We start from the raw sequence: 57,671 nt of genomic DNA on the forward strand, positions 1-57,671 counted from the left end.
TGAGTAGCTTAATTAACACTACCGGGTCAATACTAGGTCTTCCTGTATTTTCGCTATATAGGTCTTTTACTTCATCATAAATGAAATTAAAGTCGATGCTTTCTTCTACTGCCCTAAGGAGATGGTCTTGAGGTACTAAGCTATCGATGCTTACTAATTCTACCTGCTCTATTATTTCTCGATTTTTCTTCGTTAACATTTCATCGCCCCACAATATTTTTGTATCTTCTTTAATTTTACTAAAAAGCTGATGATTTTTGTACTAGCTTTTGCAAAAAAAGACTGTCGACAGTTACTTTGTCGACAGTCTGAAAGGAGCCTTCCGGCTCCTTCCCGTTTATTTTTTCGCAAGCTCTTCCTCCACTTTTTGATATAACCTGTCGGCCAGTTCGGTCCCTTGCTTTAAAATGGCCCGGGCTTTCTGCTCCACATCCTCAACAAACTTCGCGTCTTTTAGCGAATTCAAATTTATCTTTACGTTCAGCCATCCGCCATAGAGGGCCGCTTTGAGACATAGCACCCCCACGCCTATATCGCTCAATGCGGACGTGGTCGTATTCCCCAGAGCTTTTTCATGCAGCCTAACGGCTTTGAGGCATTCTTCCATAATTGCCAGCGGAATGACGGTGGCCTCCTTCAGCGCCTCCTCCATCGCTTCGTTCCTCGCCTTTTTCTGCTCTTCGGTTTCCCGGGGCATTTTGAAAACTTCCGCCACCTTGTTAAAGGCTTCGGTGTCCCTGTCCATCAGCGATACCAGCGACTCCTTTATTTTTCCTGCCTCCAGCAATATTTCCTGCAGCAGCGGTTCCCGGTCCTTAAATTTTTCCTTTCCGGAAGTGAGGTTTGCCACCATGGAGGCCAGCGCTATACCCATAGCCCCGGCGAGGGCTGAAGCGGACCCGCCGCCGGGAGCCGGACTTTTAGATGCCAATTCATCCACAAATTCTTTAATGCGGTACTCCGAAAGCAGCATTTTGATCCTCCTGCCTTTCCTGTTTTTGAACTACTACCCGGCCTTTTTTTATTACCGTCCTGACCAGGTTAACCCCGTAATGGTAGAATATAAAATCCAGGTCGGGCGCATCCCAAATAACTATGTCCGCCAGCTTTCCAACCTCGATGGTGCCGGTGATCGACGCCCTGTTTATGGCTGCTGCGGCATTCAATGTAACCGCTGTCAGAACTTCCTCCGGCGTCATCCTGTACTTGAGACAGGCAATGTTCATCACCAACTGCAACGACTCGGTCGGTGAAGAACCTGGGTTGAAATCGGTAGCCAGTGCTACGGGTACGCCGGCCTCTATCATAGTTCTAGCGCGGGCGAAGGATTCTCCGAGGTAAAAGGACGTCCCGGGAAGCAGTACGGCAATAGTCCCCGCTTCTGCCATCGCTCTGATGCCGTCATCGGTAGCGTAGATAAGGTGCTCCGCCGACAGGGCCCCCACCTCTGCAGCCAGCCTAGCGCCGCCCATCGGCGTGATTTCATCGGCGTGAAGCTTCGGTACGAGCCCGTGCGCTCTGCCGCATTCCAATATGTACCTGGACTCTTCGATATCGAATACACCTTCTTCGCAGAACACATCGCAAAACTCCGCCAGCTTATCCCGGGCTACCCTGGGTATCATTTCCTCCACAACCAGTCTGAGGTATTCTTTTTTGTTTTCCCTGTACTCCTCGGGAACCGCGTGGGCTCCCATAAAAGTGGGCACCACATCCACAGGGTGATACCTGTCCATTTCCTTTATGGCCATCAGGGACTTGAGCTCATCTTCCAGGTTAAGACCGTAACCGCTCTTGGCTTCGCAGGTGGTCGTCCCGTGTTCGAGCATACGATCGAGAGATTTCATGCCGTTTGCAACGAGCTCATCCAGGGAAGCCTTCCTGGTATTCCTGACGGTGTTGAGAATTCCGCCCCCCATCTTGAGTATCTCCAGGTATTTCATGCCTTTCAGCTTAAGGGAAAGCTCCTTCTGGCGCCATCCCGAAAAAACCAGATGAGTATGCGAGTCTACAAGACCGGGGGTAACCAGTTTACCCCCGGCATCAATTACCACCGTCTTTTCCCCGGGAATAATGTGAGCAAGATTTTCCGCGCTGCCCACAACGGTAATTACACCGTCTTTTACGGTAATAAAAGCGTTTTCAATAAACTGTATATCGCTCTGTCCGTCTCCACCTGCGGCGCAATTCCCTACCGGCGTCGCCAGAACTCCTATGTTTTTTATAAGAAGGTCGGGACTATTACCAGTCATGCTCACCCTCCATAAAACCTTTATTCTGCAATAAGATAATTTTCAAGTATCTGCTTGCTGTCGTCGAAATTTTCCAGCTGCAGGTAATATTTAGCCACATCGATGAGAGCTTTCATCGGTGTTATGCCGACGATTTCGCTTCCAATAATGTCCACACCGTACCTCCTGGCCTCTATCCTTATTAGCTCGAAAGCCCTGTAAAGGGCGGTCTTCTCGTAATTGGTCATGTTCATGGAGACCTGGGCGATATTTCTATCCTCCAGCATTACGCCTATCGCTCTGACGTTTTTCAGGCCGCCCCCGCTTTCCCGGATGACCTTCGCTATATTTTTGGCAATAGTTATGTCTGAAGTGTTTAAATTTACATTATAGGCGATCAGCGGCATCCTGGCCCCTACCGCCACCGCACCAGCGGTGGGGTGTATTTCAGGTTTTCCAAAGTCGGGCGCCCAGGCAGGGTCCTTTATCTTTTCCGCCATGCCTTCGAATTCGCCGCGCCTTATATCGGCTAGGCTTTTCCGCTCGGGCCTCGTCGCCGATTCTTCGTACAAAAACACCGGTATCGAAAGTTCACTCGCAATCCTTTCGCCGACTTCCCGGGAAATGTGAACGCATTCCTCCATCGTTATGGCTTTTACGGGCACGAAGGGTATTACGTCAACCACTCCCATTCTCGGGTGTTCGCCTTTATGCTTTGTCATGTCTATAAGCTGGGCTGCCTTTGCTGCAGAAGCAAAGGCAGCCTCTTTAACAGCGTCGGGGTCGCCGACGAAGGTAAAAACGCTCCTGTTATGATTCTGGTCAGAAGAATAATCCAGAAGCCGCACGCCCTTTACAGACCTGATGGCGTCAGCTATGGCCTCTATTACCTCTTTTCTTCTCCCTTCACTGAAGTTGGGTATGCATTCCACAAGTTTGGACATGAATTTTGCCTCCTTTTTATTTCAGCATCGGCATTTTTATGCCTTTTTCCTTTGCAGTCTTTATGGCTATCTCGTAACCTGCATCGGCGTGGCGCATTACGCCAGTCCCGGGGTCGTTATTGAGCACCCTCGAAATCCTGAACTCGGCGTCGTCGGTGCCGTCGGCCACTACGACTACTCCTGCGTGGATAGAGTAACCTATACCTACACCGCCGCCGTGGTGAACAGAAACCCAGGTGGCGCCTGATGCCACGTTTAGGAGCGCGTTCAAGATGGGCCAATCGGCTATGGCGTCGCTGCCGTCTTTCATGGCCTCAGTCTCCCTGTATGGAGAAGCAACGGAGCCTGTATCGTGATGGTCTCTACCTATGACTATAGGTGCCGAGACTTGGCCTTTTCTCACCATCTCATTGAACGCCAGAGCCGCTTTTGCCCGTTCTCCATACCGCAGCCAGCAGATCCTGGCCGGAAGGCCTTGGAAAGCAACCCGCTCCCTTGCCAGCTTGATCCAGCGGGCCAGGTGTTTATCTTCGGGGAAGAGTTCAAGCACTTTCTCGTCGGTCCTGTAAATGTCTTCCGGGTCTCCGGAAAGGGCAGCCCAGCGGAAGGGACCGCTTCCCTCGGAAAACAGGTCTCTTATAAACTCAGGTACATAACCCAGAATGTCAAAGGCATCGGTTACTCCCTGGTCATAAGCCTGGCGCCTTATGTTATTGCCGTAATCGAACACCACGGCGCCGCGCTTTTTCATCTCCAGCATCGCCCTAACATGAATCGCCATGCTCTCCTTGGCTTTCGCGATGTACTTTTGGGGATCGGTCTTCCTGAGTTCGACGGCTTCTTCAAGGGTCATGCCTGCAGGGACGTAACCGTTCAGCGGGTCGTGGGCGGAGGTCTGGTCGGTCACCACATCGGGTATTATTCCTCTGCGCACCAGTTCCGGGTGCACCTCAGCTGCATTGCCCACAAGTCCGATGGAAATAGCCCTGCCCTCTTCTTTGGCTTTGAGGGCCATATTAAGAGCCTCATCCAGGTCTTCCACCATGACGTCACAGTACCTGGTCTTAATCCTCTTTTCTATCCTGCTCCTGTCGACCTCGACGACCAGGGCCACGCCTTCGTTCATGGTGATCGCTAGAGGCTGAGCACCGCCCATGCCACCCATGCCGGCGGTAAGCACCAGTTTACCTTTAAGCGATCCTCCGAAATATTTATTAGCGCATGCGGCAAAGGTCTCGTAAGTTCCCTGCACTATGCCCTGGGTGCCTATATATATCCAGCTGCCGGCAGTCATCTGGCCGTACATTGTAAGTCCCTTTTTCTCCAGCTCCCAGAAATTTTCCCAGGTAGCCCATGCGGGAACCAGCATGGAATTCGATATGAGCACCCTGGGAGCCATCGGGTGGGTTTTGAAAATACCGACTGGTTTTCCTGATTGGATTAGGAGGGTCTCGTCGTTTTCCAGGTTCCTCAATGATTCGACTATTTTGTCAAAACATTCCCAGTTTCTCGCAGCCTTACCGGCCCCCCCGTATACAATAAGTTCATCGGGCTTTTCAGCCACTTCAGGATCAAGATTGTTCATAAGCATTCTCAGAGCAGCTTCCTGCTGCCAGCTCTTGCAGGAGATCTCTTTGCCCCTCGGGGCGCGTATCACTCTGTTCATTTTTTATACCTCCCGAACAATTTGTTATTATATATATTTCTCGTTTTATTACTTTTACCCTTCGCAAAAATTCCTCTCGACATGGAATTTTTTGCTGAGCTTGAACCTGATAGGAGGGATCCCAACAACTTAGGTTTTTAAAGAGTATACCCTGGTGATTTAGAGACTTCTATTAGCTCATCCCCAGCAAGTTAAATTTTTACAGCAAGATCATGGCCAGGATTGCCGCAAAAACGATTGAGAAAATGGTCCTCTCTATCCATATAACGATTATTTCTGTTATGGTCAGAGGAATCTCCGTAGAGAGGATACAGGGAATCGATGCCGAGAAGAACAGTATAGCTGAAATCGAAACAATAGCGGTGACAAACCTGGTGACCAGCGGTGCGTTCGCGGTCAGAAGGGCTGGTAGGAACATCTCTGCTACTTCCACCGCGGCAGCTTTAGACGCCAATACCGGTTCTGGAACTCTGAGCAGCAGCATGAAAGGGTAATAAATCCACCCTATAAAGTCGAATATAGGGGTGTAATTTGCCAGTACAAGGCCCAGAAGCCCTATGGACATAATTGTAGGCAGAATTGAAGCCGCCATCCTGAAACCGTCTCTTATGTTTTTTGCAATGCTCTCAAGGATGCCCGGTGCGTCCGCTGCAGCCTTCAAGGCCTCTTCCCAGGCAACCGCAATGCTGGTGCTTATCTCCTTTTCCGGATTGGGTTCGGTCGCATAACTGTCAGGCTTTCGTGACAGGGGCCAGATCCTGGCGGTTACCGCCGTCACCGCAAAAGTCACCACAAGGGCTGACCAGAAATAGGTATTCCACATATCCATCAAATTAAGGGTTTTTGCTACTATAATCATAAATGTAGCTGAAACCGTCGAAAAACCGGTGGCAATTATCGCCGCTTCCTTGATTGTATATTTACCTTCTTTGAAAACCCTGTTGGTAATCAGCAGGGCTATTGAATAGCTCCCCACAAAAGATGCTATCGCGTCAATTGCAGATTTGCCCGGAGTTTTCCAGATCAACCTCATCATGGGTCTTAAAAAAGTACCTACGAATTCCATCAGGCCGTACCCTATCAGAAATGCCAGAAACACCGAGCCTACGGGAACTATGAGACCTACTGGCACTACGAGCTTTTCGAAGAGGAACGGGCCCATGCTGCTTTCCATCATCCATGCAGGGCCAATTTTAAAGTACACCATGAAGGCTATAAGAATGCCCGCCAGCTTAAATACAGAAAAAACCGTATCAACCTTCGATTTTCTCCAGCTACCGTTTACCCAGGGAAGCAATCCTCCGACTGTAGTGACTGCCACAGCATAAAGCAGGGCAAAGGATGTGAGGTTGGTCCTTATCCATGACACGATGTGGTCCAGCGGAATCGATGAACTGCCCTTCCAATTTACCGGGATGAAAAACACGAAGAAGCCAATCGCGCTGAAAACAATAAATCTCCACGCCGATCTGGTTTTGTCCATCAGCATTCCTCCTAATTTAAGTTTTAATTATATCAATTTACCAAAAAAGATCATAACCCTTCGTAAATTTCAGAATAAAATCAGTATTTTTTTGCTTCCTAATATAACGGCCCAATCCTGTCTTCAACCCTCTTCACCAGCTCCCCGCTTCGTATAAGCTCTGACAATATTTTTACGTCACCGCTCAGAACCCTATCTTCTTCAATGACTGCCACACGCTCCCTTACCGCCTCATAGGCGCGGGCTGTACCCTTACCCAGACTGCCTTTGCCTCCCATCTTTTCAAACCGCAGATCTATAGCTTGAGTCGCGCATAAAAGCTCTATCGCCAACACGTTCCTAGTATTTTCCACTATCTTCATGGCCTTTCGCGCGGCAATGGTCCCCATGCTCACATGATCCTCCTGATTGGCCGATGATGGTATGGAATCCACGCTTGCCGGGAAAGCCAGGGTCTTGTTCTCGGATACCAGAGCCGCCGCTGTATACTGGCTTATCATAAGACCCGAATTGAGCCCTCCTTCTTTTGTCAAAAACGCGGGCAAACCTTCGTTCAAATAGGGATTTACCAATCTTTCTATTCTCCGTTCGGAAATGTTCGCCAATTCCGACACTGCAATGCCCATATAATCCATATTTATTGCCACCGGCTGACCGTGGAAATTTCCTCCGGAAATAACCTGTTCTTCATCGGGGAAAATCAGCGGATTGTCCGTTGCCGAGTTTATCTCTATTTCTAAAACCTGCCTGACATGGCGCAGCGCGTCCTTTGTCGCCCCGTGGACCTGGGGAATACATCTTAACGCATACGCATCCTGCACTTTCAGTTCCCCCTGACGGGTTACCAGGGTGCTCCCCCCTATAAGCCGCGCCATATTCCTCGCGCATTCGATCTGTCCGGGATGGGGCCTAGCCATATGGATTTTTTCATCAAAAGCGTCTACTATCCCGTTCAGCGCCTCAAAGGTCAAGGCTCCGCAGATATCAGCCGCCTTCGAAAGGTTACACGCTTCCACCAGGGCGATACAACCTATTGCCGCCATGGCCTGGGTTCCGTTTATGAGCGCGAGGCCCTCCTTGGCTTCCAACACCAACGGTTTAATCCCTGCCAGTTCCAGCGCCCTTCCTCCAGGAAGAACCCTGCCTTCATAAATCGCCTCACCTTCGCCGAGCATAACCAGTACCATGTGAGCCAGGGGCACCAGGTCACCACTGGCCCCGAGCGAGCCCTGACATGGGACAAGAGGCGTAACTCCTTTATTCAGCATTTCAACTAATGTCATCATGGTAGAAAGCCTTACTCCCGAGTATCCCTTTGCAAGGGCATTAATCCGGAGCAGCATCATAGCCCTTACTACTTCTTCGGGAAAGTAATCCCCAACTCCTACCGAATGGCTTCTTATGAGATTTATCTGCAGTTTTTTAACGTCTTCCCGTGAGACAACCACATTGCAAAATTTCCCAAATCCTGTTGTAACGCCGTAGACTATCTCCCCTCTTTCTATCATTTTTTCCACGTAGTTTCTTGAATGCTTTATTTTTTCTATGGATTCTGCTGAAAGTTCCACCTTTTCACCTTTAATTGCCACTCTTGCTACATCTTCTATGGTGAGATTTTCTCCATTTACTATCATGTTCTCCTTCGCCTCCTTTAAATTTTTTATCGATGTAATCTTTTAACATCATAAAAGCTCCCAAAAAGTCATTAAGGGAACCATCTCCGAAGTTCGATGCTAGATTTCCAAGACTCGAACTTCGAGGAAGGTCCCCTTAAATAAAACCTATTACGGGCTTAGCTAAAGAATGAATTTTTATTTTGCCAGTTCATCACTCTTTTTCGGCTGGGTAGCTAATGAGATAATTACAAATATTACCAGTGATATCAATGCTGCATAGACTTCAACCGGAGCGCCATAAATATTGATCTTCGTCAATATACCTACAAGGGCAATTATAGAACCAGCTATTATGGATGATAAAGCACCGGCCCTGGTTGCACCTTTCCAGAGAAGGCCACCCATAACCGGTATGAAGACACCTGCTGTATACATGGTATATGAATAAATCAGTGCATCAATTATCCCGGGAACAATAAGGGCGATAATCAGTGAAATTATTCCAATTATAAAAGTGAAATTCCTGGACACAGCAAGGAGCCTTTTTTCTTCCTTTACTCCATCTACATGAAAGGTTTCTATCCACAGATCCTTTACTATATGGGCGGTAGCTGCCGTGAGCAGCGAATCGGCTGTAGACATGATAGCCGCCAATATGGCTGCGAGGAATATTCCGCCGATAACGGGGTTCATAAGGTTTTGCAGGACCCAGGGAACTGCGCTGCCAGCATCGTCTATATCGGAAAGGGCCCGGGCACCCATACCGATTATTGCAGGGAATAAGCTCAAAATTATCATCACAATACCGCCTGCCAAAGAGCCTATTCTTGCAACTTTTGAATCCCTAGCAGAGAAAAGTCTCTGATAAAAATCCTGACCAATTAGAGTGTACATGACGGTTGGAAGCAAAATCCACATAATGCTTGAATATCCCATACCCCAAATATTAATATACTGGCCGGGTACACCTTTATCAGCGACTAAAGATGCAAGCCCTGCCATACCACCGGCTTTTAAAAGAACTATTATGCTTGCCCATACCACTCCTATGGTGGCTACAATGACTTGGACAAAGTCAGTTAGTGTGTCAGCCCATAAGCCTCCTGCCATAGTATAAATAATGAAGACTATGGTTGCCAGCACGGCACCGGTATTGCCCCTTATTCCGACTATGGAGAGAGCACTCCGAGTTGCCATTGTTTGAGCTGCCAAAATTCCTATAAGTGCGATAAGAGAAAGAAGCGCCCCTAGGACTCTGACAGTTTTGCCACCGTACCTGTGTTCCAGATAGTCCGGCACGGTATATAAAGCCAGATCTCTAAATTTAGAAGTAAAGAACAGGAAAAGCAAACCTACGCCGCATGATATCCCGTACCAGGCCCCTGAAAGCCCGTAATTATACCCGTATTCCCCTCCCCCCATAACGGCACCACCGCCAAAGTGCGTCGCCACCAACGTAGCAGTCAGCAGCCACGGGCCAAGCCTTCTACCGGCCAGCAAAAAATCCGTCATGCCCTTTATGTAATATTTACCGCACCACCAACCAACGACTAACATACCAGATATATAGAGTATTAAGATAAGCAAAACCATTCTTTCATCCTCCCTTCTTAAATTTTTATGTTTTATTTTGTCTTTTATGAGACCGGCTTCCTTGCTTTTGATCTGGTGTTAAAAATACTACCCTCACGCTGCTTTGGTTAGTTTTCTGTAATTTATAAATTATTTGGTTTATATTTTTAATTTTCTGTAATAATAAATTAATATTCTAAATAATAGAACATAATGTTAAGCGTAAACCGGGAAATTTCCGATTCCTTGTCGTTGAAAAATCCACAGATTTAATGAATTTTTTGTTTATGCAACATTAGTGATATATATTCTTCAAAATAATGATTTTTTCCTGCTCTCATTATTATTTCTTAACAAATTTTATCGAATTAACATAGTATTATACTGCCAAAGTTTTTGTAAAGGGGGCTTTAATGTGCAATCCCGCCAAGCTTTTGGTTCAAGAACATTGCGCAGGGGCATGCGTGGGAGGGATGTGGCCGAACTCCAGACCAAATTACAGGCCCTTGGATATTATATGGGCCCCATAGACGGCATCTTCGGCCCTTTAACCGAGAGAGCGGTAAGACAGCTCCAGAGGGACAACAATATAAGAGTTGACGGCATAGTGGGACCCCAGACTTACGCTGTACTGGACCAGTTAATACCTTAAAAATAGCGGGGTGGAAATTCCACCCCCTTTTATGTCCGGTTGATGGCATTCATTATCTTGTCCATCATGCTGTTCCTCTCATTGTCGTTCGACTTCTGCCAGACCACTTCGAACAGAACACCCATTCCGGGGAGAGCCTGTTCTTCTTTGGTCTGTATGGTTTCGTTTATATATCCTTCCACCTCTTCCTTGGTGCTCCCCGCCAGGTTTTTTATGACCAAATCCCTGATATCAAACGCTGCCATGGCCATTCCTCCTTGGAATTTATTTTCTCAATTTATTAATTCCCTCAATTTAAACCAAAAATACCAATAAAAATGAGGCTCCATGGCCTCAAAAACTTTTAATTCTGTTTCTGTATTTTTTTACAAAGATTTCTGATTTCCTTCGGCACTTTATTTAAAACTCACCTTTTCATTCCATAGATTCCACATTTGCATTGGCGTCAAAATTTTTTTGCATTGCATGAAGCACCAAAGAAAGCGCTATAACGCCGTATGCTACAAAGGACCTGAAAAATTCACCTATTTGCGGGTCTCCGAATAGATTTTTTCCGGCATTGGGAGAAACTATAAACAGGGTATGAAACAGAATGGTACCAAGTATGGCGTTGCCTATAGTTGCCCTGGTAACTGTGGCGCCGCCGACCAAAATCGCCGCAACGGCAAACATACCCACCTGTTCATGGCTGCTGTATGTCTGAAGCGTCCCTATATTTTGTAAAAATATGATCTGCCCCCATGCGGCAAGAAGGGTCGATATTGTAATGGCCATCAACCTCGTTCTGTCCACATCAATACCCGCCACCTCTGCCACATGCATATCCTGACCGAGCGCCCGGAAATCCTGACCGATTTTAGTCTTAAGAATGAATTTCGTAAACAAGCATAAAAGTCCTATTATAAAGAGAGAAAATATGGGTATCTTTATTCCCATTACATTTATACTTAAAAGGTCGTCTAAGGCATACTGTATGATTGTAAGATCTATAGCGTTCTTTAAGCCTACACCACCCGGTAACACAATTTCGGGGTTTTTTATAGGAATAATCGTTCCAACAAAAAGTAAAAACACCAGCTGGTATAGACCCATTGCAAAAAAACCTAAAATCAAACTGGTAATCATTTCTTTACCTTTTGTTCTGTTCAGGATTTTACCAGTGCCGTACCCAAAAAGGAGAGCAAAGGGAATGGAAATTAATGCGGCAAGAAACAAGCCGGTAATCCCGCCTATATTTAATACTTTTATTGTAATAAGGCCTATTTGTCCCGCCATCGCTCCGATCACAAGGGCAAAATTAAGCCCCATTCCTGCTACTACCGGAATTATGAGGGACAAAACCAGGAACAGATTTCTGTCCAATCGATTTACAATTTCGTTTAAAATATAGGGAATGCTTAATTTTGAAGCTATTACACCGCCCAAACATATTATAAAAAATAAAATGGGTACCGTATTATTCTTTATAAAGTTTATTGCCGCCTTTTGTGAACTATATTTTTTCATTTAATCATTCCCCCCCACCTTCGTTAATGCGTATAAAATAACTCCATTGCTTACTATTATCCTTACTACTTCCGATAGATTGCCTTCAGGCATCATCCTGTTTATGACGGGAAGTGAAATGGTGAGAAGCGCTTGAAACAAAACGACACCCGCAATAACATTGGAAATGGAAGCCTTTTTAGCTGTAGCCCCGCCTATAAGAATTGCGGATATAGCCGCAAAGGGCATCATTAAAGGGCCTATATAAAGCTGGTAAAACCCGTAACTTTGAGCATACACTAATATGCCGATGCCGCCTAAAACCATAGAAAGTATGGTCCCTATGGTCCTTTGCAAATCCACATTTATACCCGAGGCTTGAGCAAATCTTGGATTGCTGCCCGCCGCCATCATGGCAATACCGGTCTTCGATCTTAAAAACAGCCACATAAGGAGGCTGCAAAGCGCAAAAAACAAAAGGGTCCCGATTGGCAAATCGATATTCGGTAATTTAATCAAACGATCGAGCACTTTATCGTATTTATTTGCAAGGGTTATAGTGGTCCTGAGGCCTTTCCCTCCTATCGCCCAAACCATCTCGGGATTTTTAAACGGGAGTAGTAACCAACCTATGCACATTAATGATACCACTGAAAATCCCATATATGTGCCAACTGTCATCTCGTCGCCTTTAACTCTATTTAGAAGGATAGAATACAAATACCCGGCCACTACCGAAAAAGGAATAGAAATTAAAACTGCAATTAAAAACCCCTTTAAACCTACCATATTCATTTCGATTGTTATGCATCCCGCAAGTAATCCGCATATTATACCTATAGAAAGAGCAAAATTCAGCCCTGTACCGGAAACAATGCTAGGAACCATTGCAAGTACAAGAACGCTGTTCATACCTATTCTTACAAGAGAGTCCTTTAACAGGCCGTAAATGCTTTGCTTCTGAAAGACCGCTATTAAAAGAAGTATTGCAAGTAGAATCGTTATAAATACCTTCGGGTAACCGTATTTATCTATAAGCTTTTTCCATAGGTTTTTCATCTCACAGCCTCCTTTGAATGGGATTTGTACTCTCCTGCCATCATCAATCCGAAATTGGTGTCCGAATCGTAAGGACTTAGAATCCCTTCAATTTTACCGTTGTAAACTATAGCAATTCGGTCGCATATGGAGCGAAGCTCTCCCAATTCGCTGGAGGTCATAACTATAGTCATACCCCTTTCAACGTTGAGTTTCACCAGTAAATCCAACACGAGTTTTTTAGCACCTATGTCAATGCCCCTTGTAGGTTCCGAAACGAATAATATATCGGGTTCAAGGGTCAATGCCTTAGCTATACAGACCTTTTGTTGATTGCCGCCGCTCAACCGCCTCGTTATCTGAGTCGGACCCGTGCACCTTATATCAAGTTCTTTTATGTATTTTAAGGCATTTTCTCTTATCTTCCTCTCATCCACCAGTCTCGGCCAATTTACACCAAAAAAGGTCTTTAAAAACATTCCTTTTACCTGCATTGCCCCAATTGCTATATTCAATTCGATTGAATTATCCAGCATCAATCCAACGCCTCTTCTGTCTTCAGAGACAAAAGCCAATCCGTTTTCTATCGCCTTCCTCGTATTATTCAGTTCAATTTTTTTGTTGTTTTTATAAACCTCTCCTTTTGCCCTGTAAAGCCCCATTATCCCGTTGGCAATGCCTATTTTCCCCTGACCTGCTAACCCGCCTATTCCCAAAATTTCTCCCTTAATTATATCCAAATTTACCCCTTTTACCATTTCTCCTGGCATATCTACGTAAAGGTTTCTAATTGACATAATAATTTCTTCGCTTTTTTCGGCCTTATTTTGCCTTTTTTCCACTCTCTCTATTTTTCTGCCGACCATCATTTGTGCTATTTTTTCAATAGAAGCTTCTTCCCTTTTCATTGAGCCAACTTTTTCGCCATCTCTCAAAACGGTGATATTATCCGCTACAGCCAAAACTTCATAAAGTCTGTGAGTTATAAACAATATGCCGATACCTTTCGCGGCTAGCATCTTCATAGCCCCAAGCAATTTTTCCGCTTCACTTTCCGTTAGAACTGCGGTAGGTTCATCGAAAATAAGGAGTTTCACATTTCTTTTATCAATTTCCCTGGCTATTTCTACAAACTGCTTGTATCCAACGGGCAACCCCGCTATCGGCAGCCACTCATCAACGGTCATCCCGAGTTCGTTTAACGCCTTCCTCGCATCCCTTCTCATAGCCTCAATGTCTAAGGTCTTTAATTGTGGGCCAAGAAACCTGCTTGCTATGCTATCTTTTAAAATTTCTCTATTCAACTTAATGTTTTCCGTTATCGTAAAACCGGGTAGGAGCATAAACTCCTGGTGCACCATTCCGATACCGAGTTCCATTGCATCCTTCGGCGATTTTATTTTTACGGTGTTTCCTTCAAACAATATTTCTCCGCTGTAACCACCAGTGCTGAAAATAACCGGCATGCCGAAAATGATGTTCATCAGGGTTGATTTACCCGCTCCGTTTTCTCCTACAAGTCCGTGAATTTCACCCGGCCTTACAGAAAGGTTAACCCCTTTTAGAACCTTATTTCCAAAATACTCTTTTTCTATGTTTTTGAGTTCTATAACATATTTTGTGCTGTTATTTTCTCCCATGCTTGAGTTCACCTCTTGACTAATCAAAATACAAAAAATAGTATTATTAGAAGATTGCCGCCTTTTGGCGGCAATCTTTTAATGGAAAAAGTCAAAGTCAAACGAAAATTAGAAGGTTATATAATCGCTAAGAATCATGTAGAAATTCTCATGTTTAATTTCCTTACCATCGGCACCTATTTCAACATAATTGCTGATATCTATCTTTGCATTTTTTGAAACCTCTTCAAAGCATTTCTTCAAAGCTTCGGGATCATTTTTAGATTTTAACTTGCCTTCCGCATAAAGCTTGGCATATTCTACTGCAGCTGCTGTCGAAAGCATGCTGGCAGGTATGGGCCATGTAGAAAATTTGCCTGTGCCGCCCTTTTCTGCAATTTTTGCTTTAATTTGTTCTATTACATAATCCACATCCCCTGCTTTGTCAGGAGGTATATTTATACCGAGCGCACCAGGATAACCGTGGAAGGGGCTTGGGCAGCACTGCTGAACTACCATGGCACCCTGCTCAAGCGCCGTCTTTATTAAAGGTTCCTGCATTCCGCAGTTGGTGCTGAAGAAAACGGTATCCTTGCCGTACTCCGCAACCTTTCTCGGAATGTCTTCGATAATAAACTGCTGAGCACCGGGTAATCCGGCATCCCCTGTGGGGTCAGGCGCTGTAGCATCAACAAATTTTATTCCCGCTTTTGCGCATTCTTCCTTTAAAATGTCCCTTCTCCTGGCAAGGAGAGGATACGACATATGTCTCGGGAAGGAGTAATGCACAAAAACTTTTGCTCCAAAGTTTTTAGCCTGTTCAACCATCTTGTAACCCATTGAGAGTTCATCGGTTTGAATGACCATATCCGCTTTGTCTGCTATAATATCCTGTTCTGCGGGGGTTATTGCAATCAATAAAATGTCAGGTCTTTGTTGTCTAACTTTTTCAAAGGCTGCAGCTGCACCTGGAACAGCCTGGTTCATGATCAACGCTTTAACATCCTTATCAGACGCAAGAGCAACAGCATTGGCTATAAGCGTCTCCTGTTCTTTCATAAAGTTATCAGGCATCGTTTGAGTTACAATAATATCGGGGTACTTTTTCTGGGCCTGTTCTGCCGACCTGAATTCTTCTTCGTTTTGTGAAACAGTATTAGTGTAAATTGCTATCTTATAACTCGAATTTTGAGAGCTTTGTGTGCCAGTGTTTCCACAAGCCGCCAAACTCAAACAAGTTACGAGAATCAAAATTATTGAAATAGCCCTTTTAAACATTAAGAAAATCCCCCCTATTTTTTATTTCATTAATTAAAAACAAAAAATTTATATTCCTGGCATTCACCCCTTCCATATAATAATATTGGTAAATTCGCATTCTACGTAATAGTAAAAATTTCCTTCTTTTATTTTTAATTCATATTCTACATAAAAGTAAAAATTTCCTTCCTTTTCTTTTTGTAATTTTAGATAATCGATTACGCGCGTGTGGAAAATTTTTAAAAAAAAGCTATAATTGTTTTAGAGAGCGGCCTTAAAGAAATATCACACCGATTAATTCAAAACCTTTTGAGCTTCCGAAAATTCACCATAAAATAACGGGGGTGGTGTCATGGCAAGAAGGGACCATATCGCAGCTGAAGCAGCGGAAATAATAAAAAATCCCGCAAGACTTTGGTGCTTACGGGCGCGGGGATAAGTACTGAGAGCGGAATACCTGACTACAGGAGCAAGGGTACCGGACTTTGGGAAAGGTACGACCCTATTCAGAAGGCCAGCCTTTCTGCACTGATTTCCAACCCCACGGGATTTATTAATTTCAACATCCCCAGGTGGACCAGGTACCTGGAAGCTGAGCCCAACACGGCTCACCTGGTTATAGCCTCGATGGAAAACCAGGGACTTATAGAAGGCGTAATAACTCAGAACATAGACGGTCTCCACGTAAAAGCGGGTTCAAAGAACGTGTGGGAAGTGCACGGACACCTTCGCACGTGCCACTGCATGGAGTGCGGCAGGTCCTACCCTTTTCAACAATTAACGGGCCAGTTTGAAAAGGGTATAAATCCCCCCAGATGTGAAAGATGCATGGGGATGCTCCGCCCCGATGTGGTGCTATTTGAAGACCCCATGGGGAGGGATTATTACCGCGCACTGGAAGCTTTGAAAGGATGCGAACTTCTGATCGTGGTGGGAAGCAGCCTCCAGGTTTATCCGGTGGCTGATATGCCCAAATATGCAGAAAAGCTGATAATAGTAAACAAAGAACCGACTCCCTGGGACCATAGAGCTAATCTGGTTTTCCACTCCATAGCGGGAGAATTTTTCGCGGAACTGGCTAAAGTTTTAAATTTAGAATAAAATCCTTAAATGTGGCTGCATTCGGAGAAAGAGTCCTTCCTTTCTTAAATACCAGGTAAAAACTCCGGTGAACATCCAGATCCTTTATGTGGTAAACCCTCAGCAGCTTCATTTTCTCATAATCCTCGACAGCCTTCTTCGATATAACTGAAACTCCAACGCCCTCTTTAACGGCCTGCTTTACCGCCTCGGAACTGCCCAGTTCTGCGACGATGTTGATATCCTCCAGCCGAAAACCCCTATTTTTTAAAGCCGTTTCAAAAGTCTTTCTGGTGCCGGACTTTTTTTCCCGCAATATAAACCTTTCATGTAGAAAATCGGCAATGTTTACGCAATTGTCGTTACCTAACGCCCTGCTCCAATTGTACGGCGTTATCAGTACCAGTTCATCGGAAGAAAATGGTACAAACTCCAGGTTTTCACTGTCCGATACGGTGCCCGCAATTCCAAGTTCCACCACGCCTTCGGAAACCAGGCCTATCACCTCTCCAGAATCCGCCTGGCGGATTTTCAACACCACACCCGGGTACGCTCTGTTAAATTCCCTGATAATAGAGGGCAGTATGTAGGCTGCCGGTATTGAACTGGCATATAACTCTAAATCTCCTTCTACAGTCCCCAAGAACCTCTTCAAATCCATCAGAGCCATTTCCTTGGCAGCAAGGATATTTTTGGCCCTCTCGTACATGATTCTCCCGGCTGGAGTAAGTTCAATATCCTTCCCCCGCCTGTCAAAAAGCTTTATGTCGAGTTCTTTTTCCAGGGATATTATGTGGGCGCTTATGGTGGGTTGTGTTAAAAACAGGGATTCGGCCGCTTTTGAAAAACTCCTGTACTCGGCCACCCTGACGAAGGTTTCTAACTGATGAAATTCCACGAGAATACCTCCGGATAAGTTATTTACCGCTAAATATTATACTATCGATTGTCAGACAAAAAAATGGGCATAAAAGCCCAATATTTTCGGTCATAATTCAACCGGCAGAGGATTGAGCAGCAGTATCTCATTTCGGTCTACTTGGCAGCTGTAGGCAAATACTTCAACTCCGGCTTCTGCTGCTCTTCTCAGTGCGTCTCCAAATTTTTTGTCCATAGTATCGTTGGGAGAAAACCTGTCCGCATCTTCTCTCTGGACTATGAAAAACACCCCGGCCCCGTAGCCTTCTTCTCTGGCTCTTGCAAGTTCCAGCATGTGTTTTGCGCCCCTTTCCGTCGGAGCATCCGGAAACAAGGCCCTGCCGTTTTCCACCAGGGTCACACCTTTTACCTCGATGTAATAAAAAATTTTCCCCCTGCTGCCCAGACCGATGTCAAAACGGCTTCCACCGTATTTAACCTCGGGCTTAACGAAATCATAATCAAAACTAAGTATCCGGTCTCTTGAAAGTTCAGAGATTAACAGCCTACCCGGCAAGGAAGAATCCACGGAAACCAGAGTATCGCCTGTGTATACCATGATCAAATCATACGGATACTTTCTTGCCGGATTCTGCGCTTCCCGCAAAATCACCCTGGCTCCCGGGACCAACAATTCAGCCAGCCTGCCGCTATTAGGCACGTGTACCTTATGAGGCCTATTGCCGATTTTTACTGCAGCCACAAACCTGTTGAGCCTTTCTTCAAAAGTCGCGTCAATTTTGATGCCTTCTATTCTCATTGCTCTTTTCCCCTATACCAGATATCGAAAACGCCTCGATTCAATTTCGGTCCGTACAAAGTATGTCCTGTTGGGGTTCAAAAAAATCTCAAAAGGAAACCCAAAGGTATAATCCCTGCCAAAAATGTCGACAATCCTGAGATCCCTTACATCCGGATAAGTCGTAAAAAATCTTTGCAGCGTCCTGCCGAAGGGTATCGCCAGCATATTTGCCAGAAGAAAGGCTACAAGGACGTTTAAAATCGAAAGGTGCCTGTAAAATACCAGCACCAGTATAAAAGCCAACGAAAAAATCAGATTTGCGGCCGCCATGGAAGTGCCGCACCGTTGGTGAATTGCAAGATGAATTTCCCCGTTTTTCATGCGGTACAGGGCCTCTCTTGCCGCGTCCAGCACCTCATAAGCAGGCGGAAGGTCCGGGCCCGATAAGGAAAAACCGTCAGAATAAGCAAGGCCTCCTATGCTCAAAGGCCTGCCGTACCTCTCTTCCAGCACATTCACCGTAGCATGTTCCAAGCTGTGATTTTTTCTCACTCTCCTGTCAGTGGCGATTTTCAATATCTGCCACGGAATCGTAATGATATTAAAAATCGAATTGAAAACGAACACGTAGGGCAGCAGAAATAAAAAGCCTATGATGAAAAATGCCATGACCGGCAATAGAAGATAAGGAAAAAACAGCAGCAGCAAAAACAAAAAAAATAAGAAAGGCATAGGATTGTAATATTCTCCTTTCAATAGATAGATCTTTTTTCCAGCATGGCCCTGGCCATCAAAAAGGAATTCAGCCGCATCTCGGGCCCATCGGATCTGGAGTTCAACACCACCGGAACTCTTGCCCCCAGCACTAGCCCTCCCGATTTGGCCTTTCCGTGGAATTTGTAGCTTTTTCCCAGCATATTTCCAGCTTCCAGATTGGGTACCAGCAGCAGGTCGGGGTCCCCGGCCACGGGGGAGCTCGCAAGCTTCTTGCCCTTTGCGCTGTTAAGGTCGATAGCCACATCGTAAGCCAGAGGTCCGTCGACCATAAAACCCTTTATCTGGCCTCTATCGGCCATTTTTGATAAACACGCGGCGTCTACAGTCGCCTGCATTTTGGGGTTCACAAGCTCCACTGCCGCCAGTACCGCGACTTTGGGCGTTTCGATTCCCAGGCAGGTAAAAAGAGGCTTTGTGTTCTCTATTATGGCTTTCTTTTCTTCCAGGGTAGGCAGCGGTATAATGGCGTTATCCGCCACTGCTATGAACTTATGATAGGATTCCATTTCAAACAGCGTCAGATTGCAGAGTACCTTTGAAGCTTTAATGCCCCTTTCGCTGTCCAGTATTGCCTTAAGATAGTATACCGTTTCAAGCCTGCCCTTTGCCAGAATCTCCGCTTCACCGTCGGTTATCGCCTTTACCGCCAGGTTCGCAGCTTCCTGGTCGTCGGCGGCTTGCCTTATTTCAACCTTTTCCCTGCTGATTCCCACGTGGTCCAAGATTTCAACGATTTCAACAGAATTTCCCGTTAGAACGGCAGACTCAACGATGCCGAATTCCATGGCCATTTTGACTCCGCCTACGACCCTGTCGTCTTCCGCCGCCGCCACAGCAACCCTTACCGGTTTTAATTTTGACACCTTTTCCTGGAGTTCAGCAAAGGTCTTAATAAACATATAAACATCCCCCAGAATCAGTTTATCCTGCCCGTCAGAGGATCGTAATTAACGGGCCATGTCATATAACTTTCCCTTCCCTGGAGAACTCTGAGAACGCTTTCCGCCAGTGCCTCGTTTTCGTTGCTGCCGGGGAAGACGTATATATTGCCGAGCCTTCCTACCCTGTTCTTTATATCGCGCACCACTTCTTCGCTGCAGGCGATCCCTCCGGTTATAATTATGCCGTCCATATCGAAACATAGCACCGATCCCATTGCCGCGATTTCCTTGCATATCTGGTAGATCATCGCGTCGTAAATTAATTTTGCGTAATCGTCCCCGTTCTTAATTCTGGCCAGCACCTCACGCAGGTCTTTAGTCCCTAGGTAGGCATAAAGGCCGCCTTCTCCGTAGAGTTTTTTCATGAGCTGCTGTTTGGTGTACTTGCCGGAAAAACAGGCCTCTATGAGGGGTATGGGCGGAACTCCACCGGCCCTCTCAGGAGTGAAAGGAGCCGACTCCATTCTATTGTCGTTGTCGACTATCTTCCCCCGGTCCACGGCGGCTATGGAGAAACCCCCGCCGAGATGGGCCACCACACACCTCATATCCTCAAACCGCTTGTTGAGCTGCGCCGCCAGTTTCCTCACTGTTGCCCTGATGTTCAGCGCGTGTACGAAGCTGAAGCGCGGAAAATCGGGGCTACCGGATATGCGGGCTATCGGCGGAAATTCGTCGACGGAAACCGGGTCGGCTATAAAAGCTTCCACGTTGTACAGGCGGGCAATGCTGTAAGCCAGCGGAGCCCCCAGATTTGAGGCGTGCTGGTAAACCGGCCGGTTCAAACTGAAATCCACCAGCTCCTCGTTTATTTTTATGACTCCGCTCGGGAGCGGAGTGAGCATACCTCCCCGGCCGGCGCAGGCCACAATCCTGGCATTTTCGGGCAGATTTCTTTCGACGAACTCCTTCACCACCTTTTCCCGGTAGCCCAGCTGTTCCGTTATGGAATTGAACGCAGCCAGATCCTGAGCTGGATGTTCAATATTCTCGCTGGCGACGCATACGAGGCCGTATTCCTGGACCCTGTACAGGGCGCACTTGGTGGATGTGGCCCCCGGATTTACGGTAAAAATAAGCCTCGCTTTTTCCACCGGTCATCCCCCCATCCAGATCTTTTTTCCGCAAAAAAGCCTATTGCTATCAGAACAAACGTTATGATTATCCCCGGCAAAAGCGGATCAACGGATTCTGGAAGCAAAAATCTCCCGAAAAACACTGAGAGAGGCCCGACTACCATGGCCGACACGGCCAGTTTACTGTTCACTTTCCCCGGCATAAAGAGTGCGGCGCAAAGCGGAGCGAATACCGTAGCACCTCTTAGCCCCATTGACATGAAGCTCCATTTTAGTATCAGCGATTTTATGTTGCCCGATATGAAGATCAGCGTCATTGCCAGAACCAGTATTATACTGTACCTTGTAACCCTAAGTATGGTCCTGTCACCGGCCTTCTTGTTAAAAAAATACTTGTAGATATCCTTTGCCATAATGGTGCTGATCCCCAGCGTCAGCCCGGCGCCGGTGCCGGTGACCGCTATGAGCAGCGTGGCCAGCACCACCTCTCCTATCCATGGGTTAAAGTAACTCAGCACGAACTGGGGAAACGCCGCTGCTGGATTCAGGCCGGGGTGCTTCATTCTCATATAAAGCCCGATGAGGATGCCTGGAATTCCCACGGGCGGAATGAGCAGCGCGCTCAAAAACGCGCCCTTTCTGGCTTCGGATAAACTTTTGCCTGAAACCACCGCCTGGAAATAGGTCTGCGTCGACAGTACCCCTATGATGAGGGAGAACCCTGCAGAAAAATCTATCCAAAAACCCCTACCGAAAAGGCTAAAATATGGGAATGCAGGCAATGAGGTCCTTAGTCCTTCGACCCCACCGGCTCCAGCATAGGCCATCACGCCTCCCAGGATAAGCGATATGTAAATCAGCAGCAGCTTGGCTACCCCAACGATGCCGGTACCCCAAACGCCTCCGAAAATCACGTATGCGGCCATCAGCGAAACCGCTGCAATTGCTGCTAATAAGGTATTTACTTTAAACATTGAAGTTATGAGGGCGATCGCAGCCAGCACCTGTGCGACGATGTTCAAAAAAATTCCTATAGAGACGAAAACGCTCGAGATGGGACCTGCTGTGTTTCCGTACTCGCCCATAATTATCTGGGGTATCGTCTCCTTATTTGCTTTATAAAAGGGTTCGCAGAACAAAAAGGCAAGTATAAAGCAGCCCAGACCGGCGCCCAGGGTAAACCACCAGGCCGAAAGGCCGTAGAGATAAGCCAGCTGGGCAGTCCCTATCGTGGAAGCACCCCCTACCAGGGTGCCGGTAATAGTGCCGGCTATGATCCACGCATTCGCCCTCCTGCTGCCCGTAGAAAAGTCGGAAGAGCTCCTGATATTTTTGCCGGAATATATGCCCAGCAGGGTGATGCCGGCCAGAGTTGCCATGATTCCCAATATATGCTGAAAATTTAGACTGTACACCCATGAGCTCCTTTCTTCTGAAATTCGAAAATTTTGTAATCTACCTAATAATATACACCTACCGCCGGACTTTATCAATGAATTAGATAAAAATAAAGAGAGAACCTTTAATCAGTCCTCTCCCTCATTCAGACCCAGACTCTTTTTGAGCAGCTTCATTGCATCATCGGGATATTCTCTTGATAAAACTCCCATAGAAGCCATTATATAATCCCTGTCTATTAACACCCGAGTATTCTCGCCGGGCAGCAGTTTTTTGCCGGCGGTCTTCGACCTGATTTTCTCCAGAATCCTCCTGCCGCCGGGTAACCTGGTCAGGGCTCCGCCGGTACCGATTATCCACTTCACCCCGGTGAGATCCTTGCCCTCCGCAACCGTATACCTGCCGGTGGGCCCGTAGAGGTGTTTTATCCCACCTGCATGGCGATTGACGGCAGTGATAGCGGCAATTTCGGTGAGAAATTCAGCCATCCGTACTTCATCTTCATTTTTCGGCACTGGAGGCTGGACGTCAAGGGCGTGGCTTAAGTTTTCCCCGAACTTTATTCTGACTTCCTCGAATCCTAAAACCTCCACCACATTATACCTGTTAACGTAAACCCCCAGATCTCCTTCTACGGTCCTCTTGGCGACGGGTTCTGGGGCTATTAAGATCCTGTTTATCTCTTCCGAACCTTCGGTTACGGAGTGCACATCCGTTGTAGCCCCGCCCACATCCACCACCATCAGGTCCCCTATATCTTCCTTTAAAAGCACGGCAGCCATCATCACCGCCCCCGGCGTGGGCACTATGGGACCATCCACCATGGTACGGATTTTCTCCATTCCCGGCGCCACCACTATATGCTCTTCAAAAACCTGCTGAATCACCCTGCGGGCCGGTTCAACATTGAGCTCGTCAATTCTTGGATACACATTCTCAACGAAGAACACCCTGTTTTTCCCCGAAAAAATTTCCGCCACCTCTTCCCGGGCTGCCACGTTGCCCGCATAGATCACCGGAATGTCCAGGCCCAGCTCCGCAATCCTCCTGGCGTTTTCTATGACGGTATTCTTTTCCCCGTAATCCACGCCACCCGCCAGCAGTATTATGTTGGGTTTAATTTTTCTTATCTTATCCAGGTCCGGATGGCTCAAGATACCAGCCGTCATCATGTGTAAAACGGCGCCTGCACCCAGTGCTGCTTCTTTTGCCGCCTTTGCCGTCATATCGTAGACGAGGCCGTGGACGGTCATCTTGAGGCCTCCTGCTGCGCTGCTGGTGGCCATCATCCTCTTCCACTTTACTCCGTCACCCAGTCTTTTCTCCAGATCCTTCACTGCGCCGTCCAGGCCGATGGTAACATCGCCCTGCAGCACAGTCGTCGGGGCAAGCCCCTGCCCCACAAATTCGGGACAGGGGGTGCCCATGCCTGCGAAGGCATTTACAAGAGTGGTGGTGCTGCCTATTTCAGCCACAAGTACATCCACTTCTACCACTTAAACGAACCTCCGTTTTATGATTTCTTTTTCTCCCTCAATTTTTTAACCAGGAAGCTGGCAACGTGTATTCCCTTTGTACCGCGGCCGAACCCGGCGTCCAGCCCCGACTCCCTAGCTATATCATCGGTGACTTGAGTCCCCCCGCCTACCAGCACGACCCTGTCTCTGATGCCTTTTTCTACGCACAGTTCGTGGAGTTTCCTCATGTTTATCCTGTGAATGTCGGCATGGGTTATTATAGTGCTGATAAGTATAGCATCCGCATCGATTTCTATCGCCGCGTCCACCACCTTTTCCACCGGCACCGATGTGCCCAGATAGTGACACTCTATTCCGAAACCTTCCAGGCCGCCGTGTTTAATATCTATTATTTCCCGCAGACCTACCGAATGCTCATCCTCACCCACGGTGGCAGCAACGATTTTTACAGGATTATCCTTCACAAAATTTATTATTTCCTCCGGCGAAAGCATCTCGGGCTTTTTGGGGATTGTGAGCGACGACGGATCGATCGCAAAGGGCACTTTCCCCTTTATCTCCAGATACGTGCCTTCCGATGGGTGCATTATCTCCCTGTGGATGATTTCTGCGTCAACCAGCCCTAATCTTCTGGCGATTTCCAGACCTGCAGCTTCGGCCACCTCTTCTCCGACCGGCAGGAATATATTCATGCAGACTATTCCATCGGCAAACCACTCAACTTCGGGTTTTATGAGACCTTTTTCACGAATCTCTTGGGTCTCTTCCAGCCTTACGTGCACGTTGTCCTTCTCATCAAGTTCATCTATATAAGCTATTTTGTCCGGGTAGCAAAGGGTACATCCTCCGATCAAATCGCAGGGATGTTCGAGGCCCTCCGGCAGATTGTTGTATCCGAAGTGGTGGCATACCGGGGCCAGGTAGTCCTCATCCCGCTTTACAACGGTCCCCGCTCCCACGCCGCCGTCGATTTTTCTCACAATCCCGTCGCCGTTTCTCTCGGGATAAAATCCCGAGTCTACGAAAAATCCCATTTCGACGGCCTTGAAGTATCCCCCTGCTTCCAGGATTTCTTCCAGGAACAGCACGGCCCTCTCTTTGAGTTCCCTTACTTTTTCACCGAGCGGCCCATCTCTTTTTATCTGGACCATCTCGGTTAGGCCGTCCATCCCCACCAGGGCCTGTTTTGCCGTATCCACCGCCTGTATGTTGAAGTAGTGCCATGGCACGTTTCTTCCTTCATCCGGGGTAATCGTGCTCTGGATATCAGCACCGGTGAGGCGGGAAATCAGGAGGTTTAGCACATGGGTAACCGTGGCCTCCCTCGTGCTGGACTCGATGTACTTCGTATTCATTTGAGCCCGCATCCTGAATCCCCTGAAAAGCTCCCTCAGGGCTACAGCGTACGGCAGGTCAAGCCTTATGCAGGGTGCCGGAGGCGCCGTCGGAGGCACCGTGGAAAGGCATATGTTTTCCTTCTTCATTCCCACCTTTAGCGAATACATGGCGTTTATGGCGTGCTGGACCATGAGCTCGGGCATGACCTTCCAGGCTTCCCTTGCCGTGGCGTTGGCGTTATGGGCCCCGTCAATCTGGATCATACCGGCCCAGGCCATTATATTTTTGGCAACCGCCGCGTCGACAAAGGAGCGCACCATATTCACATTCCTGTAAAGTACGTTGTACTGGGGGTCCTGGTGGGCACCGTTAACGCCTTCTTCGGCAAACAGCACCGCCACTTCCGGTCCCGCTACACCGCTTACGTAGGAGTGAAAGTTGATGGGCCTTCCCACCTCGTCCTCTATAATATCCAGGGCTTTTCTGGTAGCCCTAAGCTGCTTGCGCGTAATGGGAACTCCACCCACGCCTTCCGGAGTACCCTCGATAAGGCCGTCAAAGTGGCTCTGCCCCGCGGTCCTGATGACCATAATGTGATCGGCTCCGTGCCAGGCCGCCATGCGCATCCTGCGTATGTCGTCCTCGAACCTGCCGGAGGCTATCTCGGTCGTGATGACATAATCGGGCTGAGGATCTATACCGCCGAAATACTTAGCTGCAGGCAGCGGAATGCTGTTTTTCAGGCTCTTCGAAGTCTCCCGGTACTCGAAGGGGCCTATTTTTTGATTTTCTACCTTCTCCCTCCAGTGCCATCCCCGCCGCCGGGGCCGGTATTTTTCAAGGTCTTTCAGTATTTCCTCTATATTGAGCTTTTCATTTTTTTTAAGTTCCATCATACCACCTTCCCTGCAGATGCAGCGCTTATTTTCACAGCCATCGCCCGGTCGATCTCATCCCAACCATCGCCTTTGGCCAGTCTTTCCCCGGCTTCCTTAATGGTGATGTTTTTATAGAGAGCATATTTCAGGACTACGTGACCCGCTCCCTTGCCCAACAGGCCCTTCTCCACGCATTTTTCCACTATGGCTTTGGCAGTCAGGCTGTCGAACCCCATCCGGAGCAGTACGGACCTTTCTATCGACGGGGATGTATGGGTCCGCGCCAGTTCTATCAGAGGCTCTACTATTTTCTCCGTGAGCTCCCAGAACCTTTTTTCGAGTTCTTCTTCGGTAAGATGCGAAAGATGCTTGCGCCTTATTTCAAAATCATCCTTACGCTGCATTTTCCTACCCCCTTAGATTGAAATCCCCAGCTCTTCCGCAACCATTCTCACATAGTCCTCAATAGTCTTGGTGTCTTCCGCCAGAAATCTAATGTCTTCCCCGGTCAACTTCTGGACTTTGTAATGTTTTATACAGTTGGAAATATAGGATTTTCTAAGGGCATCCAGGTTGACTTCCTTTACCCTGATCTGGGCCGGGTGCTCGGGAATTACTATCCTCTCTCCCGGCTTATCGCCGGCGGGGTCTCCCCGGCGCACTTCTACGCCCATTTCTGTCGCAAAGGTGAGCTGCGCCGACGGAAGTTTACCCGCTCCTGTGTACTCGGTTTCCTGGACGACGATGACCTGATCTTCGTCCATCTCTCGGGCTATTGCAAAAGCGGCGGCCAGTGATGTGTTGCCCGCCGGGCCTCGCTCCATCCCCTCGAGCTGAGCCAGAGCTTCTGTCATGTAAAAGACCTCGCCCTGGCTTACAGTCACGTACCTGTCCAGATAGCGCAGCGATCTGGCGGCGTTTCTGGGCACATCGGCCCTGTCGGGCCATGTGGCAAAGGGAACTCCAAATCCCGTATGGCCGGTGGTGAAGGATTTCCTGTTGAAATCCCTGTCGCTGGCCATGTGAAGCCCGGTAAGATCGACGCTGGCTCCTATAATCTTGGTATTTCTGCAGCCTGCTTTCAAAAGGCCTCTGGCGGTACCGGTCACGTTACCTCCACCCGCGTGGGTTATCACCACCGCATCCGGGTCCCTGCCGGTAGCCGCCCTTACCTGTTCGGCCACCTCGTAGCCCAGGGTCTCGATCCCGGCTATGCCGAAGGGCGTATAGAGCGAAGCATTAAAATATCCCGTTTCCTCAAGGAGGCAGAGAAAAGTATAGAAGAGCTCCGGCCCCACCGAAAGCTGGATTACTTCGGCACCAAATGCTTCGCACTTTCTGCCCTTTTCCAGTATCTCGGGCTGTCCCCTGCCTTCACTGTCGAAAACTTCCTGGACCACTATGCAGTTCAGACTCCTCATGGCAGCCTGTGAGGCCACCGCCGCACCGTAATTACCGCTGGTGGCGGCTATCACCCCTTTAAAGCCGAGTTTTTGGGCCCTGTAGACAGAAACCGAAGCCCTCCGGTCCTTGAAACTGCCCGATGGATTGCAGGCCTCGTCCTTTATAAAAATCCTGGCGCCCTTGCCGGGCGGTGCCAGCTTCCGGGCGAGCTTGGTGAGGTTTTTAAGCTCGATCAGCGGGGTATTGCCCACTCCCGTCTCGGCCTGTATTTTTCTTATTTCATCTATGGTGTAACCCACTTCCCTCATCATGCGCTCGTAGTCGAAAGCTATGCCGCCCGATTCAAAGACCTGGTAATCAATCCCCACCGCTTTTTTCATAATCTCGTTTTTTCTGGCCATTACGGCCTCGTAACTAATGTCCCGGGTCACCGGCCGTCACCTCCAAGTATCTTCCTCAGCTCCATGCCTATTGTGAGGAGTTCGGGCACGGGTCTGCCAAAGCCGTGATCGTATTCGGGATTTACTTTCACCAGCCTGCCCTTCACCCTCCTGCCTATCAGGGTTTCGATCTCCACTTCGTCACCGATGCAGGCGTCATGGGTGAGAAAACCCTTTAACCTGAGTTCCAGCGGCACTTTCTTCGTATCGTCCGGCAGGTGAGGCGATCTTTCCTCGGGCCCGAGGACCACCCTGTGAATCTGGACCCACGTTCCTTTAGCAACATCAGGCATTATTCACACCCCCCCTTACGAATTTTCTTATGTCTCCCATCAGGGCCGCCGGGACCGGCAGGTCTTTCATGGTTACAAGACCCGGGTTAGCGTTGATAACCTTAGGAATCATATTGACAGCAATAGCAATGGTCCCTATGCCTCCGGGGATTTCGGGTTTTATCGCCAGGCTTATGTTGGGAGTACCCTCAATTTCGATGTAGTCGCCGGTTTCAACATTTTCCAGCTCCGGCCTTATCTGCTGGGGATGCTCCAGCACTATTACCGGCTCGCCCTTTCTGAAGCCTATGCCGGTGTGTTTGCAGCCCGCCACCATGCCCGGCTCGACCCTGGCATATGGGGTTTCCCTGTAGACGCTGGAAACGATGGGCTCTCTTGTCTGTCTGATCTCATCGATTTCAAGTCCTAAAGCTTCGGAGATCAGGCTTATGGACTCCGGAAAACCGATGTGGCCCACAATGGTCCCTTCCTCAAGGCCCCTCCGGAACTCATCCACGGTGGTGCCTACGCCCTGGGTCCTCATCACCGTGGTCCCGAAGGGAGAAAGGTCGTTTATTCTTCTCGCGGTGATTTTCTTAATATCCATGCAGACACCGCTCAGGGCAATGATGAGTGTATCCAGCACGAATCCGGGATTGATACCGGTGCCCAGCACTGTCACGCGGTGGTCTTTCGCCATTTTGTCTATTTTTGCAGCAAGCTCAGGTTCCCTGTATGCCGGATAAGCCATCTCCTCGGCGATGGTGATTACATTTTTACCGCTTTCTATGATCCTCTGCAGTTGGGGATAAACCTCTCTGGTGAAAGAAGAGGTGGCAAGCAGCACGATATCGGCGGGCTGCTTTAAAACGGTTTGCGGGTCGGAAGTAACCGTCACCCCGGTTTTTATGTCCAGATCCAGCACTTCGCCCAGGTCCTTGCCGCTCTTTTCCGGCCTGGAGGCTATGGCTCCGACTATCTCCATACCTTTTTTCTGCAAAATCATCCTGGCCATGCCTCCGCCCATGGCGCCGAGGCCCCAGACGATGACTTTTATGTTTTCCATATATAACACTCCTTTGATTTAGTTTTTAATTAACCAAATATATATAAAAGCAAACTTTATGCCAATACTTTTTAAAACCTTATACCAATACTTTTGTGGCTCTGGGATATAAAGGAGAATCAAAAGAACGACAAAATACCTTTAAATCCTTATCTTTGATCCTAAATGCATATATGACATAGTTGTCTAATTCTAGGTATAGTTTTTTACTTTTACTGCAATATTTTTTGCGCAAAAAAATTACCCTCATTATAAAGGGTAATTTAAAAAGAGTATCTTAGATTTTTATTTATTTACAAATTCTTTATTAGAGAAGAAATCTAGCAATTTGTGCCCTGCTGGTAGTATCCAAGGCTTCAGCCTGTTTTAGGAACCAAAACACTGCGCGGTAGATCTCCAGCATGCGGCTCATTTTCTCCAGCTCACATTTGTTAGGGAAAAGAGCTTTATTTTCAGGTTATTGTCTGCATATAATATATCCTCCGGTCTTCTAAATTTTACCATAAGCGGAGATTAAAAACAAACCGCCATTCATCCTCCAGTTCAACTGGGGGATGAATGGCGAAGATTGTTGTAAAATCCTCTCCTTTATAGCAATGTTTTTGTCCCCTTATTGTTTGGCTACCCCATCGACATCATTCATCCTCTCGAAGCTTTTCAATTGTAAAACCTGTAAAGCCGTATATTATCGAAATAACGGGGTTGATATAGTTCAGGAATGCCCAGGGACCGTAAGCGAAAGCCGAGATCCCCAGCACCCCCTTTATAAAGGCACCACAAGTGTTCCACGGGATTAACGCTGATGTAAGCGTTCCCGAATCCTCCAGGGCTCTTGAAAGATTCTTCGGGTGAAGCCCCCTCTCCCTGTAAGCTCTGGAGTACATCCTTCCGGGCAGTACTATCGATATATACTGTTCGGGCAGGAGCATGTTACTGGCTATGCATGTCAAAATGGTGGTGCTTATCAGAGCTCCTGCGCTCTTAACTTTTCTTAGCAGAGCTTCCAGCAGAACCTCCAGCTGGCAGGTTTTTTCCATAATGCCTCCGAACATCATTGAGGCCACCACCAGGGAAATGGAGTACATCATGGACGTCAAACCACCGGCGCTCAGCAGTTCGTCGATCATCTGGTTACCGGTTTGGCTCACGAAGCCCGAATACCCTGCATTGATGATCTCACCCAAGTCCGCATGCTGGAATGCGAGAGCTTCCAGGGCACCCAGAATCACGCCTGCAGCGATGCCGGGTATGGCGGGAACCTTGAGGGCCACGCAGAGAATTACCGTCAGAGGTGGTATAAGGAGCAGTGGGGTTATTGTAAATTGAGCTGCCAAAGCGCTCTTTATGGCATTTATTTCGTTTACATCTATGGAACCGCCGCTGAACCTGAAGCCTATTACCGTATAGATAGCAGCGGCAATGGCATAACTTACGCCGGTCGTGTAGATCATGTGCTTTACATGGGTAAAGACATCGGTTCCGGCTACCGCCGGGGCAAGGTTGGTAGTATCGGAAAGCGGTGACATCTTATCACCGAAATAGGCTCCAGAAATTATCGCACCGGCGATCAAAGCCGGAGGCATGCCCAAGCCCTGCCCGATACCCATGAGGGCTATACCAATAGTGCCGACCGTTCCCCAGGAGGTACCGGTGGCCAGTGAAACCACCGAACAGATCAGTAGTGTAGCAAGTAGAAATACTTTGGGAGTCAGCAGCCCCAGACCGTAGTAAATCATCGCAGGTACTACGCCGGCTACTATCCATACGCCGATCAACACACCGATAATGGTCAATATTATGACTGACTGCAGGGCCTGATATATGCCTTCCATCATGCCCTTTTCGATATATTCCCAGCTGTACCCCGCCCGGACGGCAACGATGCTTGCGAAAATAGAACCTATCAACATAGGCACATGTGGGTCGGTATGGTATTTCACGAGGGATACGGCCATGATAACGATGAGTCCTAATACCGAAAATAAGGCCTCGTAGAGATATGGTTTTCTCGGAGTTTTCATTCAATTAACCTCCCATAATTTATTTGCTATTTTTTTATTGCAATTTATATACCAAAAATCGTTATGGAGCCCCTCCTTAAAATTGCATTGAACCTTAAAAAAATAGACCACTAGGTCTAAAAAGAAGTGTCAGAAACGACAAATTTTTTTGCAGTTGATTATAAAATTTTTGCTATATCAGACCGTAATCTTCTCTACATAAGGCGAAGTCATGAGGCTGAGCATGGCGCCGTAAGACATCCTGAACTCCACAACCGAACCCACTTTTATGTCCCTCTTTGCTCGGGTGACGTCGAGCAAAAGATGGTCGCTGCTTGCACCCAGGATCTCTATGGAATCATCTAAAGGAATAAGCCCTTCTATCCTGCAATCCTGCTTGCCCAAAGCGGCTATGGCTCTCTTCATCGGTCCCCGATCTTCAAAAACCGTTATATTTCCGAAGGCGTCCCGGCCTATCTCGCCGATGGGCCTGGAAGGTTTTACTTTTACCTCTATTATTTCGGCTTTCAATACCATTGTCCCCTGGGATGTCCCCGGCACGTTCCGGCAGTTAGTGGAATCGGTTCCAAGGAATATGCCTTCGCCGATTCTCAACTGGTTCACGCCGGGAGGTATCCGCCCGTTTTCCACTAACTTCAGCGTGGCCGTATTGCCTCCGGAAATGGTTTTGACCCTGACCCCGTACCTTTTTTCAATATCCCTGGCCAGGTCCACCAGAATCCTGGTGTTCTCATAACTGGGCAGCACCCCGCCATAGCATCCGACATTCGTCCCCAGGCCTTCAAATTCCACACCGGGCATTTCGAGAATCCGTTCCACGACCTCAGGCACATCCTCGGGCATCACTCCTTCTCTGAGATCACCCACATCCACCATCAGGATGACCCTGTGGGTTTTACCCAGAGCCCGGGCCCTTTCCGAAATCATGCCTATCACTTCCGGTTCGGAATTGAAACTCCCATCAGCCCACCGCACCACTTCTTCAACTTCGGAAGGCATGGGTATCCTTATGAGATATATTGGCATGTCCAGCCCGGAGCACTTCATATTCTTTATATTTTTTATGCGGGAATCCCCGAGCTTCTTGACACCCCCGTCCATCATCGCACTTACCACCGGCAGCATGGCACAGACGCCCTTGGTGATTCCCATCACCTCTATGCCGGATCTCCCGCATAAATCTACAATGTATCTTGTGTTTTCCCGGATCAGCGACAGATTAATTTCGACCCTAGGATAAGTCAACGCGATCACCTCCGACAAATTATTTATTGCAATTTTTATTCCATATTCAGCTTTTTCATCCTGTACCGGAGGGTCTGTCGCTTGACTTTCAATCTGCCGGCCGCCTTTGTCACGTTGCCGTTGCATTCTTTTATGGTCCTATTAATGATTTCTCGTTCAATCTTGTTAAGTATCTCGTCCAGAGAATATTCCTCTGATTGCACAAAAGCATGAAGATCCGCCCCGGTTTTTTCCGACTTTCTGCCCATGTAATCGGTAATGTAAAACGGCAGGTGTTCTTCTTCGATAAAAGACTCATCTCCTATCATATTCATAGAACCCTCAACGGCGTTTTCCAGTTCCCTTACGTTGCCGGGCCAGTCGTATTCCATAAAAATGCGCTTGACAGCCGGGGAAATGTCAACCACATTCCTGCTCAATTTTTTGTTGAATTTATCTATAAAGTGGCGGGTGAGGAGAATTATGTCCTCTTTCCTTTCCCTCAGGGGCGGAATTTTCACACAAACGACCCCCAACCGGAAAAAGAGATCTTTCCTTATTACTCCCTTTTCTACGGCCTGCAGCGGATCTTCATTGGTCGTAGCGATTACCCTTACATCCACCGGTATGGTCCTGGTATCGCCAACTCTCCTCACACAACCTTCCTGCAGTACTCTCAAAAGTTTGGCCTGAAGGTTTATACCCATGGAATTAATTTCATCCAGCAGCAGGGTGCCTCCGTCGGCCTGCTCAAAAAGCCCGGGCCTATCCACTGCACCGGTAAATCCCCCTTTTACAGTGCCAAACAATATGCCTTCCAGAAGGCTTTCGGGGAGTGCTGCACAGTTCTGCGCAATAAAAGGCCTTCCCTTTCTCGGGCTGGCGTTGTGGATGCTCTGGGCGAACAGCTCTTTTCCTGTACCCGTTTCCCCGAATATGAGCACCGAAGATGAGGTCATGGCGGCTTTCCTCGCCATATTGATCGCTTTCGTAATCGCCGGACTTTCGCCGATGATGTCTTCAAAGGTAAACCTGGTAAACGGATGGGGCATTTCCCGTGAAACTTTTATTTTTGTAGAATCCTGTAAAAACACCACCTTTTCTGACATTTCCCTGAGTTTGGTGATATCTTTGGCGATTTCCACAGCTCCCATTATTTTATTGCCTTTCTTCAGCGGCAGAGTGGTGTTGATGGTGGTTATCCGCTGCCCCCTGTAGTTAAAATACGTTTGCACGCGATCGACGATAGCTTCTCCCGTTTTCAGCACCCGAAATATGGTGCTGGTCTCGCGATTCAGTGAGGGGAACACCTCCAGCAGGTTCCTGCCTATGACGGCGACGGGGTCAAGCCTCTCCAGCCTGCCCATGGCCGCATTATAAAAAACCGTATTCCCCTCGCGGTCTACTATATGGATGCCCACATCCAGACTGTCCAGTATCTCATTGTAAAACTCGTTCAGAAATCCGGCGGACATCTTTTTCTTCCACCCCTTGTAGATTCTACCTCACCCTGTCGCAGACACTTTCCCAGTCACATCCCCGGCAGAAAAACGAAAACCAGTCCTCCGGCGCCGACATTATTTTTTCTCTGAGTTCCAACCACTTTACTCTTTGTCCCACGCCGATTTTCAGGAAACTCAGAGCGTTACCGTCAAGTTGCCTGATTTCTTCGTCAGCGCCCTCCTTATGGGCACACCGGTTTTCCGAAAGGTACGGGCACGCCCTGCACACATCGTCGGGCCCGCCTACCACTTCGATTTCCTCACCGCGGCAGGCCCTCTCAACCAATTCCCTCAGGTTATCAACAAATTCCCTGTTGTAACCCTCACCCTGGAAAAAATGCAGGCATATAAGATGATGTCCCCTGAACCTTATCATCCTTCACCATCCTCTGTTCTCTTTGAACCTTCAATTATTTCAAGAAAATCACCGGCTATAACCTCCGCATATTTGCCCTGCCTGTAGTCCCTACGGGCCACTATTATGTCCGGCTGGTATCCCCTGGCGTAGATGTCTTTTAACATTTGGGGAATCTCAACAAAAGCGCCGAGTTCTTCGAATTCCTCGTTCATGAAAATGAAGGTGGGTATCCTGGGCTTGCCTTCATACTTATAGTTCTCCAGGAAATCCTCATAGCCTTCTCTCGGCAGTATGGTAAAATCTATCAATCCATTGATTTCGGTAATTTTCACCAGAACCGGCAGACTGACTATACAGTCGGGGCACCAGGGTTCGGCGAAAACCAGCACGCGGACTTTTTTAGCTATTTTCTCAATCCGTTCCAGCGTCTTTTCTGAAAGTTTTATATCCTCGTAGCATTTCTCGAATTCCCGTCTGTATTTTTGGTCAGCCTTTTCCAAAAATTCGCTGTATTTTATACCTTTTTCATACAATTCTCTGATCAACATAAAGTATCCACCTCCTGTTTCATTATAACATACTTCCCATGCCGGTGAAATCAAAATTGTATTATTAAAAGTTGTATGTTAAGATAAAGGTAAACATAGCCGCAGGAGAAAATTGCCATGGAGCTGAATTTAAAAATTCCCGGTATCGTAAAGGAAATATGTCTTGAATTTAATGCCCGGGGCCATCAAGCTTTTGTCGTGGGAGGTGCTCTCAGGGACATAATACTCGGGCGCGAAAGCCCCGATTACGATATAGCCACCGATGCTTTCCCGGAAAGGATTGCTTCCATATTTCCCGACGCAATTCCTTACGGCAATTTCGGCACAATGCTTTTACTCCGTGGTAATACAAAGATTGAAGTGACACCCTTTAGGGACGACGCCCCCGGCAGAAAACCAAATTATACTTTCGGAGGCACGATTTATACCGACCTGGCCCGCAGGGATTTTACCATAAATTCCATGGCCTACGACCCTATCGCCGGCGGATTCATCGACCCCTTCGGAGGCCTCAACGACCTGAAAGCGCGTACAATCAGGTGCACCGGCTCGACGAGGAGGATCTGGGAAGACCCCCTTCGAGCCTTGAGAGCCGCCAGGTTTCAGGCCCAGCTGGGTTTTACCATAGAACCGTCTACACTGTATTCCCTCAAAGCCTACGCACCAATGCTGGCCACTATTTCCCGGGAAAGGATAAGAGACGAACTGTCGAAGCTAATCACATCCGATCATCCCTTTGACGGCCTGGTGACTTTGGTGGTTACCGGGCTCATGAACTACATAATACCCGAACTCATGGAAGGCATGGGGATGAGGCACCATAACAAACCCGCCGACGTCCTGGAACACAACCTGCTGGCCTGCAAGTACGTCAAGAACTCCTTTCACCTCCGCCTGGCGGCCCTGCTCCACGATGTGGGAAAACCCAGATGTGCCGTGAAGGGTGAAAAAGGACTCGAATTTCCCGGTCATCATCTCAAGTCCGTAGAAATGGCAAAGCACATACTGAACAACCTGAGATTCGACAGTAGGACAATCAAAAAAGTGCTGCTGTTGATAGAGCACCATATGTTCGTATACTCGCCGGATTCCCCTCTCTCGGAAGCAAGGCGGCTGATTTCCAGGGTAGGCTGGGAAAACATATACGACCTCATAGAACTCAGGATGGCTGACCGGCTAGCCAGCGGTTTCAATGAGGCCGCAGGTCCCGGTTTAAAGAAACTTATAAACGACCTGGAAGCGCTGAAAAAGGAAAACTCCGATTACAAAATCAAGGACCTGGCCGTATCCGGAAAAGACCTCGTCGAAACTCTAGGAATCCGGCCAGGACCTATAGTGGGCAAACTACTGAACAGGCTTCTGGATGATGTTATTGAAAACCCGGAACTAAATAGCAAACGGACTTTACTGGAACTTGCTGAAAAGTATTTAAAGGAGGAGTCATATGAGGATAGGCATTATCAGTGACACGCACGGCAGCCCCGCGGCTTTCCGGAAGGCGCTGGATGTCCTGGGCAGGTGCGACTTCGTGCTCCATGCCGGCGACGTACTTTACCACGGTCCCAGGAATCCTCTACCCGAGGGCTATAACCCGAAAGAGCTGGCAGAAGTTATAAACAGCATCGATATTCCTTTGCTGATAGCCGCCGGAAACTGCGATGCACCCATTGACCAGATGCTAATCTCAGTCCCCATCCAGTCGCCTTACACGATGCTCTGCTTTGATAACCGCCGGCTGCTCCTAACCCACGGCCACGAGATAAATGAAGAAAGGCTCGAAGAACTTGCAGCCAGGTGGAAGGTTGACATCCTGGTCACCGGCCACACCCACGTGAAGAACATAAAAAAATTGCCCGGCCTCACCCATATAAACCCCGGGTCATGCTCGCTGCCCAAAGACGAAATACCCTCGGTAGGGTTGATAGACGGTTCACGGGTTTTATTGATCAACCTTGATACCGGTCAGACGCTGCAAACAGAAGAATTAGATTGAGTATAAGCCATACCGACAGGTTATTTAACCCGGCCGCTAAAGCCCGGAGGTTCCTGCATTCCGGGTTTGGCGATTTTTCCCGCCGGGAGCGGCCGGGCTTTAAGTAGACGGTATCCTTTATTTAGGCAAATATTAAAGTCCTATATCCTTTCTGTAATGCATCCCGTCAAAGCGGATCCTCGAAACCGCCTGGTAGGCGGTTTCCCTTGCCTCTTCCTCTGTCCTCCCCAGAGCAGTCACCCCCAGCACCCTTCCGCCCGCCGTGATTATTTTGCCGTGCTTTAAGGCAGTACCCGCGTGAAAAACCATCGCGCCTTCTCTTTCGGCATCTTCGATCCCGGCAATTTCCTTCCCTTTTTCGTAGTCCCCCGGATAGCCCGCCGATGCCAGTACGACGCAGACGGCCTTTTCGCCGGTCCAATTTATGCTGCATTCGGAAAGCCTGCCTTCAATAACGGCTTCTATAATGTCGACCAGGTCGGTTTTCAACCTGGGTACCACCACCTGGGTCTCCGGATCGCCGAACCTGCAGTTGAATTCCAGCACCTTCGGACCTTTAGAAGTCAGCATTAGGCCCGTATAGAGTACCCCTTTGAAGGGAATGCCTTCCAGACGCATTGCTTCAAGAGTTTTTCTGATTATGTTTTTATTTACGTATTCCGAAATATCGGGAGTATAATAATACGCCGGAGAGACAGCCCCCATGCCCCCGGTATTGGGTCCGCGATCTTTATCGTAAGCCCTTTTGTAATCCCTGCTGCACTCCATGGGCACGGCAGTAACTCCGTCGCAGAAAGCCAGCACTGTAACCTCGCGCCCTTCCAGAAACTCCTCGATGACCACCCGCCTGCCGGAATCGCCGAAGATTCCGTCTTTCATTATCGACTTCACGGCGGCGAGAGCTTCTTGCCTTTCCCGGGCCACTACAACGCCCTTACCGGCGGCAAGACCTTCGGCCTTGACCACCAGCGGAGTTTCCGAATCATGGATATACCGGACGGCTTCCCCGAGATCGTCGAATACCCGGTAGTCCGCCGTGGGGATACCGTATTTTTTCATGAGTTCCTTGGCAAACACTTTGCTCCCCTCAATTTTCGCGGCCGCTTTCGCAGGCCCGAATATCCTGAGCCCCCGATTTTCGAACTCATCGACTATACCCGTAACCAGCGGAACTTCCGGGCCTACCACGGTAAGGTCAATGCCCTCCTTCTCCGCGAAACCGGCAAGGCCTTTTACATCTTCGGCCTTTATATTAACGCATTCGGCCAGCGCCGCTATGCCCGCATTGCCCGGTGCGGAAAAGATCTTTTTCACCCTGGGGCTCCGGGCAATCTTCCAGACCAGGGCGTGTTCCCTGCCGCCGCCGCCAACTACCAGCACCTTCATCCCTTATATCCCCCCTCTTTCAGTGCTTGAAATGCCTTACGCCGGTAAACAGCATTGCTATACCTCTTTCATCGCCGGCTCTGATGGATTCCTCATCCCTCACGGAACCTCCGGGCTGAATTATGGCGGTAATTCCGGCGGCTGCCGCGGCTTCCACCACGTCCGGGAAGGGGAAGAAGGCATCCGACGCCAGTACGGCACCCCTTGCCCTTTCGCCGGCCTGAGCTATGCTCTGCCGGGTCGGCCATATGCGGTTTACCTGACCCATTCCTATTCCCACGGTGACCCTGTCTTTCGCCAGCACAATAGCGTTGGATTTAACGTGTTTTACCACCTTCCAGGCAAACATAAGATCCCTCATCTCCGCTTCGGTGGGGGGCCTTTTGGTTACAACCTTTAGGTTTTTTTCGTCAAAGTCCTTTACGTCAGGTTCCTGGACCAGCAGGCCGCCGCTCACCCTTTTGAGGTCCCAGCCGCGGTTCTGCCTTCCGGTCATATCCACTTCAAGAAGCCTCAGGTTTTTCCTGGCCTTCAGGATTTCAAGGGCGTCCGGGTTAAACCCGGGAGCTATTACGATTTCTAGGAATATCTTGGAAATTTCTTCAGCCGTAGCCGCATCAACGGGCCGGTTCAGCGCCACGATCCCGCCGAAAATGGAGACCGGATCAGCGGCGTATGCCTTTAAATAGGCTTCATGCAGATCAGCCCCGCAGGCGACTCCACAGGGATTCGTATGCTTTACCGCCACGGCACAGGGTTCTCCAAATTCGAGGACCAGGGCCAGGGCTGCGCCGGCGTCGTTTATGTTGTTGAAGGACAGTTCCTTGCCAGCCAGTTTCTTCGCCCCGGCTATGCCGGTTGGATCCCTCATATCCCTGTAAAAGGCCGCCATCTGATGGGGATTTTCCCCGTATCTGAGATCCCGCAACTTTTCAAAAGCAAGCGTAAGGTTTTTTGGAAAAACGCTTCCGGTACTTCCTTTTTCCTGTCCTTCAATGGTACCCCTTAGATATTCCGAAATCACTGCATCGTAATGGGCGGTATGTTCGAAGGCCTTTATAGCCAACTGCCTGCGAAAACTGCCGCCGACATCCCCTTTCTGTTTCAACTGATCGAGCACCACCGGGTAATCTCCGGGGTCGCATACCACTATGACGTGCTCGTGGTTTTTGGCAGCGGAGCGCAGCATGGCCGGTCCGCCTATATCTATGTTTTCAACGGCTTCTTCAAAAGTGACGCCGGGCCTTTCGATGGTTTGTTTGAACGGGTAAAGATTTACAGCCACCAGATCGATGGGCTGAATGCCGAGCTCCTCGATCTCTTTCAGGTGTATATTGTTATTCCGAAGAGCCAGTATACCGCCGTGGATTTTGGGATGAAGCGTTTTAACCCTGCCGTCGAGTATTTCTGGAAAACCGGTCACTTCCAATATCTTTGTAACTCCGACGCCGTTTTCTTCCAGAGTTTTTGCGGTTCCTCCGGTTGTGATAATTTCCACGCCCATTTCAAAAAGGCCCCTGGCAAAATCCACTACACCGGTTTTATCCGATACGGATATCAAAGCCCGCCTGATCATCAGAACTCCTCCTTTCTTATTAAAACCCTCCTGCCCACCACCTGAAGCCTGTTTTCCGCATAGAGCTTTATTGCTTCGGGCAGGAGCTCGTGTTCGACCCTTAACACTCTGGCGGCCAGACTTTCGGGGGTATCGTCGTCTTCCACCGCAACGGCCTTCTGAAGAATAATCGGCCCCGTATCGGTTCCCTCGTCCACGAAATGGACCGTGGCGCCGGTCACCTTGACCCCGTACTCCAGAGCTGCCCTGTGGACCCGAGTGCCGTAAAAACCCCTGCCGCAGAAAGATGGTATCAGTGAGGGGTGAATGTTGATTATTCTGCCGGAAAAGGCTCTTACAAAATGGAGGGAAAGCACCTTTATGAAACCGGCCAGTACCACGAGATCCACTCCTGCCCCATTTAGTAACTTAATCATCTCTTCTTCGTACTCTTCGGTACCACCGTAATCCTCCGGCCGAACGACGAAGGTCCTTATGCCGTGGTTTTTCGCCCTTTCCAGGGCGTACACCCCGTCCCTGCTGGATATGACTACCTCGACGGCGGCCTTTAAGTATCCCGATTCAATGCTGTCTATTACCGCCTGAAGATTTGTCCCGTTTCCCGAAACCAGGACTCCAAGCCTTAACGCCGGCAAAATACCACCCCACCTTCGCCTTTGCATATTTCGCCAATGTTCCAGACTTTCAATCCCCGGTTCCGGCATATTTTCAGTACTTTTTCGGCTTCATCTTCCGGTGCCACAATTACAAAACCTATACCCATATTAAAAGTCCTGTACATCTCCATTTTCTCCACATTTCCCATTTTTTGAAGGATCGAAAATATTGGCGGGATATCCCAAGACCCCTCGTTTATCCTTAATTCCAGTCCTCCGGGCAGGATACGGGGCAGGTTTTCGACAAGGCCCCCTCCGGTTATGTGGGCCATGCCGTGGATCTCCAATCCCGCCAAGTCCCTCACGACAGCAGCGTAAATTCTCGTAGGTGTCAGGAGTTCTTCGCCTACGGTCCGCCCCAGTTCATCAATGTAGGTGTTTATGGTAAGGCCCCCCCGGTCAAAAAGTATTTTTCTCGCCAGCGAGTAGCCGTTGCTGTGCAGGCCCGACGAGGTGATACCCAAGACTATATCCTTCTCTTTTATCTTCGACCCGTCGATTATCCTGTCTTTATCCGCCACTCCCACGGCAAAACCGGCCAGGTCGTACTCGTTCTCGCCGTAAAACTCCGGCATTTCGGCGGTCTCGCCGCCCACAAGGGCGCACCCGGCTTCCCTGCAACCCTGTGCCACGCCTTTCACGATGCCGGCTATCTTCTCGGGGACGAGTTTCCCGGTGGCGATATAGTCCAGGAAAAACATCGGCTCGGCGCCGTGGACCAGGATGTCGTTGACGCACATGGCCACGCAATCTATGCCTACGGTGTCGTGTTTGTCCATCATAAAAGCTATTTTGAGTTTGGTTCCCACTCCGTCCGCCCCCGACACCATCACCGGCCGCCGGTACCTTTCCACATCGAGCTCGAAGAAACCTCCGAAGCCGCCGATGTCTCCCAGAACCCCGCATCTATGGGTGGATTTGATGTGGGGCTTTATAAGTTCAACGGCCCTGTTGCCCTCATCCACATCCACCCCGGCTTCCCTGTAGGTCATCTTTTTATCCATAGGCCATCTCTCCTAACACTTTTCAAATAAATACTTCTTGCCTTCCCTGGGCACCTGCAGCGGATAATCACCGGAAAAGCAGCCGGTGCAAAAGTTATCCGCACCAAGCCCGGTGGATTTTACGAGCCCTTCGAGACTCAGATAACCCAGACTGTCGGCGCCTATGAACTTTCTTATGTCATCCACGGTGTAGCTGGCAGCTATGAGTTCCCTGCGGGTAGACGTATCTATGCCGAAATAACACGAAAACCCTATTGGGGGAGAGCTCACCCTGACGTGGACCTCTTTTGCTCCGGCGTCTTTCAGCATCTTCACTATCTGGCCGCTGGTGGTCCCCCTCACTATGGAATCGTCCACCATCACCAGACGCTTGCCCTTTATTACATCCTTCAGGGCGTTGAGCTTTAACCTCACCCCCAAGCTCCTCAACCGCTGGCTCGGCTGTATGAAGGTCCTGCCTATATACCTGTTTTTGATCAAACCAAATCCTAAGGGTATACCCGAGGCGGCGGCGAAACCCATAGCCGCCACCGTGCCGGAGTCAGGCACGCCTATAACCAGGTCCGCATCGGCCGGATGTTCAACAGCAAGGTTTCGACCGGCCTCCCAGCGGGCCGTGTGTACGTTTACCCCGTCTATGGTACTGTCCGGCCGGGCAAAATAGACGAACTCGAAGATGCAAAGGGAACGCCTCGCAGGACCCTTATACCTTACGCTCCTGAAGCCGTCCCGGTTTATTATCACTATCTCTCCCGGCTCGACATCCCTTACGAATTCAGCCCCGATGGTGTCAAAGGCGCAGCTTTCGGAGGAAATAATGTAGGAGCCGTTGTACCTCCCCAGGCCCAGGGGGCGCAAACCGTGGGGGTCCCGCACACCTATGAGGCTGTCTTCGGTCATTATAGCCAGAGCATACGACCCTCTGATCCGGTCCATGCAGCCCTTTACGGCCTTGATAAGATCCCCGGAAGCTTCCCTGGCTATGAGGAAAGCGATTACCTCGCTGTCAACGGTAGTCTGGAATACGGTGCCGCTCTCTTCAAGCTCCCGCCTGATATCATCCGCATTAACCAGATTACCGTTGTGAGCCACCGCCAGGGCCCCCTTCCTGTACTTAACCACCAGGGGTTGAGCGTTGTTCAGCGTGTTGGCCCCCGTGGTGGAGTACCGTACATGCCCGATGGCTATGTGCCCCGAAAGGCTGTCGAGAATCTTTTCGTTGAACACTTCGGATACGAGTCCCAGACCCCTGTAGTAATTGATACCTTTCCCGGAACTGACGGCGATGCCGGCGCTCTCCTGTCCCCTGTGCTGTAATGCGTAAAGGCCGTAGTATACGGTCCTGCTTATCGCCGGATCCTCATGATTTGAATATATTCCAAGAACTCCGCACGCTTCCTTGAGTTTGTCATCCATCATTCTTCAACCTTCCGTTTTATCGAATCGTGCCAGACACAGGTCATCTTTTCAAGTGAAACGCTTAGTCTACCTGTAATACTTCCATCGTTTTTGACCGTTATATCCATGCGCTCCGGGTAAACAAACCCCAGCACGGTGATCTCCACGCCCAGTTCCTCTGCCAGCTCTATTAAAGTTGAAAGGTTTTTTTGCGGTAGACTTGCGATTATCCTCGACTGGCCTTCACCGAAAAGCAGGGCGTCAGCCCTGAAACCGGTATGAATCTCACCTTTAAACCCCAGGCCGCCGGCTATACAGCTTTCGGCCAGCGCAACGGCAAGCCCCCCTTCGGATATGTCGTGGGCTGAGCTTAGAAGCCCCAGTTCAATGGCCTTCAGGCAGCACTGCTGTACCCTTTTCTCCCTCTCCAGCTCGACCCTCGGAGGCCTGCCTCCCTGAATTCCGAAAATTTGCTTCAGGTATTCGGAGGCGCCGAGTTCGTCGGTATTAAGGCCCAATAGAACCACCACATCGCCTTCTTTTTTAAAGGCCATGGTGCAATGCCTTTCCACGTCTTCCAGCAGCCCGACCATACCCACCACGGGAGTCGGGAAAACGGCCCTTTCTTTCGTCTCATTGTAAAAGCTCACGTTGCCGCTTATAACCGGGGTGCCCAGGGCTTTTGCTGCATCGGAAATACCGTCTATGCATTTTTCGAACTGGTAAAATATCTCGGGTTTTTCCGGGGTGCCGAAATTAAGGCAGTCGGTTACGGCTAAAGGTCGGGCGCCGCTCACTACCAGATTTCGTGCGGCTTCGGCCACCGCCTGCTTGCCCCCCTCGTAAGGATCCAGGTAGCAGTAAAGTCCGTTGCAGTCCGTCGTCAGGGCGATTCCCTTGCGGGTGCCTTTTATCCTTAGCACGGCCGCGTCGGAACCGGGAGATACCACTGTGTCGGTGCGGACGGTGTGGTCGTACTGTTGGTAAACCCAGGCTTTGCTAGCGATATTTGGGGAGGAAAGAAGCCTCAAAAGCACTTCATTTAGATTCGAGGGCATTTCCAACCTGGAGTAATCTATATCCGTATTGTCTATATAAGCCGGCCTCCTGCCTTCCCGCTTCATCACCGGCGCACCATCCGCCAGAGACTTGACCGGAACTTCGGCTGCCACCCGGCCGCTTTCCAGCACCCTCAGCATGCCGTCGCCAGTCACCGTGCCTATTTTTACGGCGTGCAGGTCCCATTTTTCGAAGATCTTCTGTACATCCTCTTCATGCCCCTTCTCCACTATGACCAGCATGCGCTCCTGGGATTCCGAAAGCATTACTTCATACGGCGTCATCCCTTCCTCCCGCCTGGGAACCAGGGCTACGTCCAGCTCTATACCCGTGCCCGCCCTGGCGGCCGTCTCCGAACAGGCGGAAGTCAAGCCGGCGGCACCCAGGTCCTGAATTCCCACAACCCACCTGTTCTTCCGTAGTTCAAGGCAGGCCTCCAAAAGCAGCTTTTCCATAAACGGATCTCCCACCTGCACCGACGGCCGCTTCGAGGTGGAATCCTCCGAAAGCTCTTCGGAAGCGAAACTGGCCCCGTGGATGCCGTCCCGGCCCGTGGCCGAACCCACCAGCATCACCGAATTGCCCACGCCTGCAGCTCTCCCCCTGACGATCTCTTCGTGGCGGATTATTCCCACGCACATGGCGTTGACCAGGGGATTATCCCTATATGCTTCGTTGAAGTAAACTTCACCGCCTACGGTGGGTATTCCCATGCAGTTGCCGTAATCGGCTATGCCCGAAACCACGCCTTTCAATAGATATTTTACCCTGGGGTCGTCCGGTTCGCCGAATCTCAGGGAATCCAGCAGGGCTACCGGCCTTGCTCCCATTGCGAATATGTCGCGAATTATTCCTCCCACACCGGTGGTGGCACCCTGATAGGGTTCCACCGCCGACGGATGGTTGTGGCTTTCAATCTTCATTACCACTGCCAGATTATCGCCTATATCGACAATGCCGGCATTCTCACCCGGCCCCTGGAGCACGTGGCCCCCCTCGGTGGGAAATCGTTTCAGCACCGGCCTGGAATTTTTATAGCTGCAGTGCTCGGACCACATGACGCCGTACATGCCCAGTTCCACGTTATTGGGCTCCCGCCCCAGCGTCTTTACGATTTCCTCGTACTCGTAGTCCGACAGCCCCAGTTTTTTTGCATCATCCCTGCCTGCCACTCTTTACCCTCCCCTCGAAGTAATCCAGGATCGACTCGAAGAGCTTTCTGCCGCCGGTGTTTCCCAGAATCTCTTCGGCACAACGCTCCGGATGGGGCATCATGCCGAGGATATTCTTGCCTTCATTGAGTATGCCCGCAATGTTTTCAAGGGAACCGTTGGGGTTGGCATCGCCGGTCACCATGCCGTTCCTGTCGCAGTAGTAAAACGCGATCCTGCCTTCGGCCTTCAACCTTTCTATAGTTTCCCTGCCGGCGTAGTAATTGCCCTCCCCGTGGGCTATGGGCATTCTTACGACCTCACCCCGCCTGTACAGGTTCGTAAAGGGCGTATCCACGGTCCCGACTTTCAGATACACATCGTGACAGTGAAATTTAAGATCCTCGTTTCTCATCATGGCTCCGGGCAGAAGGCCGGACTCCAGGAGGATCTGAAACCCGTTGCATATACCCAGGATCAGCTTTCCTTTTTCGGCTGCCCTGTAGACGCTGGCCATGGCCGGCGAAAACCTGGCAATCGCCCCGACCCTGAGGTAATCTCCGTAGGAGAAGCCCCCCGGCAGTATTATCAGATCAAAATCGTCCGGTGAGAAGCGATCTTTGTGAAATACGTACTCGGCAGGCTGCCCCAGGACGTTCCTCCACACGTGATAGCAGTCGATATCGCAGTTTGAGCCGGGAAAAACGATAACAGCGCACTTCATAAGTTTTCCTCCGCTATCTCAAAAGTGAAGTCTTCGATAACCGGATTCGCCAGGAGCTTCTCGCACATCTCCCGAACGGCCCGGTCCGCGGCTTCCCTGTCTTCTGCTTCTAAAGTTATCTCTATCAGTTTTCCGGCGCGCACGTCTTTCACTCCCTTGAATCCCAGTTGATTTAAAGCCCCTTTGATGGCGGTGCCCTGCGGGTCGAGCACGCCGGGCTTAAACCTCACGTGAATTCTTGCAAGATACATCACAATTCCTCCATCGATTTTAATTTTAGGGGGTAACAGCCCAGTGCCTTCGTGTCTTGGCCGCTACCATGCTATAAAATTTTCATACTTTAACCCTGCTCAGTATTTCCTTATAGGCTTCCTCTACCCGGCCCAGATCCCTGCGGAAGCGGTCCTTGTCCAGTTTTTCCCGGGTCTTTGCATCCCAGAAGCGGCACGTATCGGGTGATATTTCATCGGCCAGGAGTATTTCGCCGCCGAATCTCCCGAATTCCAGCTTAAAATCCACCAGGACAATGCCCTTATTTATAAGGTACTCCTTTAAAATCTCGTTGACCCTGAAGGAGGTTTCTTCGATGAATCTGATCTCATCTTCTGCGGCAAGGTCCATCGCCAGGACGTGGTAAGTGTTTATCATGGGATCGCCAAGCTCGTCGCTTTTATAACAGAATTCGAGCACCGGCCTTTTGAGCTCCAATCCTTCTTCTAATCCAAGCCTTTTCGCCATGCTTCCCGCAGCGATGTTTCTCACGATAACCTCCAGCGGCAGGATATTCACCGCTTTGACCAGCATTTCTCTATCGCTCAAAAGCTTTACAAAGTGGGTTTTTATACCGTTTTTTTCGAGAAGCTCGAATAACACCGCCGAAATTTTATTGTTGAGTTCGCCTTTGTCCCGGATGGTCCCCCTCTTTTGTCCGTTGAAGGCCGTAGCATCGTCCTTGAACTCCATCACGAACAGCTTCTCATCGTCGGTGCGGTATACCCTTTTTGCCTTGCCTTCGTAAACCATGGCCGTTTTTTTCATACATTCTTCACCTCATCCTTTATTTTTTCATCTTTTACCACTACTTCCCGGGCCATGCTCTCCCTGTATTCTTTAAGCTTTGCCTTCAAGCCCGGGTCATTCAAAGCCATTATTTCCACAGCCAACAGGGCCGCGTTCTTCGCGCCGTCGATCGCCACGGTGGCCACAGGTACACCCGGGGGCATCTGGACTATTGAAAGCAGGGCATCCAAGCCGTCAAGGGCACTCGACTTTATCGGAACCCCTATGACCGGAAGCGTGGTAAGGGCGGCTATAACACCGGGCAGATGGGCCGCCTTTCCCGCTCCAGCGATAACCACGCTGAAACCTTGGGTTTCGGCGTTTTTTGCGAACTCCATCGCCCGCTCGGGGGTACGGTGAGCCGAAATCACCGAAACCTCAAACTCCACCCCGAACTTCCTTAAAATATTCAGAGCATCCTTCATAACACCATAGTCGGAATCGCTGCCCATTAAAATTGCCACCTTTTTATTTTCCATATTGTCCCCCTCGTTCTCATAAAAATAAAAGGTAGAGAGGAAACTCTCTACCTAAAGAAGCCATAAAGGGTTCAGGGTAATAGCCGGCCAACCCTTATAGCCAGGACGGTTTACGGCCGCCCGGTAGAGACTTCCAGGCCCTATTCCTGGAATTATATAAGGGACTTGCTCTTTTATTAAATTTGTTCACAACTCTACTTACATAATATCATATATCCCTTCAATAATCAACAGTTTTTCCGAACATTTATAACGTATACTGTTGATATCGTACGTATCTTAATTAAAATACCGGCCGTTCAAGGCCGGTCTTATATTTCCTTCAAAAAAGCACTGATTCTCTCTACTGCCTCTTCGAGGTTTGCCATCGAAGCAGCATAGGCTATTCTTATAAAGCCCTGGCCGGTCTCCCCGAAGGCGCTGCCGGGAACCACAGCCACCTTTTTCTCCTTCAGGAGCCTCTCGGCGAATTCCTCCGACGAAAGGCCGGTATTTATTATAGACGGGAAAATGTAAAAGGCGCCCTTCGGTTCGAAGCACTCAAGCCCCATATTTTTCAAGCTGTTAAAAAGGTAGATCCGCCTTTTGTCATACTCGCTGCGCATAAGTTCTATATCGGCGTCACCGTTTCTCAGAGCTTCTATGGCCGCATACTGTCCCATGGTGGGAGCGCAGGTCACACTGTACTGGTGGACTTTCAGCATTTCCGCCGCCAGGCCCTGAGGAGCCGCGATGTATCCGAGCCTCCAGCCGGTCATCGCATAGGCCTTTGAAAAGCCGTTTATAGTCACCGTTCTCTCGCGCATTCCCGGAATCGTCGCAAAAGCCGTGTGCCTGACGCCGTAGGTGAGCTCTGCGTATATCTCATCGGTAACCACGATGAGATCGTGCTTTTCGGCAATTCGAGCGATGTCCTCCAGCTGTTTGCGGTTCATGACCGCTCCTGTAGGGTTATTGGGATAAGGCAGTATCAGTACCTTTGACCTGGGGGTTATGTACCTTTCCAGTATATCGGGTTTCAGGACGAATTCGTCCTCCTGATGGGTAGGCACGGAAACCGGCCTGCCCCCTGCGAGAATCGTGCAGGGTTTATACGCTACAAAAGAGGGTTCGGGGATGAGCACTTCGTCCCCCGGGTTTAACAACGTCCTCAAGGCCACGTCGATTGCTTCACTGGCGCCTATCGTGACTATTATTTCCGTTTCCGGAGCGTACTGAAGCCCGAAACGGCGTTTCAGATAATCAGCTATCGCGCGGCGAAGTTCCATCAGGCCGGGATTGGGAGTATAGGAAGTTTTTCCCTCGTCGAGAGCCCTTTTCGCCGCACCGCATATGTGGGAAGGAGTGACGAAATCGGGCTCTCCTATGCACAGGGATATTGCTTCAGGCATCTGGCTTACCAGATTAAAAAAATGCCTGATGGTGGAAATCCGGACTTCTTTAACACTTTCCGATACGTATTTTTTGTAATCCACGGAAACTCCTCTCCCTTCTTTTGTGACGCGTAACAGCAGTCACCTGCCGTTACGCAGCAAATCAAGATTTATTTCTATCGTATTCATATGCATAATAGCGGCACAAATCTTTCAGAACGCAATTTTGACATTTTGGTTTCCTGGCCGTGCAGACGCGCCGCCCGTGATTGATAAGCCAGTGATGGGCCCTTATCCAGTATTCCCTTGGTACCTTTACAGTCAGGTCCTTTTCAACACCCAGGGGATCCTTTCTGTCGGAAAAACCCAGGCGCCTGGCCACCCTGAACACATGGGTATCCACCGCAAAGGCCGGTTTCCCAAAGGCGTTGGCCAGAATTACGTTGGCGGTCTTACGGCCCACGCCTGGCAGTTTAATGAGCTCGTCAAATTCATCCGGGACTCGGCCGCCGTATTTTTCCATGATTATACGGGAAGTCTCGATTATGTTTTTGCTCTTGCTCCTGAAGAGGCCGCACTCCTTTATGTCTTCCTCCAGTTCATGGCGCTTGGCGCCGGTAAAGTCTTCCGGTCCTTTATATTTTTTGAAAAGCTTCGCGGTGACCTGATTTACCCGCCGGTCGGTGCACTGGGCGGAAAGTATTGTGGCCACGAGGAGCTGGAACGGGTTCTCGTATCTCAGGGCCGTGGTCGCTTTCGGATAAGACTCCTCAAGCAGGGCAAGTATCTTCCGGATGCGCTCTTTTTCCTCTTCGCTGATCCGAATATTGCCGTTTAAATCCTTTTCCCTCATAGCCATCCCTATCTTCAGCCATTTTCTTTGCTCATTTCTTTTAAAATCTCTATCTCTTTTTTGTAGTTTTCCATACCCCCGGGGGTCTCCAGCAAAAAGGGCCTGCCTTTTAAGGCAGGGTGAGTTATAACTCTTTTTACGGTTTCAAGGCCGAGTAGCCCTTCGCCCAGGTTGGCATGCCGGTCCTTACGGCTGGCCAAACCGAATTTACTGTCGTTCAGGTGCACAGCTTTAATTTTATCTAGCCCCAGCACCCGGTCAAATTCCTTCAGGACCTCGTCTAGGCGGTCCTTAACATCATATCCGGCACCGTAAAGGTGGCAGGTGTCTATGCACACACCGAAGGCATGGGGAATTCCGGTTTTATCCATTATATCGTACAACTGCTCAAAGGTATATCCCACCTCGCTGCCCGAACCGGCCATAGTCTCTAAAAGCACCATCACCTTTTCCTCGCCCGTAACGACCTCTTTTAAGACCGACGCAATTCTTTCAATACCTGCTTCCACTCCGTCACCCAGGTGGCTTCCCGGATGTATCACGAGGTATGGAGCTCCCACCTTTTCAAGCCTCTCCAGGTCTTCCCTTAGCACCCTCCTTGTGAAATCCGCCGTCTCCTTTTTATTAGCCGCCATGTTCACGGTGTAGGGCGCGTGGGCCACCATGGGCCCGAAGTTTTCCTTCTCCCGCAGTTGTAAGGACTTTTTGACATCGATTTCGTCAAGGGCCTTAACGGCGCCTCCCCGCGGATTCCGGGTGAAAAACTGAAGGGTGTTGGCTCCGATGGAGAGGGCTTCTTTCAATGCATTTTGGTAACCCTTTGAAATCGATATATGGGCGCCGAAAAGCATTGCAAATTCTCCTTTCCTCATTTGCTCTGCACCTGTTCGTATACCCTGATGAAGTTCTTCCCTAATATTTTTTCGATATCTTCATCGGAGTAACCTCGGTATACGAGGCCACGGGTAATATTCCAAAACTTTTCACAGGATTCCAATCCTGGAACCTCACCGCTAAAACCGTCGAAGTCGGAACCAAGGCCGGCACAGTCCACTCCTCCGATGTTGACTATATAATCGATGGCGTCCAGTGCCTTTTCCAGGTTCCCTCCTTCACCGCCGTAGCTAGCAAAGTAAAAGCTCACTCCGATAACTCCGCCTTTTTCCGCTACGGCCTTAATCTGGTTGTCATCAAGGTTCCTTGGTATATCCATGAATTTCCTCGGAAGCGAGTGGGAGACGATGACCGGCTTTGTGGCCGTTTCCATGGCATCCCAAAAACCCCGGGGGGATATGTGGGCCAGGTCTACAATCATTCCCAGCCTCTCCATTTCCTTTATAACCTCGACTCCAAAACTCGAAAGGCCTCCTCCGCTCCTGATATCGCCCGCACCGTCGGCAATCGGGTTTCTATTGTTCCAGGTCAGAATCAGCGAGGAAACTCCCAGTTCCCGGTATATTTCAATCATATCAAGGTCTCCCTGAAGGGCTTCACCGCCTTCTATACTTATCAATGCAGCGATCTTCCCTTCCGCCGCAGCTTTTTTAATGTCACCGGCGGACCTGGCCAGGATCACGTCCCCAGCGTTTTTCTCGAACTCGCGCTTTAAGGCGGCAATCCCTTTTAGCGTAGCGTGGACCGCATCGCCGTACCATTCGGGCCGTACGAACACCGAAAATACCTGGGCTTTAATTCCCCCGCCTTTGAGCCTGGGTATATTTATATGACCCTCCTGCGACCTTTCTCCGAGAGTTCGCTTGCCGTCTAACACCTGAAGGATGGTGTCGCAGTGGGCGTCGAAAACGATGCTCTCCCTGTGGAGCCTCAAGGCTCTCTGTTCTTGTTCTTCGCTAAGCTGAAACACGGAATTATAACTCCCCTCTCTCTCCGGGTTATTAACTTATATTTTAACTTAATTAATTCGATTTTTCTATATATAAATCATTGACACTATTCTTCTATCAAAAAAGTTATCTATTTGTAACTGAATTAACTTGGACGTCAGCAGCGACCGCTTACTAATATGTGACAAAATATATAAAAAACCCCTTAACCCCCTTAACGGGGCGAGAGGTTTTCCCTTAATATATATGAATCCCATCGAGCTTTAATTGCGATAAGCGGATATCGGGAGTCCCCAAACATCTACCGGCGACAAACTCCCCGTGACAATCCGAACCGCCGGTCACCAAGAGATTATTCGATTTGCATATTTCAAGACAGTATCGGGTGATTTCTGGACTATTCTCAGGATGATAGCATTCTATACCTCTAATCCCCTCGCCGATCATGAATGCAATTAAAGCCTTATAATCCTTATCATAAAACGATGCACCCGGGTGTGCTAATACCGGAACCCCTCCGGCCATGCAAATCGCTTTTATCGCTTCGCCGGGAGAAGCAAATTCGAGTTTTTCAAAAGGATTTCCCCAGTCGTTGAATAAATTGAAAAAGTCTTTATAGCTTCTGCATAACTTTTTATCGATCAAGTAATTTAAAGCTTTCCATCCTCCTCTCTCCGGATTATTTTTATATTTTTTATATTCATCGAAACAAACAATCGGAAACTTCCTTTCGAGATATTTTATGCTTTCATCATCCTTTTCCTCCATTAATTCTCGGTTTCTTTTCAGTAGCGTCTGCAGCTCTTTGTTTTCAGGTTGGATTCCCAAACCCAGAATATGATAATTCCGGTTGTTATAAGTAGTATTAACCTCCACTCCATTTATAAATTTGAGCCCATGTTTCTTAGCTAATGCAGCGGTTTCATCAAGATTTTCCGTGGTATCATGGTCCGTTACGGCAAAAAGTTTAATACCTGCGCTTAGCAGCTTTTTTAGCAGGGTTTTTGGTCTCCAAGTGCCATCGGAAGCTGTTGTATGAATGTGCAAATCCACTTTTATATCGTCAGTTTTCCATTCCCCATAAAACGTATTGTTCACTTATTAATCCTCCGATTTCCTAAGATAAGCGTTTTACAGTCAGATCAACCGAAATATAAATAGCCCCAAAACCAAAAAGAGAAGAAGGAAAAAAAAGCTAAAGGGCGAATCAATTATCATCATACACAAATTTAAAGCAACAAGCAATACTAATACCTCAATTCAAAAAACAGGCCGTATAATAGATGAACAGTTATTTTACAGTGCTCGTTTTAAAGTCGTATCCGAATTACCCATGGTTGAAACATTTTCTCTTAACCAGCCGTTATATGACGTTATTATATGATATATTATTAGGGAGTGCTTTTTTCGTATTTTTCTGGTGACGCATAACAGTATTGAAGTCTATTTTCAAGAGGAGGGAAATATTTTGAACGAGGTCATCAATGTCATAAAAACCCGCAGGAGCATCCGGCGGTTCAGGCCGGAACAGATAAAGGAGGAGGAAATACAAACGATCATCGAGGCAGCGATCCACGCCCCCAGCGGACACAACGAGCAGCCCTGGCATTTTACCGTAATACAGGATAGGGAACTTATAGACCACTTCAGCCGTGTGACGAAAAAGGTCATGGCCGAATCGGAAATAGAATGGATAGCGGCCATGGGACGCAATGAGAAACTGCACATTTTTTACAATGCGCCCACGATAATCGTGGTATCGGGCAGGAAGAATTCATATTCCGCCCTGATCGATTGCAGCGCTGCCACGCAGAACATGCTGCTGGCCGCCCACAGCCTCGGACTGGGTTCGTGCTGGATAGGCCTGACCAGTTTTCTGTTTAAAATTGAGGAAGAGGTGAAAAAACTTTCGCTGCCGGACGGGTACGAGCCATATTTCACCGTGGCCCTGGGCTATCCTGACCCAGCAAAGCAACCGCGCCCCATTGAAAGAAGAAGGAACGTCGTAAACTACATAAGGTAACGCCAAAGCATTAAACTTGACCGTGAATGAAATCAAAAAGGCCCGGGATCGTTATATGTTCAGCTAACTCATAGCCATAATGATCACTTGGATGATGTATAAAAATTCATGGGGGGTCATATATGTTAAGAACCAACATTGAAAAAACGGTAATTCAATCGGTTCAGGGAAAAATCCATCATCCCATTGCCGCATCACCTTTTAGAATAGGATATGATGGAAGCGTAAATATACTGCCGGCTACCGGAGGTATTACATACAATGTGAGCCTCGGCGACCCCGCTTTCGGGTTGTCCGGCGACCATATAGAACCGGGCGTTTCCATTAGAAACGAAGATAAAAACGAAAACAATGCCCTCATGATGCTGTCATGCATCGGAAATGATGCAAGGGTAGTAACCGGCGACGCAAAAGGTGCAAAAGGGGTTGTTATAGGAAAACACGGAGGAATCGAGCACGTCATTCTCCAATTTAAAAAAGAAGACATGGAAAAAATGGCGGTAGATGATAAAATACTCATCAAAGCCTGGGGACAGGGTCTAAAACTTCTCGACTACCCTGAGATCGTGGTAATGAACATTGATCCCCGCCTGTTCTTAAACATACCTATAATTGAAGAAAACGGCATACTTAAAGTCCCCGTAGTTGCCGAAGCCCCGGCACACCTTATGGGTTCGGGCCTCGGTGCGGCGACAGCTTTCAGCGGAGACTACGATATAATGACCGGCGACAAAGACGAAATCTTAAATCTTGGCCTTGACCAGTTAAGATTCGGCGATTTGGTTTTACTGAAAGATTGCGACAACACCTACGGAAGAGGATATTTAAAAGGAGCCGTAACCATCGGCATAGTAATACACAGCGATTGCGTCAAGATGGGTCACGGACCGGGCATCACCACCATCATGACCTGCAAAACAACCAAAATTAAAGGAATAATAGATAAGAACGCTAATATAATGAATTATATCGATTATTTGAATTTGGAATAGGTTTTTCTGCCAATAAATAAAGAGTCTTTTAAGAGACTCTCAGATTGTAGACAAACACCGCTTTTTGGATACACAGCCTAAAAGCGGTGTTTTTTTCCCTCTATAATAACCATTATGTATGATCAGTGTACTCCCACCAAATTATTGTCAATGCATAGCAAACTGCACAAGTAAAAGCCAATATCAAATAGCTCCATATGTTCAATAGACTTTTAAACTCACCAAGAGCACCGCTGTATAAGCCGGGAATTAACCAGGGGAAGTAATAACGTAGATTGGTAATAGCAATAAATTGATCCAAAATCAAAGTTAACACTAAAAAACCTAAAGCTGCTAAATAACCTTTACTCCACAATGCAAAAAGTGAAATCGGTGTACCTAATGCCATAGCTAATAAAGCAGTGATAAAATAGATCTTGATGTTTTCATAGAAAACTTTATACTCCCAATTAGTTAAGTTCAATGCTTTCCCTATTATAATCCCTAAAATTAAATTAGAAATTGCTAAACTAGAACACCAGATAATATAAACAAAAAGTTTCGCATTTAATATTTTAGCACGAGAAACCGGCAATGAGAGTAAATCTCTCACCGTTCTGTCCACGTACTCCCTTCCAAAGATATAACTTGCAACAAAACCGAACACTATTATTCCTCCAAATCCTACCACTTGCGATAAAAAAGAAAAATAAGAATTCCAATCGGCAGAAAAGGTCAGTATAGCGGCTTTAGAACTTATAATTCCTAATTTATGAGTTAATATTGGGTTTTGCAAAATTATTATCATAAGGCAGCCCATAATGGGTCCCAAAGCGAAAGCAGCAAAACTAATCCATATTGCGTTCGAATGCTTTAGTTTCAATAGTTCCGCAATAAATGCTCTTTTTAGCCCCTTCATACATTAACCCTCCTCGTTGCTTATGGTTCTTATGAAGAAGGATTCCAAATCCTCTTCAAAAACATATAAGGTTCTTGGAGGCAAACCGGCATTAACCAAACATTTACAAATAATTTCAGGATCACTTATTGCTTTGTAATCGTATATTTCAATCATCCTTCATCATTAATACTTGAAAAAATACTATTATTTTTTAGCAATTCTACAGCTTTCATATTATCACGAGTTTCTACTATTAATTTCTTTAAAACCTGTTGCTCTAATTGTTCCGATTCTAATTCTTTAATAAGCCTGCCCTTATGTATAATGCCGATTTTTGTGGCCAATTTAGCAATCTCGTTTAAGATATGACTGGAAATAAAAATAGTGGTTCCTCGTTTAGAAAGTTCTACAAGTATCTGCCGAATCTCTATAATCCCCGCCGGGTCCAATCCATTCATAGGTTCGTCTAAAATGAGTAGTTTGGGTTCATGCATTAGTGCTTTTGCCAATCCCAATCGCTGTAGATTGCCCAATGATAGATATTTGGCCTTAGTATTTCGATAATCCGAGAGTTTTAATCTTTCAATAACGTTGTCTATTAACTTGTTATCGGTTAATTTTCGTAAATGAAAATACACTTCAAGGTTTTCTCTAACCGTAAGGTTAGGATATGAATGAGTAGTTTCGACTAAGTATCCCACATTATTCCACTGATTAAAATTTTTACTTATATCTTTTCCAAACAGCAACACAGTCCCCTGTGTTGGCTTTATCATTCCGAGTAACATTCGTATCGTAGTAGTTTTCCCGGCACCATTTAACCCTAAGAAACCATATATTTCTCCAGGCTCTATTTTAAGTGAAATATTATTAACCGCAATCAAATTCCTAAATTTTTTTGTGAAATTATGCACCTCGATTACTTTCATTTTTCAATCCTCCATTCCAATTGTCATTCCCCTTAAATATCTGTTCTGCCAATCCTGTAACCAACAGCTTTATAGCTTCGTGATAATATTCACCTATTTGTTTTTCATACAATGTTGTAATAAAAACCGCTCTTAAAGCTGCTGAAATAGTATTAATATCACCGCTCTCCTCGATTTCCAATACCTTTAGCAGGTTTTTTATAAAGATAGAATCAAAAGAGTGATGTTTTTTAATCACTTCATCCGGCAGCTTTCTCAAAATAATCTCTATTTCATTGCCTTGGATAAGATTAATCAAAGAAGAATTTTTTACGAGCACAAATGCTTCAAAAATAGCATCAATAAATTTGGTTTTAGGGTCAGAATCTTTTTTAGACAGATTTTCCATTAATTGACTCAATATTGCGTGCTGAATCTTTTCTACAACTTCAAAAAATAACATCTCTTTTGAACCGTAAAATATATAAAACGCTCCCTTTGAAATTCCTGCCATTTTAGTGAGTTGTTCCACGCTGGTTTTCTTAACCCCAAATTTCTGCAAACACTCTTCAGCTGCGGCTAGTAATCTACTCTTAATTAGAGCTTTTTCCCTTTCAGAAAACGCAGCAGGCATTATATACCTCCTTTTAAAATATATGACCATTTTTATATTCACGGTCATATTGTATCATTGTTTATATAAAATATCAACGAATAACTTACATTGCCGGGTATTATCACCATCATAACCTGCAAAACAACTAAAATTAAACCTCCGCTGTATAAAATTATCCGGCCGGGACAAAAATATCCTTAAACAATAATGAAGGATCGGAGCAGAACCATGATTTCGACCGTGAATACCAACATAGAGGATATCCCCCAGATATCCAAGGAAATGAAACTCATAGAAAGGGAACTAATGCGGGTGATCGAGGAAAGCGATGAACCGGTCCGCGGTATACTGAGAGACTTCTTCGCCGGTGGAAAGCGGCTCAGGCCCAAGCTAGTACTGCTTTCGGGACTTTGCTTTTCTCCTGTAAACACGAAAATGATCTATTCGGCCGTAGCCGCCGAATTGATACATACCGCGTCTCTGATACACGACGATGTGATAGACCGGTCCGATTACAGGCGAAACCGCCCCACAATAAATTATGTTTACGGCAACCATACTGCCGTCCTTGCCGGTGACTTCGTTTTCGCCAAAGCTTTTGAAGTGCTCTGCAGGTACAACCTGAATCGATGCATGGGGTACCTGGTTGACGCCATCCAGGAAATGTGCG

55 protein-coding genes and 1 riboswitch (1 of these 56 running past the window's edge) are annotated in these 57,671 nt (G+C 48.2%); of the genes, 7 read left to right on the forward strand and 48 right to left on the reverse strand.

Going from position 1 to position 57,671, the window contains the following annotated elements:
- The 8 genes from LZ11_RS01575 to LZ11_RS01610 form a co-directional block, all read right to left on the reverse strand.
- The coding region (locus LZ11_RS01575; RefSeq protein ID WP_484421977.1) for a transposase at positions 1-199 on the reverse strand (199 nt) is incomplete at its 3' end.
- A 138-nt stretch (positions 200-337) separates the two neighbouring features.
- Complete coding sequence (locus LZ11_RS01580) at positions 338-973, reverse strand: cyclodeaminase/cyclohydrolase family protein (RefSeq protein ID WP_148866006.1); 636 nt, start codon at positions 971-973, stop codon at positions 338-340.
- The gene (gene hutI, locus LZ11_RS01585) at positions 948-2,252 is read right to left on the reverse strand and encodes an imidazolonepropionase (protein WP_148866008.1); all 1,305 of its coding nucleotides are present in this window, start codon (positions 2,250-2,252) and stop codon (positions 948-950) included. Before hutI ends, LZ11_RS01580 begins: the two co-directional genes overlap by 26 nt.
- Before the next feature lie 20 nt (positions 2,253-2,272).
- Positions 2,273-3,175 (reverse strand): glutamate formimidoyltransferase, encoded by a 903-nt coding sequence (gene ftcD / locus LZ11_RS01590; protein WP_148866009.1) that lies wholly within the window; start codon positions 3,173-3,175, stop codon positions 2,273-2,275.
- Positions 3,176-3,191: 16 nt separating this feature from the next.
- On the reverse strand, positions 3,192-4,841 hold the full coding sequence (gene hutU, locus LZ11_RS01595; RefSeq protein ID WP_148866011.1) for a urocanate hydratase: 1,650 nt from the start codon (positions 4,839-4,841) through the stop codon (positions 3,192-3,194).
- Positions 4,842-5,040: 199 nt separating this feature from the next.
- Complete coding sequence (locus LZ11_RS01600; RefSeq protein WP_148866013.1) at positions 5,041-6,324, reverse strand: YjiH family protein; 1,284 nt, start codon at positions 6,322-6,324, stop codon at positions 5,041-5,043.
- 98 nt (positions 6,325-6,422) lie between these two features.
- On the reverse strand, positions 6,423-7,958 hold the full coding sequence (gene hutH, locus LZ11_RS01605) for a histidine ammonia-lyase (protein ID WP_148866014.1): 1,536 nt from the start codon (positions 7,956-7,958) through the stop codon (positions 6,423-6,425).
- A 177-nt stretch (positions 7,959-8,135) separates the two neighbouring features.
- Positions 8,136-9,533, reverse strand: a complete 1,398-nt coding sequence (locus LZ11_RS01610; RefSeq protein ID WP_148866016.1) for a sodium:solute symporter family protein — start codon at positions 9,531-9,533, stop codon at positions 8,136-8,138.
- Between the two features lie 394 nt (positions 9,534-9,927).
- Between LZ11_RS01610 and LZ11_RS01615 the strand changes: the two genes are divergently transcribed.
- A complete protein-coding gene (locus LZ11_RS01615) occupies positions 9,928-10,164 on the forward strand; it encodes a peptidoglycan-binding domain-containing protein (RefSeq protein WP_222927142.1) in 237 nt (78 codons plus the stop codon).
- Between the two features lie 29 nt (positions 10,165-10,193).
- Here LZ11_RS01615 and sspI read toward each other — a convergent pair whose 3' ends face one another.
- From sspI to LZ11_RS01640, 5 genes are all read right to left on the reverse strand, one after another.
- The gene (gene sspI, locus LZ11_RS01620) at positions 10,194-10,409 is read right to left on the reverse strand and encodes a small acid-soluble spore protein SspI (RefSeq protein ID WP_148866018.1); all 216 of its coding nucleotides are present in this window, start codon (positions 10,407-10,409) and stop codon (positions 10,194-10,196) included.
- A gap of 169 nt (positions 10,410-10,578) precedes the next feature.
- Positions 10,579-11,670, reverse strand: a complete 1,092-nt coding sequence (locus tag LZ11_RS01625) for an ABC transporter permease subunit (protein WP_148866020.1) — start codon at positions 11,668-11,670, stop codon at positions 10,579-10,581.
- Positions 11,671-12,708, reverse strand: coding sequence for an ABC transporter permease subunit (locus tag LZ11_RS01630; RefSeq protein ID WP_148866022.1), 1,038 nt, complete (start codon positions 12,706-12,708; stop codon positions 11,671-11,673). It abuts the gene before it with no gap.
- On the reverse strand, positions 12,705-14,327 hold the full coding sequence (locus LZ11_RS01635) for a sugar ABC transporter ATP-binding protein (protein ID WP_148866024.1): 1,623 nt from the start codon (positions 14,325-14,327) through the stop codon (positions 12,705-12,707). Before LZ11_RS01635 ends, LZ11_RS01630 begins: the two co-directional genes overlap by 4 nt.
- A gap of 108 nt (positions 14,328-14,435) precedes the next feature.
- Complete coding sequence (locus LZ11_RS01640) at positions 14,436-15,584, reverse strand: DUF3798 domain-containing protein (protein ID WP_148866026.1); 1,149 nt, start codon at positions 15,582-15,584, stop codon at positions 14,436-14,438.
- A 399-nt stretch (positions 15,585-15,983) separates the two neighbouring features.
- On the opposite strand from LZ11_RS01640, the gene LZ11_RS01645 reads away from it, so the two are divergent.
- Positions 15,984-16,667, forward strand: coding sequence for an SIR2 family NAD-dependent protein deacylase (locus LZ11_RS01645; protein WP_246110671.1), 684 nt, complete (start codon positions 15,984-15,986; stop codon positions 16,665-16,667).
- On the opposite strand, the gene LZ11_RS01650 is transcribed toward LZ11_RS01645, so the two are convergent.
- The 17 genes from LZ11_RS01650 to LZ11_RS01730 all read right to left on the reverse strand — a co-directional run bounded on the left by LZ11_RS01650 (position 16,645) and on the right by LZ11_RS01730 (position 35,027).
- Positions 16,645-17,544 (reverse strand): selenium metabolism-associated LysR family transcriptional regulator, encoded by a 900-nt coding sequence (locus tag LZ11_RS01650; RefSeq protein WP_148866030.1) that lies wholly within the window; start codon positions 17,542-17,544, stop codon positions 16,645-16,647. The two genes, LZ11_RS01645 and LZ11_RS01650, sit on opposite strands and share 23 nt — an antisense overlap.
- A 90-nt stretch (positions 17,545-17,634) precedes the next feature.
- Positions 17,635-18,324, reverse strand: coding sequence for a DNA/RNA nuclease SfsA (sfsA, locus tag LZ11_RS01655; RefSeq protein WP_148866032.1), 690 nt, complete (start codon positions 18,322-18,324; stop codon positions 17,635-17,637).
- A 12-nt stretch (positions 18,325-18,336) separates the two neighbouring features.
- Positions 18,337-19,038 (reverse strand): DUF6391 domain-containing protein, encoded by a 702-nt coding sequence (locus tag LZ11_RS01660; RefSeq protein WP_148866034.1) that lies wholly within the window; start codon positions 19,036-19,038, stop codon positions 18,337-18,339.
- A gap of 20 nt (positions 19,039-19,058) precedes the next feature.
- Positions 19,059-19,982, reverse strand: a complete 924-nt coding sequence (locus tag LZ11_RS01665; RefSeq protein WP_148866036.1) for a bifunctional enoyl-CoA hydratase/phosphate acetyltransferase — start codon at positions 19,980-19,982, stop codon at positions 19,059-19,061.
- A 17-nt stretch (positions 19,983-19,999) separates the two neighbouring features.
- A complete protein-coding gene (gene buk, locus LZ11_RS01670; protein ID WP_148866038.1) occupies positions 20,000-21,118 on the reverse strand; it encodes a butyrate kinase in 1,119 nt (372 codons plus the stop codon).
- Positions 21,088-22,515 carry a sodium:solute symporter family protein gene (locus LZ11_RS01675; protein ID WP_148866040.1) on the reverse strand — a complete coding sequence of 476 codons (1,428 nt, stop codon included), beginning with the start codon at positions 22,513-22,515 and terminating at the stop codon, positions 21,088-21,090. Before LZ11_RS01675 ends, buk begins: the two co-directional genes overlap by 31 nt.
- A 111-nt stretch (positions 22,516-22,626) precedes the next feature.
- Positions 22,627-23,994 carry a GlmL-related ornithine degradation protein gene (locus tag LZ11_RS01680; protein WP_148866042.1) on the reverse strand — a complete coding sequence of 456 codons (1,368 nt, stop codon included), beginning with the start codon at positions 23,992-23,994 and terminating at the stop codon, positions 22,627-22,629.
- 17 nt (positions 23,995-24,011) lie between these two features.
- Positions 24,012-26,207 carry a D-ornithine 4,5-aminomutase subunit OraE gene (gene oraE, locus LZ11_RS01685; protein ID WP_148866044.1) on the reverse strand — a complete coding sequence of 732 codons (2,196 nt, stop codon included), beginning with the start codon at positions 26,205-26,207 and terminating at the stop codon, positions 24,012-24,014.
- Positions 26,207-26,596, reverse strand: coding sequence for an ornithine aminomutase subunit alpha (locus tag LZ11_RS01690; protein ID WP_148866046.1), 390 nt, complete (start codon positions 26,594-26,596; stop codon positions 26,207-26,209). The genes oraE and LZ11_RS01690 overlap by 1 nt, the downstream gene beginning before the upstream one ends.
- Positions 26,597-26,608: 12 nt before the next feature.
- Positions 26,609-27,997, reverse strand: a complete 1,389-nt coding sequence (ortB, locus tag LZ11_RS01695) for a 2-amino-4-oxopentanoate thiolase subunit OrtB (protein ID WP_148866199.1) — start codon at positions 27,995-27,997, stop codon at positions 26,609-26,611.
- Positions 27,998-28,023: 26 nt separating this feature from the next.
- A complete protein-coding gene (ortA, locus tag LZ11_RS01700) occupies positions 28,024-28,329 on the reverse strand; it encodes a 2-amino-4-oxopentanoate thiolase subunit OrtA (protein ID WP_148866047.1) in 306 nt (101 codons plus the stop codon).
- On the reverse strand, positions 28,322-29,374 hold the full coding sequence (ord, locus tag LZ11_RS01705; RefSeq protein ID WP_148866049.1) for a 2,4-diaminopentanoate dehydrogenase: 1,053 nt from the start codon (positions 29,372-29,374) through the stop codon (positions 28,322-28,324). Before ord ends, ortA begins: the two co-directional genes overlap by 8 nt.
- Positions 29,375-30,009: 635 nt before the next feature.
- Positions 30,010-31,395, reverse strand: coding sequence for a Na+/H+ antiporter NhaC (gene nhaC, locus LZ11_RS01710; protein WP_148866051.1), 1,386 nt, complete (start codon positions 31,393-31,395; stop codon positions 30,010-30,012).
- A 177-nt stretch (positions 31,396-31,572) separates the two neighbouring features.
- Positions 31,573-32,640: an alanine/ornithine racemase family PLP-dependent enzyme gene (locus LZ11_RS01715; protein ID WP_148866053.1), complete on the reverse strand. Its 1,068-nt coding sequence runs from the start codon at positions 32,638-32,640 to the stop codon at positions 31,573-31,575.
- A 35-nt stretch (positions 32,641-32,675) separates the two neighbouring features.
- Positions 32,676-34,094 carry a sigma-54 interaction domain-containing protein gene (locus LZ11_RS01720; protein ID WP_148866055.1) on the reverse strand — a complete coding sequence of 473 codons (1,419 nt, stop codon included), beginning with the start codon at positions 34,092-34,094 and terminating at the stop codon, positions 32,676-32,678.
- 25 nt (positions 34,095-34,119) lie between these two features.
- A complete protein-coding gene (locus LZ11_RS01725; RefSeq protein ID WP_148866057.1) occupies positions 34,120-34,497 on the reverse strand; it encodes a DUF1284 domain-containing protein in 378 nt (125 codons plus the stop codon).
- Positions 34,494-35,027 carry a thioredoxin family protein gene (locus LZ11_RS01730; RefSeq protein ID WP_148866059.1) on the reverse strand — a complete coding sequence of 178 codons (534 nt, stop codon included), beginning with the start codon at positions 35,025-35,027 and terminating at the stop codon, positions 34,494-34,496. The genes LZ11_RS01725 and LZ11_RS01730 overlap by 4 nt, the downstream gene beginning before the upstream one ends.
- 117 nt (positions 35,028-35,144) lie before the next feature.
- Between LZ11_RS01730 and LZ11_RS01735 the strand changes: the two genes are divergently transcribed.
- Entirely contained in the window at positions 35,145-36,494 is a 1,350-nt protein-coding gene (locus LZ11_RS01735) for a CCA tRNA nucleotidyltransferase (RefSeq protein WP_148866061.1), read from the forward strand.
- Positions 36,472-37,020 carry a phosphodiesterase gene (yfcE, locus tag LZ11_RS01740; protein ID WP_148866063.1) on the forward strand — a complete coding sequence of 183 codons (549 nt, stop codon included), beginning with the start codon at positions 36,472-36,474 and terminating at the stop codon, positions 37,018-37,020. The genes LZ11_RS01735 and yfcE overlap by 23 nt, the downstream gene beginning before the upstream one ends.
- 132 nt (positions 37,021-37,152) lie before the next feature.
- Here yfcE and purD read toward each other — a convergent pair whose 3' ends face one another.
- The 15 genes from purD to LZ11_RS01815 all read right to left on the reverse strand — a co-directional run bounded on the left by purD (position 37,153) and on the right by LZ11_RS01815 (position 52,680).
- Positions 37,153-38,406 (reverse strand): phosphoribosylamine--glycine ligase, encoded by a 1,254-nt coding sequence (gene purD, locus LZ11_RS01745; protein WP_148866065.1) that lies wholly within the window; start codon positions 38,404-38,406, stop codon positions 37,153-37,155.
- Between the two features lie 19 nt (positions 38,407-38,425).
- Entirely contained in the window at positions 38,426-39,982 is a 1,557-nt protein-coding gene (purH, locus tag LZ11_RS01750) for a bifunctional phosphoribosylaminoimidazolecarboxamide formyltransferase/IMP cyclohydrolase (RefSeq protein WP_148866067.1), read from the reverse strand.
- Positions 39,982-40,644 (reverse strand): phosphoribosylglycinamide formyltransferase, encoded by a 663-nt coding sequence (gene purN, locus LZ11_RS01755; protein ID WP_148866069.1) that lies wholly within the window; start codon positions 40,642-40,644, stop codon positions 39,982-39,984. The genes purH and purN overlap by 1 nt, the downstream gene beginning before the upstream one ends.
- Positions 40,605-41,642 (reverse strand): phosphoribosylformylglycinamidine cyclo-ligase, encoded by a 1,038-nt coding sequence (gene purM, locus LZ11_RS01760; protein ID WP_148866071.1) that lies wholly within the window; start codon positions 41,640-41,642, stop codon positions 40,605-40,607. The genes purN and purM overlap by 40 nt, the downstream gene beginning before the upstream one ends.
- Before the next feature lie 12 nt (positions 41,643-41,654).
- Entirely contained in the window at positions 41,655-43,058 is a 1,404-nt protein-coding gene (gene purF / locus LZ11_RS01765) for an amidophosphoribosyltransferase (RefSeq protein WP_148866200.1), read from the reverse strand.
- Positions 43,058-45,271: a phosphoribosylformylglycinamidine synthase subunit PurL gene (purL, locus tag LZ11_RS01770; RefSeq protein WP_148866073.1), complete on the reverse strand. Its 2,214-nt coding sequence runs from the start codon at positions 45,269-45,271 to the stop codon at positions 43,058-43,060. Before purL ends, purF begins: the two co-directional genes overlap by 1 nt.
- Complete coding sequence (purQ, locus tag LZ11_RS01775) at positions 45,255-45,974, reverse strand: phosphoribosylformylglycinamidine synthase subunit PurQ (protein WP_148866075.1); 720 nt, start codon at positions 45,972-45,974, stop codon at positions 45,255-45,257. Before purQ ends, purL begins: the two co-directional genes overlap by 17 nt.
- A complete protein-coding gene (purS, locus tag LZ11_RS01780) occupies positions 45,971-46,225 on the reverse strand; it encodes a phosphoribosylformylglycinamidine synthase subunit PurS (RefSeq protein ID WP_148866077.1) in 255 nt (84 codons plus the stop codon). The genes purQ and purS overlap by 4 nt, the downstream gene beginning before the upstream one ends.
- Positions 46,226-46,307: 82 nt before the next feature.
- The gene (gene purC / locus LZ11_RS01785; RefSeq protein WP_148866079.1) at positions 46,308-47,012 is read right to left on the reverse strand and encodes a phosphoribosylaminoimidazolesuccinocarboxamide synthase; all 705 of its coding nucleotides are present in this window, start codon (positions 47,010-47,012) and stop codon (positions 46,308-46,310) included.
- Positions 47,009-47,512, reverse strand: a complete 504-nt coding sequence (gene purE / locus LZ11_RS01790) for a 5-(carboxyamino)imidazole ribonucleotide mutase (RefSeq protein ID WP_148866081.1) — start codon at positions 47,510-47,512, stop codon at positions 47,009-47,011. The genes purC and purE overlap by 4 nt, the downstream gene beginning before the upstream one ends.
- A 77-nt stretch (positions 47,513-47,589) precedes the next feature.
- Positions 47,590-47,692: riboswitch (purine riboswitch) on the reverse strand.
- Positions 47,693-47,823: 131 nt separating this feature from the next.
- Positions 47,824-48,987 (reverse strand): aminotransferase class I/II-fold pyridoxal phosphate-dependent enzyme, encoded by a 1,164-nt coding sequence (locus LZ11_RS01795; protein WP_148866083.1) that lies wholly within the window; start codon positions 48,985-48,987, stop codon positions 47,824-47,826.
- Positions 48,988-49,048: 61 nt separating this feature from the next.
- The gene (nth, locus tag LZ11_RS01800) at positions 49,049-49,738 is read right to left on the reverse strand and encodes an endonuclease III (protein WP_148866085.1); all 690 of its coding nucleotides are present in this window, start codon (positions 49,736-49,738) and stop codon (positions 49,049-49,051) included.
- 14 nt (positions 49,739-49,752) lie between these two features.
- On the reverse strand, positions 49,753-50,610 hold the full coding sequence (locus LZ11_RS01805; RefSeq protein ID WP_246110672.1) for a deoxyribonuclease IV: 858 nt from the start codon (positions 50,608-50,610) through the stop codon (positions 49,753-49,755).
- Positions 50,607-51,602, reverse strand: coding sequence for a dipeptidase (locus LZ11_RS01810; protein WP_148866087.1), 996 nt, complete (start codon positions 51,600-51,602; stop codon positions 50,607-50,609). The genes LZ11_RS01805 and LZ11_RS01810 overlap by 4 nt, the downstream gene beginning before the upstream one ends.
- Before the next feature lie 217 nt (positions 51,603-51,819).
- Positions 51,820-52,680: a PHP domain-containing protein gene (locus tag LZ11_RS01815; protein WP_148866089.1), complete on the reverse strand. Its 861-nt coding sequence runs from the start codon at positions 52,678-52,680 to the stop codon at positions 51,820-51,822.
- Between the two features lie 370 nt (positions 52,681-53,050).
- Between LZ11_RS01815 and LZ11_RS01820 the strand changes: the two genes are divergently transcribed.
- Positions 53,051-53,605, forward strand: a complete 555-nt coding sequence (locus LZ11_RS01820) for a nitroreductase family protein (protein ID WP_148866091.1) — start codon at positions 53,051-53,053, stop codon at positions 53,603-53,605.
- 122 nt (positions 53,606-53,727) lie between these two features.
- Positions 53,728-54,597: a DUF4438 domain-containing protein gene (locus LZ11_RS01825; RefSeq protein WP_148866093.1), complete on the forward strand. Its 870-nt coding sequence runs from the start codon at positions 53,728-53,730 to the stop codon at positions 54,595-54,597.
- A 112-nt stretch (positions 54,598-54,709) separates the two neighbouring features.
- Here LZ11_RS01825 and LZ11_RS01830 read toward each other — a convergent pair whose 3' ends face one another.
- The 3 genes from LZ11_RS01830 to LZ11_RS01840 all read right to left on the reverse strand — a co-directional run bounded on the left by LZ11_RS01830 (position 54,710) and on the right by LZ11_RS01840 (position 57,019).
- Entirely contained in the window at positions 54,710-55,495 is a 786-nt protein-coding gene (locus LZ11_RS01830; RefSeq protein WP_148866094.1) for an ABC transporter permease, read from the reverse strand.
- Positions 55,496-55,647: 152 nt separating this feature from the next.
- Positions 55,648-56,406: an ABC transporter ATP-binding protein gene (locus LZ11_RS01835; protein WP_222927145.1), complete on the reverse strand. Its 759-nt coding sequence runs from the start codon at positions 56,404-56,406 to the stop codon at positions 55,648-55,650.
- Positions 56,384-57,019, reverse strand: a complete 636-nt coding sequence (locus LZ11_RS01840) for a TetR/AcrR family transcriptional regulator (protein ID WP_170240257.1) — start codon at positions 57,017-57,019, stop codon at positions 56,384-56,386. The genes LZ11_RS01835 and LZ11_RS01840 overlap by 23 nt, the downstream gene beginning before the upstream one ends.
- Before the next feature lie 210 nt (positions 57,020-57,229).
- Between LZ11_RS01840 and LZ11_RS01845 the strand changes: the two genes are divergently transcribed.
- Positions 57,230-57,671, forward strand: partial view of a polyprenyl synthetase family protein gene (locus LZ11_RS01845; RefSeq protein WP_170240258.1) — the 5' portion only. Its footprint extends 539 nt past the window's final position; only the first 442 of its 981 coding nucleotides appear in the window; the start codon lies at positions 57,230-57,232; its stop codon lies off the right edge, out of view.

This window comes from Thermosediminibacter litoriperuensis, from assembly GCF_008124715.1.
Lineage (GTDB): Bacteria > Bacillota > Thermosediminibacteria > Thermosediminibacterales > Thermosediminibacteraceae > Thermosediminibacter > Thermosediminibacter litoriperuensis.

Coding starts and splice junctions, on each gene's coding strand:
- LZ11_RS01580 (WP_148866006.1), bottom strand. CDS start 973: ATGCTGCTTTCGGAGTACCGCATTAAAGAATTTGTGGATGAATTGGCA.
- hutI (WP_148866008.1), bottom strand. CDS start 2,252: ATGACTGGTAATAGTCCCGACCTTCTTATAAAAAACATAGGAGTTCTG.
- ftcD (WP_148866009.1), bottom strand. CDS start 3,175: ATGTCCAAACTTGTGGAATGCATACCCAACTTCAGTGAAGGGAGAAGA.
- hutU (WP_148866011.1), bottom strand. CDS start 4,841: ATGAACAGAGTGATACGCGCCCCGAGGGGCAAAGAGATCTCCTGCAAG.
- LZ11_RS01600 (WP_148866013.1), bottom strand. CDS start 6,324: ATGGACAAAACCAGATCGGCGTGGAGATTTATTGTTTTCAGCGCGATT.
- hutH (WP_148866014.1), bottom strand. CDS start 7,958: ATGATAGTAAATGGAGAAAATCTCACCATAGAAGATGTAGCAAGAGTG.
- LZ11_RS01610 (WP_148866016.1), bottom strand. CDS start 9,533: ATGGTTTTGCTTATCTTAATACTCTATATATCTGGTATGTTAGTCGTT.
- sspI (WP_148866018.1), bottom strand. CDS start 10,409: ATGGCAGCGTTTGATATCAGGGATTTGGTCATAAAAAACCTGGCGGGG.
- LZ11_RS01625 (WP_148866020.1), bottom strand. CDS start 11,670: ATGAAAAAATATAGTTCACAAAAGGCGGCAATAAACTTTATAAAGAAT.
- LZ11_RS01630 (WP_148866022.1), bottom strand. CDS start 12,708: ATGAAAAACCTATGGAAAAAGCTTATAGATAAATACGGTTACCCGAAG.
- LZ11_RS01635 (WP_148866024.1), bottom strand. CDS start 14,327: ATGGGAGAAAATAACAGCACAAAATATGTTATAGAACTCAAAAACATA.
- LZ11_RS01640 (WP_148866026.1), bottom strand. CDS start 15,584: ATGTTTAAAAGGGCTATTTCAATAATTTTGATTCTCGTAACTTGTTTG.
- sfsA (WP_148866032.1), bottom strand. CDS start 18,324: ATGAGAATAGAAGGCATCAAAATTGACGCGACTTTTGAAGAAAGGCTC.
- LZ11_RS01660 (WP_148866034.1), bottom strand. CDS start 19,038: ATGCCTTTCTTATTTTTTTTGTTTTTGCTGCTGCTGTTTTTTCCTTAT.
- LZ11_RS01665 (WP_148866036.1), bottom strand. CDS start 19,982: ATGTTTATTAAGACCTTTGCTGAACTCCAGGAAAAGGTGTCAAAATTA.
- oraE (WP_148866044.1), bottom strand. CDS start 26,207: ATGGAACTTAAAAAAAATGAAAAGCTCAATATAGAGGAAATACTGAAA.
- LZ11_RS01690 (WP_148866046.1), bottom strand. CDS start 26,596: ATGCAGCGTAAGGATGATTTTGAAATAAGGCGCAAGCATCTTTCGCAT.
- ortB (WP_148866199.1), bottom strand. CDS start 27,997: ATGGCCAGAAAAAACGAGATTATGAAAAAAGCGGTGGGGATTGATTAC.
- ortA (WP_148866047.1), bottom strand. CDS start 28,329: ATGCCTGATGTTGCTAAAGGAACGTGGGTCCAGATTCACAGGGTGGTC.
- ord (WP_148866049.1), bottom strand. CDS start 29,374: ATGGAAAACATAAAAGTCATCGTCTGGGGCCTCGGCGCCATGGGCGGA.
- nhaC (WP_148866051.1), bottom strand. CDS start 31,395: ATGAAAACTCCGAGAAAACCATATCTCTACGAGGCCTTATTTTCGGTA.
- LZ11_RS01720 (WP_148866055.1), bottom strand. CDS start 34,094: ATGTCCGCCGGATTTCTGAACGAGTTTTACAATGAGATACTGGACAGT.
- LZ11_RS01725 (WP_148866057.1), bottom strand. CDS start 34,497: ATGATAAGGTTCAGGGGACATCATCTTATATGCCTGCATTTTTTCCAG.
- LZ11_RS01730 (WP_148866059.1), bottom strand. CDS start 35,027: ATGTTGATCAGAGAATTGTATGAAAAAGGTATAAAATACAGCGAATTT.
- LZ11_RS01735 (WP_148866061.1), top strand. CDS start 35,145: ATGGAGCTGAATTTAAAAATTCCCGGTATCGTAAAGGAAATATGTCTT.
- yfcE (WP_148866063.1), top strand. CDS start 36,472: ATGAGGATAGGCATTATCAGTGACACGCACGGCAGCCCCGCGGCTTTC.
- purD (WP_148866065.1), bottom strand. CDS start 38,406: ATGAAGGTGCTGGTAGTTGGCGGCGGCGGCAGGGAACACGCCCTGGTC.
- purH (WP_148866067.1), bottom strand. CDS start 39,982: ATGATCAGGCGGGCTTTGATATCCGTATCGGATAAAACCGGTGTAGTG.
- purN (WP_148866069.1), bottom strand. CDS start 40,644: ATGCAAAGGCGAAGGTGGGGTGGTATTTTGCCGGCGTTAAGGCTTGGA.
- purM (WP_148866071.1), bottom strand. CDS start 41,642: ATGGATAAAAAGATGACCTACAGGGAAGCCGGGGTGGATGTGGATGAG.
- purF (WP_148866200.1), bottom strand. CDS start 43,058: ATGGATGACAAACTCAAGGAAGCGTGCGGAGTTCTTGGAATATATTCA.
- purQ (WP_148866075.1), bottom strand. CDS start 45,974: ATGAAGTGCGCTGTTATCGTTTTTCCCGGCTCAAACTGCGATATCGAC.
- purS (WP_148866077.1), bottom strand. CDS start 46,225: ATGTATCTTGCAAGAATTCACGTGAGGTTTAAGCCCGGCGTGCTCGAC.
- purC (WP_148866079.1), bottom strand. CDS start 47,012: ATGAAAAAAACGGCCATGGTTTACGAAGGCAAGGCAAAAAGGGTATAC.
- purE (WP_148866081.1), bottom strand. CDS start 47,512: ATGGAAAATAAAAAGGTGGCAATTTTAATGGGCAGCGATTCCGACTAT.
- nth (WP_148866085.1), bottom strand. CDS start 49,738: ATGAGGGAAAAGGATTTAAACGGCAATATTCGGATCAGCGAAGAGGAA.
- LZ11_RS01805 (WP_246110672.1), bottom strand. CDS start 50,610: ATGAGGAAAGGAGAATTTGCAATGCTTTTCGGCGCCCATATATCGATT.
- LZ11_RS01825 (WP_148866093.1), top strand. CDS start 53,728: ATGTTAAGAACCAACATTGAAAAAACGGTAATTCAATCGGTTCAGGGA.
- LZ11_RS01830 (WP_148866094.1), bottom strand. CDS start 55,495: ATGAAGGGGCTAAAAAGAGCATTTATTGCGGAACTATTGAAACTAAAG.
- LZ11_RS01835 (WP_222927145.1), bottom strand. CDS start 56,406: ATGAAAGTAATCGAGGTGCATAATTTCACAAAAAAATTTAGGAATTTG.
- LZ11_RS01840 (WP_170240257.1), bottom strand. CDS start 57,019: ATGCCTGCTGCGTTTTCTGAAAGGGAAAAAGCTCTAATTAAGAGTAGA.